The 56,145-nt window shown below is 71.2% G+C and carries 49 protein-coding genes and 2 pseudogenes (2 of these 51 cut by a window edge); 27 read left to right on the top strand and 24 right to left on the bottom strand.

Annotated elements, in window-relative coordinates:
- Positions 1–287, top strand: the final stretch of a protein-coding gene (locus ACH4G3_RS17825) for a serine hydrolase domain-containing protein (RefSeq protein WP_397625351.1). The gene continues 832 nt to the left of window position 1, outside the view; only the last 287 of its 1,119 coding nucleotides appear in the window; its start codon lies beyond the left edge, outside the window; it ends in the stop codon at positions 285–287.
- Between the two features lie 125 nt (positions 288–412).
- On the opposite strand, the pseudogene ACH4G3_RS17820 reads toward ACH4G3_RS17825, so the two are convergent.
- A pseudogene (locus tag ACH4G3_RS17820) lies at positions 413–688 on the bottom strand (tetratricopeptide repeat protein); the annotation flags it as partial.
- Between the two features lie 30 nt (positions 689–718).
- Positions 719–1,720, bottom strand: a complete 1,002-nt coding sequence (locus tag ACH4G3_RS17815; RefSeq protein ID WP_397625350.1) for a helix-turn-helix transcriptional regulator — start codon at positions 1,718–1,720, stop codon at positions 719–721.
- 136 nt (positions 1,721–1,856) lie between these two features.
- On the opposite strand from ACH4G3_RS17815, the gene ACH4G3_RS17810 reads away from it, so the two are divergent.
- Both ACH4G3_RS17810 and ACH4G3_RS17805 read left to right on the top strand, forming a co-directional pair.
- Positions 1,857–2,252: a RidA family protein gene (locus ACH4G3_RS17810; protein WP_397625515.1), complete on the top strand. Its 396-nt coding sequence runs from the start codon at positions 1,857–1,859 to the stop codon at positions 2,250–2,252.
- A gap of 270 nt (positions 2,253–2,522) precedes the next feature.
- Positions 2,523–3,194, top strand: coding sequence for a pyridoxamine 5'-phosphate oxidase family protein (locus ACH4G3_RS17805; RefSeq protein WP_397625349.1), 672 nt, complete (start codon positions 2,523–2,525; stop codon positions 3,192–3,194).
- 102 nt (positions 3,195–3,296) lie between these two features.
- On the opposite strand, the gene ACH4G3_RS17800 is transcribed toward ACH4G3_RS17805, so the two are convergent.
- Both ACH4G3_RS17800 and ACH4G3_RS17795 read right to left on the bottom strand, forming a co-directional pair.
- Positions 3,297–4,403: an FAD-dependent oxidoreductase gene (locus ACH4G3_RS17800; protein ID WP_397625348.1), complete on the bottom strand. Its 1,107-nt coding sequence runs from the start codon at positions 4,401–4,403 to the stop codon at positions 3,297–3,299.
- 133 nt (positions 4,404–4,536) lie between these two features.
- Positions 4,537–6,102 (bottom strand): COG1361 family protein, encoded by a 1,566-nt coding sequence (locus tag ACH4G3_RS17795; protein WP_397625347.1) that lies wholly within the window; start codon positions 6,100–6,102, stop codon positions 4,537–4,539.
- A 269-nt stretch (positions 6,103–6,371) separates the two neighbouring features.
- On the opposite strand from ACH4G3_RS17795, the gene ACH4G3_RS17790 reads away from it, so the two are divergent.
- The gene (locus ACH4G3_RS17790; protein ID WP_397625346.1) at positions 6,372–7,559 is read left to right on the top strand and encodes a beta-ketoacyl-[acyl-carrier-protein] synthase family protein; all 1,188 of its coding nucleotides are present in this window, start codon (positions 6,372–6,374) and stop codon (positions 7,557–7,559) included.
- Here ACH4G3_RS17790 and ACH4G3_RS17785 read toward each other — a convergent pair.
- Both ACH4G3_RS17785 and ACH4G3_RS17780 read right to left on the bottom strand, forming a co-directional pair.
- Positions 7,525–9,711 carry an ATP-binding SpoIIE family protein phosphatase gene (locus ACH4G3_RS17785; RefSeq protein WP_397625345.1) on the bottom strand — a complete coding sequence of 729 codons (2,187 nt, stop codon included), beginning with the start codon at positions 9,709–9,711 and terminating at the stop codon, positions 7,525–7,527. The genes ACH4G3_RS17790 and ACH4G3_RS17785 overlap by 35 nt on opposite strands.
- 220 nt (positions 9,712–9,931) lie before the next feature.
- Positions 9,932–10,414, bottom strand: coding sequence for an ester cyclase (locus tag ACH4G3_RS17780; RefSeq protein ID WP_397625344.1), 483 nt, complete (start codon positions 10,412–10,414; stop codon positions 9,932–9,934).
- Positions 10,415–10,488: 74 nt separating this feature from the next.
- Here ACH4G3_RS17780 and ACH4G3_RS17775 point away from each other — a divergent pair, with 74 nt between their 5' ends.
- Positions 10,489–10,959, top strand: a complete 471-nt coding sequence (locus tag ACH4G3_RS17775; protein ID WP_397625343.1) for a MarR family winged helix-turn-helix transcriptional regulator — start codon at positions 10,489–10,491, stop codon at positions 10,957–10,959.
- A gap of 38 nt (positions 10,960–10,997) precedes the next feature.
- Here ACH4G3_RS17775 and ACH4G3_RS17770 read toward each other — a convergent pair whose 3' ends face one another.
- Positions 10,998–11,819, bottom strand: coding sequence for an endonuclease/exonuclease/phosphatase family protein (locus tag ACH4G3_RS17770; RefSeq protein WP_397625514.1), 822 nt, complete (start codon positions 11,817–11,819; stop codon positions 10,998–11,000).
- A gap of 236 nt (positions 11,820–12,055) precedes the next feature.
- Between ACH4G3_RS17770 and ACH4G3_RS17765 the strand changes: the two genes are divergently transcribed.
- The gene (locus ACH4G3_RS17765; RefSeq protein WP_397625342.1) at positions 12,056–12,451 is read left to right on the top strand and encodes a nuclear transport factor 2 family protein; all 396 of its coding nucleotides are present in this window, start codon (positions 12,056–12,058) and stop codon (positions 12,449–12,451) included.
- A 166-nt stretch (positions 12,452–12,617) separates the two neighbouring features.
- On the opposite strand, the gene ACH4G3_RS17760 is transcribed toward ACH4G3_RS17765, so the two are convergent.
- Positions 12,618–13,127 (bottom strand): MarR family winged helix-turn-helix transcriptional regulator, encoded by a 510-nt coding sequence (locus tag ACH4G3_RS17760; RefSeq protein WP_397625341.1) that lies wholly within the window; start codon positions 13,125–13,127, stop codon positions 12,618–12,620.
- A 259-nt stretch (positions 13,128–13,386) separates the two neighbouring features.
- Between ACH4G3_RS17760 and ACH4G3_RS17755 the strand changes: the two genes are divergently transcribed.
- The 7 genes and pseudogenes from ACH4G3_RS17755 (at position 13,387) to ACH4G3_RS17725 (ending at position 21,319) form a co-directional block, all read left to right on the top strand.
- Positions 13,387–13,743, top strand: coding sequence for a J domain-containing protein (locus ACH4G3_RS17755; protein WP_397625513.1), 357 nt, complete (start codon positions 13,387–13,389; stop codon positions 13,741–13,743).
- Between the two features lie 60 nt (positions 13,744–13,803).
- A pseudogene (locus ACH4G3_RS17750) lies at positions 13,804–14,018 on the top strand (Hsp70 family protein); the annotation flags it as partial.
- A gap of 189 nt (positions 14,019–14,207) precedes the next feature.
- Entirely contained in the window at positions 14,208–14,750 is a 543-nt protein-coding gene (gene grpE / locus ACH4G3_RS17745) for a nucleotide exchange factor GrpE (protein ID WP_397625340.1), read from the top strand.
- 109 nt (positions 14,751–14,859) lie between these two features.
- Complete coding sequence (locus ACH4G3_RS17740) at positions 14,860–15,252, top strand: DUF2267 domain-containing protein (protein ID WP_397625339.1); 393 nt, start codon at positions 14,860–14,862, stop codon at positions 15,250–15,252.
- Between the two features lie 170 nt (positions 15,253–15,422).
- The gene (locus ACH4G3_RS17735; RefSeq protein ID WP_397625338.1) at positions 15,423–16,409 is read left to right on the top strand and encodes a hypothetical protein; all 987 of its coding nucleotides are present in this window, start codon (positions 15,423–15,425) and stop codon (positions 16,407–16,409) included.
- Positions 16,410–16,493: 84 nt separating this feature from the next.
- The gene (locus ACH4G3_RS17730; protein ID WP_397625337.1) at positions 16,494–18,368 is read left to right on the top strand and encodes an HSP90 family protein; all 1,875 of its coding nucleotides are present in this window, start codon (positions 16,494–16,496) and stop codon (positions 18,366–18,368) included.
- A gap of 2 nt (positions 18,369–18,370) precedes the next feature.
- The gene (locus tag ACH4G3_RS17725; RefSeq protein WP_397625336.1) at positions 18,371–21,319 is read left to right on the top strand and encodes a hypothetical protein; all 2,949 of its coding nucleotides are present in this window, start codon (positions 18,371–18,373) and stop codon (positions 21,317–21,319) included.
- A 72-nt stretch (positions 21,320–21,391) separates the two neighbouring features.
- On the opposite strand, the gene ACH4G3_RS17720 is transcribed toward ACH4G3_RS17725, so the two are convergent.
- Entirely contained in the window at positions 21,392–21,745 is a 354-nt protein-coding gene (locus ACH4G3_RS17720; RefSeq protein WP_397625335.1) for a hypothetical protein, read from the bottom strand.
- Positions 21,746–21,989: 244 nt separating this feature from the next.
- On the opposite strand from ACH4G3_RS17720, the gene ACH4G3_RS17715 reads away from it, so the two are divergent.
- Positions 21,990–23,015: a phosphotransferase enzyme family protein gene (locus ACH4G3_RS17715; RefSeq protein ID WP_397625334.1), complete on the top strand. Its 1,026-nt coding sequence runs from the start codon at positions 21,990–21,992 to the stop codon at positions 23,013–23,015.
- On the opposite strand, the gene tpg is transcribed toward ACH4G3_RS17715, so the two are convergent.
- The 4 genes from tpg to ACH4G3_RS17695 form a co-directional block, all read right to left on the bottom strand.
- Entirely contained in the window at positions 22,981–23,535 is a 555-nt protein-coding gene (gene tpg, locus ACH4G3_RS17710; RefSeq protein ID WP_397625333.1) for a telomere-protecting terminal protein Tpg, read from the bottom strand. The two genes, ACH4G3_RS17715 and tpg, sit on opposite strands and share 35 nt — an antisense overlap.
- A 12-nt stretch (positions 23,536–23,547) precedes the next feature.
- Positions 23,548–25,800 (bottom strand): telomere-associated protein Tap, encoded by a 2,253-nt coding sequence (gene tap, locus ACH4G3_RS17705; RefSeq protein WP_397625332.1) that lies wholly within the window; start codon positions 25,798–25,800, stop codon positions 23,548–23,550.
- Positions 25,801–25,880: 80 nt separating this feature from the next.
- A complete protein-coding gene (locus ACH4G3_RS17700) occupies positions 25,881–26,300 on the bottom strand; it encodes a P-loop NTPase family protein (protein ID WP_397625331.1) in 420 nt (139 codons plus the stop codon).
- Positions 26,297–26,905: a DUF998 domain-containing protein gene (locus ACH4G3_RS17695; RefSeq protein WP_397625330.1), complete on the bottom strand. Its 609-nt coding sequence runs from the start codon at positions 26,903–26,905 to the stop codon at positions 26,297–26,299. Before ACH4G3_RS17695 ends, ACH4G3_RS17700 begins: the two co-directional genes overlap by 4 nt.
- A 149-nt stretch (positions 26,906–27,054) precedes the next feature.
- Here ACH4G3_RS17695 and ACH4G3_RS17690 point away from each other — a divergent pair, with 149 nt between their 5' ends.
- Genes ACH4G3_RS17690 through ACH4G3_RS17665 form a run of 6 tightly spaced genes read left to right on the top strand, consistent with a single transcriptional unit; the run spans position 27,055 to position 32,029 of the window.
- Positions 27,055–28,053 (top strand): inorganic phosphate transporter, encoded by a 999-nt coding sequence (locus tag ACH4G3_RS17690; protein WP_397625329.1) that lies wholly within the window; start codon positions 27,055–27,057, stop codon positions 28,051–28,053.
- Between the two features lie 18 nt (positions 28,054–28,071).
- Positions 28,072–28,665, top strand: a complete 594-nt coding sequence (locus ACH4G3_RS17685) for a hypothetical protein (protein ID WP_397625328.1) — start codon at positions 28,072–28,074, stop codon at positions 28,663–28,665.
- Positions 28,666–28,692: 27 nt separating this feature from the next.
- A complete protein-coding gene (locus ACH4G3_RS17680; protein WP_397625327.1) occupies positions 28,693–29,523 on the top strand; it encodes a DUF817 domain-containing protein in 831 nt (276 codons plus the stop codon).
- Between the two features lie 56 nt (positions 29,524–29,579).
- On the top strand, positions 29,580–30,410 hold the full coding sequence (locus tag ACH4G3_RS17675; protein WP_397625326.1) for a PP2C family protein-serine/threonine phosphatase: 831 nt from the start codon (positions 29,580–29,582) through the stop codon (positions 30,408–30,410).
- A 50-nt stretch (positions 30,411–30,460) separates the two neighbouring features.
- Entirely contained in the window at positions 30,461–31,471 is a 1,011-nt protein-coding gene (locus tag ACH4G3_RS17670; protein ID WP_397625325.1) for an MASE1 domain-containing protein, read from the top strand.
- 57 nt (positions 31,472–31,528) lie between these two features.
- Positions 31,529–32,029 carry a molybdenum cofactor biosysynthesis protein gene (locus tag ACH4G3_RS17665; protein WP_397625324.1) on the top strand — a complete coding sequence of 167 codons (501 nt, stop codon included), beginning with the start codon at positions 31,529–31,531 and terminating at the stop codon, positions 32,027–32,029.
- Positions 32,030–32,053: 24 nt separating this feature from the next.
- Here the strand turns inward: ACH4G3_RS17665 and ACH4G3_RS17660 are convergent, their stop codons facing one another.
- From ACH4G3_RS17660 to ACH4G3_RS17650, 3 genes are all read right to left on the bottom strand, one after another.
- Positions 32,054–32,716: a YceI family protein gene (locus tag ACH4G3_RS17660; protein WP_397625323.1), complete on the bottom strand. Its 663-nt coding sequence runs from the start codon at positions 32,714–32,716 to the stop codon at positions 32,054–32,056.
- Between the two features lie 161 nt (positions 32,717–32,877).
- The gene (locus ACH4G3_RS17655; protein ID WP_397625322.1) at positions 32,878–33,714 is read right to left on the bottom strand and encodes a transferase; all 837 of its coding nucleotides are present in this window, start codon (positions 33,712–33,714) and stop codon (positions 32,878–32,880) included.
- Positions 33,711–34,979: a glycosyltransferase family 4 protein gene (locus ACH4G3_RS17650; RefSeq protein ID WP_397625321.1), complete on the bottom strand. Its 1,269-nt coding sequence runs from the start codon at positions 34,977–34,979 to the stop codon at positions 33,711–33,713. Before ACH4G3_RS17650 ends, ACH4G3_RS17655 begins: the two co-directional genes overlap by 4 nt.
- 219 nt (positions 34,980–35,198) lie before the next feature.
- On the opposite strand from ACH4G3_RS17650, the gene ACH4G3_RS17645 reads away from it, so the two are divergent.
- Complete coding sequence (locus ACH4G3_RS17645) at positions 35,199–36,917, top strand: VanW family protein (RefSeq protein WP_397625320.1); 1,719 nt, start codon at positions 35,199–35,201, stop codon at positions 36,915–36,917.
- Between the two features lie 127 nt (positions 36,918–37,044).
- Positions 37,045–38,460, top strand: a complete 1,416-nt coding sequence (locus ACH4G3_RS17640; RefSeq protein ID WP_397625319.1) for a Tat pathway signal sequence domain protein — start codon at positions 37,045–37,047, stop codon at positions 38,458–38,460.
- 46 nt (positions 38,461–38,506) lie between these two features.
- Here the strand turns inward: ACH4G3_RS17640 and ACH4G3_RS17635 are convergent, their stop codons facing one another.
- From ACH4G3_RS17635 to ACH4G3_RS17610, 6 genes are all read right to left on the bottom strand, one after another.
- Positions 38,507–39,307 carry a carbonic anhydrase gene (locus tag ACH4G3_RS17635; RefSeq protein ID WP_397625318.1) on the bottom strand — a complete coding sequence of 267 codons (801 nt, stop codon included), beginning with the start codon at positions 39,305–39,307 and terminating at the stop codon, positions 38,507–38,509.
- 164 nt (positions 39,308–39,471) lie between these two features.
- Positions 39,472–41,697: a catalase/peroxidase HPI gene (gene katG, locus ACH4G3_RS17630; RefSeq protein ID WP_397625317.1), complete on the bottom strand. Its 2,226-nt coding sequence runs from the start codon at positions 41,695–41,697 to the stop codon at positions 39,472–39,474.
- Positions 41,698–41,748: 51 nt separating this feature from the next.
- On the bottom strand, positions 41,749–42,186 hold the full coding sequence (locus ACH4G3_RS17625; RefSeq protein WP_354742483.1) for a Fur family transcriptional regulator: 438 nt from the start codon (positions 42,184–42,186) through the stop codon (positions 41,749–41,751).
- 179 nt (positions 42,187–42,365) lie between these two features.
- Positions 42,366–43,283, bottom strand: coding sequence for an HpcH/HpaI aldolase/citrate lyase family protein (locus ACH4G3_RS17620; protein ID WP_397625316.1), 918 nt, complete (start codon positions 43,281–43,283; stop codon positions 42,366–42,368).
- Complete coding sequence (locus ACH4G3_RS17615) at positions 43,273–44,478, bottom strand: CaiB/BaiF CoA transferase family protein (protein ID WP_397625512.1); 1,206 nt, start codon at positions 44,476–44,478, stop codon at positions 43,273–43,275. The genes ACH4G3_RS17620 and ACH4G3_RS17615 overlap by 11 nt, the downstream gene beginning before the upstream one ends.
- Before the next feature lie 136 nt (positions 44,479–44,614).
- Entirely contained in the window at positions 44,615–45,538 is a 924-nt protein-coding gene (locus tag ACH4G3_RS17610) for a LysR family transcriptional regulator (protein ID WP_397625315.1), read from the bottom strand.
- 166 nt (positions 45,539–45,704) lie between these two features.
- On the opposite strand from ACH4G3_RS17610, the gene ACH4G3_RS17605 reads away from it, so the two are divergent.
- Positions 45,705–47,147 carry a CitMHS family transporter gene (locus ACH4G3_RS17605; protein WP_397625314.1) on the top strand — a complete coding sequence of 481 codons (1,443 nt, stop codon included), beginning with the start codon at positions 45,705–45,707 and terminating at the stop codon, positions 47,145–47,147.
- A 197-nt stretch (positions 47,148–47,344) separates the two neighbouring features.
- Here the strand turns inward: ACH4G3_RS17605 and ACH4G3_RS17600 are convergent, their stop codons facing one another.
- On the bottom strand, positions 47,345–48,247 hold the full coding sequence (locus ACH4G3_RS17600; protein WP_397625313.1) for a coiled-coil domain-containing protein: 903 nt from the start codon (positions 48,245–48,247) through the stop codon (positions 47,345–47,347).
- A 169-nt stretch (positions 48,248–48,416) separates the two neighbouring features.
- Here ACH4G3_RS17600 and ACH4G3_RS17595 point away from each other — a divergent pair, with 169 nt between their 5' ends.
- A complete protein-coding gene (locus ACH4G3_RS17595) occupies positions 48,417–49,862 on the top strand; it encodes a glyceraldehyde-3-phosphate dehydrogenase (RefSeq protein ID WP_397625312.1) in 1,446 nt (481 codons plus the stop codon).
- Between the two features lie 80 nt (positions 49,863–49,942).
- Here the strand turns inward: ACH4G3_RS17595 and ACH4G3_RS17590 are convergent, their stop codons facing one another.
- The gene (locus ACH4G3_RS17590) at positions 49,943–53,104 is read right to left on the bottom strand and encodes an RICIN domain-containing protein (protein ID WP_397625311.1); all 3,162 of its coding nucleotides are present in this window, start codon (positions 53,102–53,104) and stop codon (positions 49,943–49,945) included.
- Positions 53,105–53,340: 236 nt separating this feature from the next.
- Between ACH4G3_RS17590 and ACH4G3_RS17585 the strand changes: the two genes are divergently transcribed.
- The 3 genes in view from ACH4G3_RS17585 to ACH4G3_RS17575 are tightly spaced (at most 14 nt apart) and all read left to right on the top strand, a layout consistent with a single transcriptional unit that may run on beyond the window.
- Complete coding sequence (locus tag ACH4G3_RS17585) at positions 53,341–54,882, top strand: ABC transporter substrate-binding protein (protein WP_397625310.1); 1,542 nt, start codon at positions 53,341–53,343, stop codon at positions 54,880–54,882.
- Positions 54,883–54,895: 13 nt separating this feature from the next.
- On the top strand, positions 54,896–55,822 hold the full coding sequence (locus ACH4G3_RS17580; protein ID WP_397625309.1) for an ABC transporter permease: 927 nt from the start codon (positions 54,896–54,898) through the stop codon (positions 55,820–55,822).
- Between the two features lie 14 nt (positions 55,823–55,836).
- Positions 55,837–56,145: the beginning of a dipeptide/oligopeptide/nickel ABC transporter permease/ATP-binding protein gene (locus ACH4G3_RS17575; protein WP_397625308.1), read on the top strand. 1,701 nt of this gene lie beyond the right edge of the window; only the first 309 of its 2,010 coding nucleotides appear in the window; it begins with the start codon at positions 55,837–55,839; the stop codon falls past the right edge of the window.

Below are 56,145 nucleotides of genomic sequence, written 5' to 3'. Positions count from 1 at the left end.
AGCAGATGCAGCGCACCGTCCCGGTCGTCTCCCAAGAGGGAAAGACGATCGACTACGGCCTCGGTCTGCACCCGATGGAGGCTCCCGGCCAGGACACCTTCTGGGGTCATGGCGGCACGGTCTGGGGTGCCGGCACGCTGGCCATGATCCGAGCCGACGGCAAGCGGCAGATGTCCGTCGCGGTGAACCTGCAGCGGTGGAACAGGCTCGACTCCTCGGGCAGGCCTCAGCCGCATCCGATCGACGACGCACTCGCGGCTCTCCACCGCGTGGCGATGTACGGCTGACAGGTCCGTTCAGCCGTCCTTGCGCCGGTCGAACCACATCGTCGCCACCGCCGACAGCAGACCGGCCCAGAACAGCACCTGCGGGACCGTGCGGTCCGTCCACGGGATCTGGGTGATCAGCAGGGCGCAGGCCAGTCGAACCCCGCCCGCCGTTCCGGGGATTGCGCCGGCGCCGGGGCCGGCGCGCCCATCGCCCGGGCCATCAGGTCACGGGCCTGGATGTCACCCGGCGCGTGCTGAAGGGCCACGGCCGCCTCGGCTACGGCCGCCTCGGCTACGGCCGCTTCCGAGCGGCCCGCCTCCAGCAGGAGCTGGGCCAGATGCAACCGCAGAGGTACGTCGGCGGGAGCGGCGGCGACGGCGGTACGCAGACTCTGTATCAGCGGGGAGTCATCCTGCATGATCCACAGACTGGCCCGCGTTACGGCGCCTCATGACGGCGCCTCTTCACGGTACTTCGGGGGACGCTCGGCGTAGCGGGCGGCGATCGCGGCGGCGCGGTTGTGCAGTGATGTGCGCAACGACTGCGGGGTGAGGGCTTCGGCGTCCGTGCCGAGCTGCCACAGCGCCCATTCGGCGTGTCGTGCGTCCTGGAAGGTCACCTCCAGCCGCAGCCAGCCGTCTGCGTCGGGTTCCTCCGCGCGGACGGCCAGCGCGGTGTCCAGCAGGTCCTCCCGCCGCGCCGGGTCCACCCGTACGAGCACGGTGATGTGGTCGCTGTCGGAGAGAAACCGCGCGGAGCGTTCCCGCCAGATCCGGTCCAGATCGACCTGGTTCGGTCGCTGTGCCGTTTCGGGGAGTTCCTCGGCGGCCAGCACCCGCGACAGCCGGTAGGTGCGGTCCGCGCCGGATCTCGTGGCCAGCAGGTAGACCCGGTCGCGTACGGTGACCAGGCCGATCGGGTCCACCGTGCGCCACTGCGGCGTCCGGCCCGTGGCCGCGTAGTGGATACGCAGCTTGTGGCCGGCGAGCACCGCGCGCCGGACCTCGATCATGGTGGCGTCGGGTACCTCCTCGGTGACCAGCCGACGTGCGAGCAGGTCGGTCTCCGGCTCGACGAGAAAGCGCCGGGCCGCGTCGCTCGCGGTAGCCCGGTGGCCTTCGGGCAGCGCGTCGACCACCTTCCGCATGGCCGAAGCGAGCGCCGAGCCGAGGCCGAACACCAGCTCGCCGCGCCCCGATCCGGCGGTCAGCAGGGCAAGGGCCTCGTCGTGGTTCAGACCGGTGAGCTCGGTGCGGAAACCGGGCGACAAGGCGAAACCGCCGTGCCGACCGCGCTCGGCGTAGACCGGGACGCCGGCGGCGGACAGCGCCTCGATGTCGCGCAGCACGGTGCGGGTGGACACCTCCAGCTCGCGGGCCAGCGTGTCCGCAGTCAGCCGACCGCGCTGACGCAGCAGCAGCACCAGCGAGACCAACCGGTCGGCGCGCATGCGAAAACCCTATCGGAATACATGACCATGGGTGTCGTGATTCGCTGCGAGGCTCGTTGACACGACGGCGACGCCGGCAGCTGCCGAGCCGATGGCCGTACGTACTCCCGATGATTCGAACGGAGCTGACGTGGCAGTGGAACGAACGGCGGTCAACCCGGTGACCTGGTCGGTGGAGTTGGGGTTCAACCAGGGTGAGGTCGTCTCCGGGCACACCCGGACCCTGTACATCTCGGGGCAGACCGCGATGAGCGACGAGGGCAAACCTCAGCACGACGGTGACATGGCGGCGCAGTTGGCGCTGAGCATCGACAACCTGGAGGCCGTGCTCGGCGAGGCCGGCATGTCCCTCGCGGACGTCGTCCGGCTCAACGTCTACACGACCGACGTCGATCTGCTGTTCCAGCACTACGGCGTGCTGGCGGGGCGGTTGGGCGCCGCCGGGGTGGCGCCGACCACCACGATGCTCGGGGTGACGCGGCTGGCGGTCCCCGGCCAGCTGGTCGAGCTGGAGGGAACCGCCGTCGCGTGATGCGACCTCGCCGCCTCTGCGACAGCGGAGGCGGCCTGGGCAGGGCCGATGGTCGAGGCGAGGACCACACCTCGACCAGTCCGTAGATCATTTGCGGAACACGTCTTAGTCTGTCAGCCATGGCCGGTGTCGATTTTCGGCCTGCCAGGTGACGAAATCAGTCACGTGGGCCGAGGTGAACACCGAGAACAGGGCCGGAACACAGACACGAGTCCCGATCCCACGGCTCGACGAGCCGCTGCCCTGCCGACATCCCTGTCAGGAGGACCGTTGCACCACGATGAACGGGCAGACCGGCCCGGTAGCCACGGCGAGCACCAGATCCAGCATGAGCTGGGCACGGTCGGCCGCGCCGACCGGTTCTACGACGAGCAGGTTCTGGACCGGCTCAACCCACGCATGCAGGAGTTCGTGGCCCGTCAGGAGATGTTCTTCCTCGCGACCGCGGACCGTCACGGCGAGTGCGACAGCACCTTCCGGGCCGGCCCACCGGGATTTCTCCGGGTACTCGACGACGCGACTCTGGCCTACCCGGAGTACCGCGGGAACGGCGTCATGGCCTCGCTCGGCAACATCCGGGAGAACCCGCACGTCGGCATACTGATGATCGACTTTTCCCAGGACCGTATCGGTCTCCATGTCAACGGCCGCGCACAGCTGGTCACCGATGACGCCATGCGCCTGAGGATTCCGGGCCTACCGGTTGATCCAATACCCGGCCGCCGCCCGCACGTGTGGGTGGAGGTCGAGGTCGAAGAGGCGTACATCCACTGCTCGAAGCACATACCGAGGCTGGTCAGAGCACCGGTCCGGCAGAACACCGACAGTGTGGACCGTTCCGCTGCCGACGACGAGCGGGCCTGGGGCACCGACGACACCAAGCGCAAGGGTGGCGACTACTTCGGAGCGGCGGCCCAGGAGCGCGGACTGGCTCCCCGCTGAAGCCCGGCCGGCGACGACTGATCACGGCATCGCCCGCACGACAGCGTCAGACTGATGGCCCGCGATGTGGGTTTTCGGGCATCAGTTCGAGGCTTGACCGGCTCATTGGCCCTTCCCGGTGAACCAGTCGATCACGCCCTGGGCATCCATCTCGGGCATCTCGTCCATGACGGTCTCGGCGCTGCGGGGGAACATAGCCTGCTCGTACTCGGTGAGCGCCGTCTCGATGTCGTCGGGGTGCGCGGCGAGGGCTTCACCGAGTTCGGCGCCGTCGAGCATGGCCAGGTTGGCACCCTCGCCGTTCGGAGCCGCGAGGTGGGCGGCGTCGCCGAGCAGGGTCACTCCCGGCACCCTGTCCCACCGGTGTCCGGACGGCAGCGCGTGGAGGGGGCGCAGCACCGGCGCGACGTCGCTGTCGGTGATCAGCGCGGTGAGTTCCGGCGCCCAGCCGTCGAATTCCTGCGCGATCCGCGCGGTGGCCGTGGCGGCATCGGTGAAGTCGATGGCGGCGAACCAGTCCTGCGGCTCGGACACCCCGACGTAGGCGTGCAGAGTGTCGTTCTTTTCCCGGTGAGCGAAGATCTCCCTGCCCGGCGAAGGAGCGATCAGCATCCCGTCGCCGACGGCTTTCGCGGCGGCCGGGTGCCGTGTGCCGGCGTCGAACAGGTAGGTCTCGACGACCGATTTGCCGATGTACTCGGGTGTGGCGGTGGACAGCAGCGGCCGGACGCGTGACCACGCGCCGTCCGCGCCGACCAGCAGGCTGGTCACGACGGTGCCTCCGTCGGCGAACGTGACCTCGTGGCGCCCCTCGCCGAGGGCACGGACATGGCTGACCTTGTGCCCCCAGCACACGGTGCCTGCCGGGAGTGAGTCGAGCAGCAGCTGTCGCAGGTCGCCGCGCTGCACCTCGGGGCGTCCGCCCATGCCGTCGTCGGGCTGGTCGAGCAGGACGGTCCCGTCCCGGTCGAGGACCCGCAGCGCCTGGCGGCCCTCCAGAACGATGGCGTGGAACTCGTCCATCAGCCCGGCCGCCTTGAGTGCGAGCTGCCCGTTGTAGTCGTGGATGTCGAGCAATCCGCCCTGCGCGCGTGCCGAGGGGGAGGACTCCGCCTCGTGGACGATGACCGGGATTCCGTGCACGTGCAGGACGCGGGCCAGCGTGAGTCCGCCGAGTCCGGCGCCGATGATCGTGACTGGGGTGTGCATGGTGGCTCCTTCGGGATCGGGCCGCCCGGTGAGTTCCGGTCGGCCGTCTCTGGAAAGGTGCCAGCCCTGACCTATGAGCCACCGACAGTGCTCCGACGTCGCACCGACACCGCAGGTCAGCTGACTTGGCGTTTCAGCGGGTAGGCCCGCGGCGGCGGACGACGAGGGCGACGGCGCCCAGCAGAGCGGCCCCGGCCGCTGCGGCGATGAGCGTGCGGCCCGTGCCCGTGGCGGTCAGGGGGTCGCCGGACGGTGCCGCCGCGGTCGGTGTGGACGGCGCGCCGAAGGAGAAGGTGATGCTGTCGTTGGAGGCGTCCGGGTCGTGAAGGGGGATGCCGGCCGGGCCGGGACGCACGGTCGCTCTGCCCTTGGCGCCGTCGTAGCCCTTGGCCCGCTTCACCCACAGTTCGAACAGCTGGCCCTTGCCGGCTGCGACACCGAACGGCACGCTGCACACGTAATGCCGGTGGCCCGCCTCGAAAGGCGCAGTCGTGGTGCTGCCGACGCGGAGAAGGCAGGGGCCGTAAGGACTGTCCTCCTCCTCCATGTGAGCGGTGCCGTCGGCGACCACGCCCCTGGGCAGGACGACGTCGACCACGGCGACGGACTTGTCGTCGATCCCGTACGCGGAGGCCGGTCCGTGGTTCACGGCGTTGATGTCCAGGAGCCATTCGCCCGCCCTGCGGCCTGACCTTGTCGTGGCTTCGGCCGCGAGGTCCGCGGAGTTGTCGGCCGCGACGGTGAACCGGCCCTCGCCACCGTGCTCGAATCCGCCTCCCGTTCCGGACGCCCGTACCAGGGTGAGCGCCGGCCCGGTGCCCCGGTGGCTGCCGCCGCCGGGTTGTTCGCGCGGCTTGAGCAGCCTGGCCGAGTAGTCGGTCACGGCGGTCAGGACGTGCTCGCCGACCGTGGCGGTCAGGGGGCTGCTCAGCTCCACGGTGCCCCCCGCCGGCACGGAGTCCGAGGAAACCGGGAAGACGCACGTGACGGATGTCTGGCCGCCGGGCTCCCGGGGGTCATCGCCTTCGCCGTAGGCGCAGTTGGAGTACTTGCGGTCGAAGACCAGACCGCCCTCCGATTCCCAACGCAGCATGATGCGCCGGTCGGTGGCCAGATCCCCGGTGTTGCGCAGCCGGAGCGGCACATCGATCCGGGAACCGATCCTGGCGTGCGTCACGTCGGGCACCCTGCCGACGTCCAGTTTCGGGGTGCCTACGACCACCTTCGCCTTCGCAGTGGCGCCGGTGGCACGGTCGGCGGTGAGGGCGTACGTGATCGTGCCGCTGACGCCGGGTGTGGCGCCCGCCTCCGTACGCAGGGTGAAGTCGACCGAACGGCTCTGCGAGGCGCCCTTGTTGAGGCAGGTGAAGACTCGCCCGTCCGCTGTGCACCGCGGGTCGTCGACCGTGACGCTCGCGATGCCCGCGAGGTCACTCGCATCGATGACGAGCGAGTCGTTCGTGGGAACGGGGACCTGTGCCCCGCCGTCCCAGAACATCCAGCCCACGGTGACCGACTGCGCCCCCGCCCCCACGTTGACTTGTTTCTCGGCGCTGATCGTCGCGTACGCCCGAGTCGGCAGGGGGGACGGTGTCGCAGAGGCATCTCCGCCTACGGCGAGGGCACCGGGTGCGCTGGGCGCCAGGGCCAGCGCCAAGGCAGCCAGCACTGCCCCGAACACCGTGCGCTGAGGGTTCATACACGTTTGATGCGCGAGGTGTCCTGAAAGTTGCGTCCCGGGCCGTCCACCTCGATGCGGCGGTGTGTGCCGTATCACGCGACTCAGGGCGCCTAAGTTGCGTCCATCACAGCGGAAATGTCCCTTTAGCATCCATGCTCGAAACGGACACCGACGCCCGAAGTGGAGCTCATCGACACCCTCTGGGCGCGAAGTTCCAAAGTGACCCAAGACACAGCACCAGCGACGTTTTCCTGTCACCCCCTGTCCCCCTTGGAAGGTGCCCCGATATGGCCGCTTACCTCTGCCCTCCTACCGTGATACACGGCAAGCACGCCGTAACGACCAGCCAGATCGTGGCAGAGGTGAGTGATCGGCACCCGCATGCTGCGTGGGCGCCGCGGATCGACGGCATCGCTGCCAGTACGGGCATCGAGACCCGCGGGTGGATGCTACCGCTGGAGACCGCCGTCGCGCCCGGCAACGGCAGCGGCCTGCGGGCTGTCGGCATCGAGCCGGCCCAACAGGCGCTGGCACGCGAAGGGTTTACCCAGCAGGACGTGGAGCGCGTGATCGCCGCCCTCGAGACCATACCCGCGCCGCAGACCGTCCAGGAGCGCACCGCTCCGGCCTGGGAGGCCGTGCAGTCCTACGGGGAGCATGCGGCGCGCGGGGCCCTGCAGAGCGCCGGGCTGGACGTCAGGGACATCGATTGCGTGATCACCAGCCACTCCACCACCCCGGCGCTGCCGGGCCTGGACATCGCCCTGGCCAACAGGCTTCAGCTCCGCAGCGACGTGATGATGCTGCCGGCGACGCAGTGGGCCTGTATCGCGGGCACCCGTTCCCTGGCGCTGGCTGCACAACTCGTGGCCGCGGACCCCGACCGGGTGGTCCTGATCGTCATCGCGGAGGCGCTGAGCACGACCTACCAGCCCGCGGACGACACCCTTGAGTCGCTGATCGTCCGGTTGCTGTTCGCGGACACCGCGGTCGCCGCTGTGGTCACGGGCCGCCCGAGGCGCGAGTCGGTGCTGCGGCTGGACGCCTCCTGGCACCACACGCTGCCCGGTACCCAGGACCTGCACCGCTTGGAGACACGGGCGGACGGCACCCACTTCGTGATGGACCGGCGCGGACCGCGCGCCGTGCAGGAGACGGTCACCGCGATGTGGGACTGGCTGCGCGTCCGCTACCAGGACGAGCCCGGCTCATGGCACCCCGACGTCCTGCTCGCGCACCCCGGCGGAACCCGGGTGCTGGAGTACATGGAGCAGACGATGCCCGACGCCTGGCCGTCCGGGCTGCTGGACTACAGCCGGGACAGCTACACCAGCGGCAACCGCGGAGGCGCCGCCGTGTTCGACATCCTGCGGCGGGCGCATGACGCCGGGCGGCTGAAGCCCGGCGATCGCGCCGTGCTGTACGCGGCGGCACCGGGTCTCACCGCCACCGCCCTGGAAGGGGAGTGGCTGTAGCGACCTCCGCCCAGACCACCTTCCCGGTGTCCGTCCACCGCACCCCCCACCGGGTGGTGAGCCTGTGCACGATGCCCAGGCCACGACCGCCGTCGTCGAGCGGGGCCCCCCGCCTCAGGCGTGGCCTCCCGTTGCCGGAGTCACCCACCTCGCACACCAGGCCGTGACCGGTCCTGATCAGCCGTATCGTGAGGGGACCGGTGGCGAAGCGCACCGCGTTCGTGACCAGCTCGCTGACCAGCAGCACCGCGCTGTCCCGGGTGTCGTCCCTGGTGCGCCATTGCCTCAGCAGCGCGGAGACCTGCGCGCGGGCACGGGCGGGGGCGTCGTAGCGGGCGGGCAGCCGCCAGGTCGCGGTGTCGCCCTTGCGGTAGCCGATCATCCGAGCGAGCAGCAGGGTCACGTCGTCGCGCTGGCGCGCGGGCACCAGCTCGGAGACGACGTGCCGTGCGGCCTTCTGCAGGGCGTCCCAGGGGTGCACCGTGGACACGGCGTCCGCCAGCCTGCCGATGCCCTCGTCGATCGACATGGCCGGATCCTCCACCAGACCGTCGGTGTAGAGGGCGAGCAGGGAGCCCGGAGGCGTGTCGAACGTGTACACGTCGAACGGCTCCCGCAACGCGAACTCGGCGCCCAGACCGGGGTGAGGGTGGACCGGGAGCGGGCTCGCCTGCCCGTCCGGAGAGACCAGGACCGGGGGGACGTGGCCGGCGCTGGACAGCGTCACGTGGTGGCTGACCGGGTCGTAGAGGGCGATGCAGCACGTCGAACCCAGGGCGCTGTAGCCGGCCGCCAGCCCGGACTCCGCGTCGTCCAGCAGCGTCACGGTCTCGTCCAGGTGCTCCAGTACCTCGTCGGGCGCGAGCCCCGCGGACAGCAGCGCGCGGGCCTCCATGCTCAGCTGGCCCATGGTTGCCGCGGCTCCCAGGCCGTGGCCGACGACGTCACCGACCACCAGCGCTGTGCGGCCGTCAGGCAGCGGAAAGCTGTTCACCCAGTCGCCGCCGACGCCCGCGCTGTCGGGGGTGGCGGGCTGGTAGACGCTGGCGATCTGGATGGTGTCGCCGCCGCTCCGGGGCAGCAGCCGGCGCTGCAACGCCAGCACCTGCGTGTGCTCGCGCTGGTGCCGACGGGCCAGGTCGACGTGATGGGCTGTCCTGGCCACCAGTTCCTGCAGGTCGAACAGCTCGCTGTCGCGGAAGGGGCAGTCCGCCCGCCGCCAGACCTCCGCCACGCCCAGGACGACGGGCGGCGCGCCGTCCAGGATCAGTGGTATGCATGCCACGGCCGCCGCCCGGTCGCCGGGCACCAGGGCACGCACCACTCGCGGACTGGCGAATACCCGTTCGACCGCCTCCCGGTCGGGTATGACGATGGTCTGCGGAGCATCGTCCCGCAGTACCGCCTGCGCCAGCAGGCGACTCGCGTCGCCCGGAAGATCGTCACCCGGAGTCACGTAGCCCTCGGGCCACGCCCGGTCCGGCACCAGAGCCGCCCGGCGCAGTCGGATGGGCCCCTTCGCCCGCCCCGTGAACTCACCCGTCCATACGGCGAAGTCGAGGTCGACGGCGGCCACGTCTCCCCAAGCCAGCAGCGACTCCGCCAGCGACTGCGCGGTCTCTCCGATGTCCAGCGAGGTACCGATCGCGGTCTCGGCGGCGTAAAGGTGCAGCCTCCGCGCCATGGCGATCAGGGAGACGGTCAGGCCCTCCTCGGGTGCCGCGGCGGGCAGGATGCTCATCGAGACCACCAGCTCCGACCCGTCGCCGCGTCGCAGTCGCTGGATTCGGGCGACGTGCGCCTCACCGGTCTCCACGACCTGCCGCAGCCGCCGTGTGACCGTCGGTACGTCCCCGGAGGGCAGGAGATCGACGAACGGCCTCCCGACCACGGCGTCCAGACCCTCGAACACGGGGGCGTCCAGGTTGCAGCGGGTGATGACCAGATCCCTGTCCAGGCCGACCGCACCGAGGATCTGATCCTGACGGCCGGCTGCCGGGGTGTCGGGTACACGCCGACGCGTGGTGCGCTCGCCCTCCGTGTCGGCGGGACTGGCGGCCGCCGCCGCTCCCCCGCGCGGGATGTAGCGCCCCAAGGCTCTGCTGACCAGGTCGTACGCCGAGGAGGACGAAGGGGAGGGTGTGGAGTCCATGCGGCTCTCTCAGCAATCCCCGGGACGGCACCGGGGCAGTACTCGGACCCGTGCGGCGGGGCCCGGAGATCCCTGACCGCACACCTCATTGAATAACACCGGGGGCCGCTTCGCCCACACCAGCGAATCGCACGGTGAACACGGACAGTGAGGGAATGCTGTGGCAGGTGGGAGCGCAGCCGTCTCCGCCGCGTAGCGCCAATCCCGCGATGTTGCCCGATCAGTTCTGAGCAGGTCCGTTGGGGCCGGAGACGGCCCCGAGCTGGGCCAGGCCGTCGAGGATGTCGGTACACGTCCAGTACTCGACGAACCTGCCGTCGGCGACACGCAGGATGTCGTGTCCGCTGAAGGAGATCTTCGTGCCGACGGGGGCGGTGGCCTGCGGGATGCCGCCGGTGTAGGTGGCGCGCATGGTCCAGCGCGCGGCGATCAGGTCACCGTCGACGATCGGTCCGAGGTCGACGGTGATGGTGATGTCACCGAAGGCGGCCATGGTCTGCTCGATCTCGGGCACCAGCCGCGCCGGACCGGTGACCGCCTCGGAGTCACTGCCGTCGGGGCGCGCCTGGTGGACGAGGAAGCCGGGAGCGAGGATGTCCTCGGCCTGACGGAGATCACCGCGCCACATCCGGCTCCAACGCTCGTAGAGGGCGCGCAGATTCTCGGGGTTGTGCACGGTCATGGGTTCTGTCTCTGTGGTCATGGTAGAAAGATGCTGCATCGCGCGGTATCTGCGCAACACAGATATTGACGAGTAAGAATCCAGAGGGTGACGTCATGTCAGACCGGTCCACCCGCGCGTCGGCGGTCGCGGCGGTCACCGCGGCGGCCCGGCGCCATCACGCCGCCTACACGCTGTTCAACCAGGCCATGGCCGAACGGCTCGGCCTGCATCCCACCGACCTGCAGTGCGTGAGCCTGCTCGGCCTGGAGCCCGGCCCGCACACCACCGGCGAGATCGCGAAACTGACCGGGCTGACCTCCGGGGCAGCCACCCGTCTGGTGGACCGGCTGGAGAAGGCCGGCTTCGTGGAACGCCGACCCGACCCACACGACCGGCGCAAGACGCTCGTCCGCCTCACCACCGCGCGCACTTCAGACCTCGAGGCCACTTGGGACACGCCCGGCAGGGCCTTCGACCGCGCTCTGGACGACTTCACCGACGCCGAACTCGCCGTGATCGAGCGGTATCTGCGGCGCATCACCGATGTCGGCAGCGAGCAGACCGCACGCATGCGGGAAGGCTGACGGGGCCGTCGCACGCGGATCCGCCGGACAGACAGACCCTAGGCCGGGCCCAGGTCGGCGTGCACCAGATGGTGGTCCGAGAACGAGGTGGGTCGCACGCCGTGCTCGAGCGGGACCATGCCTCGCGGGAAGACGTAGTCGAACTTGCTCTGCCAGTCGGTGGTCGGCTCGCAGGCGCCGGCGGGCGAGGGGCGGCACCCGGGGTCGGAATCCGCGGCCAGCTTCCACATCGGGGCGAGTTCGGGAGCATCCGGCACCGCGTTGAAGTCGCCGAGAACGACGGCGCGGTCGTACCGGGCGACTTCTGCGGCGAGTACGCCCACCTGGTCCGCCCGGACTTCCTCCTGACGCCGCTGGGCGAGGTGCGTGTTGAAGACCCGGACGCGCCGGCCGTCGACCGTGGTGGTGACCGCCATGTACCCACGGTCCTCGGATCCGCCGTCGGGGTATTCCACGCTGACGCGGTCGGTCATCGGCGCAGCCGAGAGGACCGCCTGGCCGAAGGCTCCCGGGCTCCACGGCACTCCCCCGCAACGGCTCCAGTCCTGCAGAACCGTGCCGTACTCGACGTGGTAGACGAGCCCGTGGAGGCTCTCCAGGTACTCCCGGATCCTCTCGACGTCGCGAACGCACGCTTCCTGCAAGCCGATGACCTGGGGCGCATACGCCGCGATATCCGCCGCGCGGCCGACGTTGCTCACATTGCAGGGGTTGCAGATGTTCCAGGTCATGACCCGGTTCGGTACGACCTCTTTGACGGCTGTGACGGGCAGTGACCTGCCGGACAGGGCACCGCTTGGCGCACTGGGGCCGACGAGCACCATGCAGGCCACTGTCATGGCGCCCGCGAGCAACCGCATGCCCCTTCCGAACACCAACGCCTCCTCAGTGCGGTCCACATGGCATCTGACGTACCCAGGCACGAGGTTATGGGACGGGGGGCGTCAGCAACACGCACTTCTGCCGGTGCCGAAGAGTGCGCAACGCGGAACAATAATCTCCAGAAGTTGCTTCCATGGAATATAAATGGTTTGCTGACCGCCTCGACTTCGCCCGACAGCCGCCACGCCAGCACAAGAACCCAGGAGCAACCACCATGAGCAACGCGAACACCGACATCGCCCGCACCTACTTCCAGGCTGTCCGGACGGGAGACATGGCCACTCTCGGCGAGCTCCTCGACGCTGGCATCGTCTGGCACCAGCCCGGCGCCAACCAGTTCTCCGGCGACCACAAGGGCCAGGGCGCCGTCTTCCACATGCTCGGCAGCATGATGGAGGCCAGCCGGGGCACCTTCGCCATCGACGAGATCCACACGCTCATGGGCAACGGCGACCTGGTCGCGGCGACCATCCGCTTCAGCGGCCACCGCGACGAGGCGTCGATGAGCATGGACGGCGTCGACGTCCTGCGTATCGAAAACGGCAAGATCACCGAGATGTGGCTCTTCTCCGGCGACCAGGCCGCCGAAGACGCCTTCTGGGGCCGCTGAACCCATGGGTTTCGGAGGATCCCGACGACATGCCGCGCCGGGGCGGCCCCTTCGACGCCCGTTGCATGGCGCCCGTTGCGTGGTTGTGGGCTGATGGCCCGGGCCGGGTCGACTCAATCCCCCGGCCCCCGCCATCAGCCCACGGGCATACCGGAGTCGTCGTGGCTCACGATGCCGGCCGACCGGGCTGCTTCGGCGCCCGCGCGCCCTGCACCGAGGTCTGCCCGGCGGCCTTCCGCTCCGCGTCCAGGGCGCGTCCGGCCGCCCGCAGCGTGCCGAGAACCGCGGTCAGCTCGCGTACGGACCGCTCGGGAATCACCGACCCGATCCGCAGTTCGAGCTCCTCCTCGAAGACCTTGACCGCCCCGTCCACCAGCTTCCGTCCCTCCGAAGTCAGCTCGACGATGGAGGAACGGCGGTCGTCCGGATTGGCCCGCCGCTCGCACAAGCCCGCCGCCTCCAGACGGTCGACCACCTTGCTCGTGCCACCCACCGTGATCGAGAACTCCTCAGCGATGTCCTGGATCCGCCGCCCGGGCCGCTGCCGCAGCAGGTGCAGCACCTCGAACGATGTCAGAGGCAGGTCGTACTCGGCCCGCAGCCGCCCTTCGATGCCGTTCCACAACTCGATCTCCAGCGAGACCAGCTCCCGGTACAGCCGCTTCAGGTCAGCCATCACTCATCTTCCGGAGAATTATCTTCCTTGGATGATTCAGGGTACGACATCGCCGTCAGCGGGCCCGAGGCCCTGGTAGGTGAGGGGCCGAGGGCGGGCGCGCTTGCGTCGAAGACACGCTCAGCCCCTGACTGAGTCGCACGTGCACATGCTGCCGCGACAGCACCCACGCTTGACAGCAGGGGACTCAAGTTTTATTTCAGGACTGTGAGCAGGCAGGGGTGAAGGCGCAGCTCGCAGCGGCGAGGCGGTGGCCGGGATGCAGGAGCGGGAGCAGCGAGCGGACCTGTACGCGGTGCTGGGGGTGGAGCCCTCGGCGTCGGCCGAGCTGATCACTTCCGCCTTTCGCGCCCGGGTGCGTGAGCTGCGCCCCGACACCCGCGTCGACACGGCCACCGCCGCACGGTTCGGTGAGGTGCGACAGGCCTACGAGACCTTGCGCGACCCGGCCCTGCGCGCGGCCTACGACCAGTCCTGCGAGCGGACGTACCACCGCGGGCCTGCCCCGGCTCCGCCCGTACGGCCCGCGCGGCGCTACGTCGTCCTGCTCGGGTCCGCCCGCCCCGAGCCCGCGCTGCGCGCCGGTCCCGTCCGGTGGGAGCGGACGTCCCGGTGAGGTCGCGAAACCCCCGCAGGACACGTGAGAGACGGTGACGGGCGAGGAGGGAGAAACCAGATGGCACGGGCGGTCGGTATCGACCTCGGTACGACGAACTCGGTGGTATCGGTCCGCGAAGGCGGCGAGCCCACCGTCATCACCAACACGGAAGGCGCACGCACGACCCCGAGCGGCAGGCCGTGACGAACGTGGACCGAGGTGACATCGACGGCAGGCGGTACACCGCGCAGGAGATCTCCGCGAGGGTGCTGCATTGGCTGAAGCGGGACGCGGCAGGCGATCGACCGGACGGCGCAGGCCGCGCAGCGGATCGGCACGGCGCTGTACGACACGTCGCGGGCCGGGCAGCCCGCGGGTGCCGCCGCGGGGACCGCGGGCGGCGATGCGGCCGGCGGCTCGTCCGAGGATGATGTGGTGGAGGCCGAGATCGTCGACGATGACAAGCCGGAGGCTGGCTGACGATGACCGGGAGCGGGCCGCAGTACACCGAGCTGGCGGAGCTGCGGCGCCTGGTGGAGGAGCGGACCGCCGACCTTCAGCGGGTGAAGGCCGAGTACGACAACTACCGCAAACGGGTCCGGCGGGACCGCCTGGCCGTACGTGAGATCGCGGTGGCCAATGTGATCCGGGCGCTGCTGCCCGTGCTGGACTCAGTGGACCGGGCGTGTGCGCACGAGCCGCTCACGCCGGGACTGCAGGACATCGCCGACAGCCTGCAGGAGCAGCTCGGCTCGCTGGGCGTCACGTCGTTCGGCGAGGTGGGCGATCCGTTCGACCCCGCCTGCCACGACGCCGTGGCGCACCACGCCTCCCCCGACAGGGACCGCCTGGTCTGCTCGGCGGTCCTCCGGCCCGGCTATCGCCTGGGCGACCACCTGCTGCGCCCGGCTCATGTGGAGGTCGCGGGGCCGGCTCCGCCGGCGAGGAACGCGCACGGGGACGACCGAGGCGTACGGCCTTCCACCGCCGGTAGCACACCGCCGTTCCCCATCGCCCGAAGCTGATGCGCGGTACGGCCCGCGGTGACCGGCGCATACGTCGCATACCTGGGTACCGGGAAAGAGGGCATCGCACCGATGCCCCCGACGCTCCAGCAAGCGGAGGTGACGAACGATGCAGCACCACGAGTACCTCGCCCGCGTACGCGAGCTCGGCGAATACGGCAGCCAGGACGAGGCCGCAAGGGTCACCGAGGCGGTGTTGGGCGTGCTGGCCCAGAGGATCAGCCCGGGCGAGGTCGACGACCTCGCCTCCCAGCTGCCCGGACCGCTCGGTCAGGCACTCGCGGATGCAAAGCCTCAGCAGGCCGAGAGCTTCGGGATCGAGGAGTTCTGCCGCAGGGTCGCCGAGCGCATCGGCGCCCGGCCGCGCACCGCCGAGTGGGACGCCAGCGCCGTCCTGACCACCCTGGCCGAGGCGGTCAGCGGCGGCGAGCTGAACCAGGTCCTCAGTCAGCTCCCCTCCGGCTACGCCGGCCTGTTCGGCAAGGCCGATCTCGCCGGCTGACACGACCGGCCGGTCGGCGTGGGCCCGAACACGGCGTACGCCGACCGGCCGGACTGTGTCCGGACCCGGACGAGCTCCGTGAAACCCCGGTGAAAACCCTGTGGAAGCGGTGTCAGTGAGGCCGCATATGCTGCCCCGGACGATCACGTGGGATCAGGGGAGGGCGCAGCATGTTCGGCAAGCTGTTCGGCAGGGGTGCGGAGAGATCGGTGGCGGATCCGCATGCCCTGCCCGTCCCGCGCAGGCAGAAGAACGGGATGTACACGCTGCGTGCGCTCGGGGACGCCCGGGTGCTCGCGCTGGTCGAGGCCGCCGACGCGGGTGACTGGACGGCGGTCAAGGCGGCCCTGGAACCCTTCGACCTCGGCCGCGACCACCAGGTCCTCGGTGAGCTGGCCGACGTCGACGGTGTGCAGGACTGGATCGGCCGGGCCGTCGAGGAGGACAAGGAGCACCGGGCGACGGCCCTGCTGATATCCGGGGCGCGTCACATCATCTGGGGCTGGGAGGCGCGCACCGCCGAGCGTGCCGTGAACGTCACGCAGGAGCAGTGGCGGGTCTTCCACGAGCGGCTCGACATCGCCGAGGAGCAGCTGCTGGAGGCCGCCGAGCTGCGGCCGGAGTGGGTCACTCCGTGGCGTCGTCTCCTCACCTCCGGCCGGGGCATGTCGCTGGGCCGCGCCGTGAACGAGACCCGGCTCGACGCCGCCCTGCGCCGCGACCCGCTGGACCTGGAGACCCACCTGGAGTGGGTGTCGCAGTTGCAGCCCCGCTGGGGCGGCGAGCCGGGCCAGGCCCTGGCGTTCGCCCAGGAGGCGGTCGCCCGCGCCCCGCAGGGACACCGCCTCGGCTGTGTGATCGCCATGGCGTACATCGAGGAGTGGGTCGAGTCGGAGCGCGGGGACTACCTCGAAACCGACGAGATCCGGGCGCAGTTGCGGGAGGCGGCCGACCACAGCATCCTCCACCCCGCCTACGTGTATCGCCCGGGCTGGCAGCACGACTTCAACATGTTCGCCATGGCCCTGTCGCTGGCCGGTGAGCGTCACACGGTCCGGCGCGTGTTCCAGACGCTCGACGGCGCTTACACCAGCTGGCCCTGGACCTACTTCGCGGAGCCCGAGAAGCAGTTCGCCCGCCACCACCGCCGCGCCTGAGCGCACACCGGCCCGCCACCACCGCCGCGCCTGAGCGCGCCGGCCCAGATCCCGCCCGCCATCTCTCCCACTCCGGACTGCCCGATGACTCTGCCCGACACCGCCGCGAACCCGGCCGGCGCCGACCGCACCTTCCAGGTGGATCTGCGCGGCCTCGTCGACCTCCTCTCCCACCACCTCTACTCCAGCCCTCGCGTCTACCTGCGTGAACTGATGCAGAACGCGGTGGACGCGCTGACCGCCCGGCACAGCCTCGAACCGTCCGCATCCGCCGGCGCCCTCGGCATCCGCCTGTACGCCGACGGTTCGGTGGTACGCGTCGAGGACGACGGCGTCGGTCTCACCGAGGCCGACGTGCACACCTTCCTCGCCACGATCGGCCGCAGCAGCAAGCGTGCCGAGCAGGTCGCCGAGCAACGCGCGGACTTCATCGGCCAGTTCGGCATCGGCCTGCTCTCCTGCTTCCTGGTCGCGGACGAGATCCACGTCCTGAGCCGCTCCGCCCGTACCCCCGACGCACCCGCCGTCGAGTGGCGGGGACGCGGCGACGGCAGCTACACCGTCCGCGCCCTGCCCGCCTCCGCCCGTCCCAGGCCCGGCACCACCGTCACCCTGACGCCGCGCGCCGACGCGGGCGAGTGGACCCGGCCGGCGCAGGTACACGCACTGGCCCGGCACTTCGGCTCCCTCCTGCGCCACCCGGTCACCTTCGACGACGGCACAGGCGGCCCGGGTGGTCGGACTGGTCCGGATGGTCCGGGGGTGCCCGTCAACCCCGAGCCCGCGCCCTGGGCGCGCACGTACCCCACGCCGGGAGGCCGTTCCCGCGCGCTGGCCGCGTACGGCGAGGACGTCTTCGGGTTCACGCCGCTGGACACCATCGAGCTGGACCTGCCTGCCGTGGGCCTGAAGGGCATCGCGTGCGTGCTGCCCGAGGCGGTGCCGGCCGGGCGCCGCCACGGACACCGCGTGCACGTCAAGGGCATGCTGCTGTCCGAGCAGGCCGAGGAGATCCTGCCCGAGTGGGCGTTCTTCGTCCGCTGCGTCGTCGACGCCGAGAGCCTGCGCCCGACGGCGTCCCGCGAGTCCCTGTACGAGGACGACACCCTCGCCGCCGTCCGTGACGCCCTCGCCGAGCGGCTGCGCGCGTGGATCGCCCGGGCCGCGGCCAGCGACCCGGACCTGCTCGGCCGCTTCCTCCAGGCCCACCACCTGGCCGTGAAGTCGCTCGCGGTGCACGACGACGAGATCCTGCGGATGCTGCTGCCCTGGCTGCCGTTCGAGACCACCGACGGGCACTGCACCCTCGACGAGTTCGCGCGCACCCACCGCACCGTCCTCGTGACGTCGACCGTGGAGGAGTTCCGGCAGGTCGCCGCGATCGCCTCGGCGGCCGGGCTCGGCGTCGTCAACGGCGGCTACACCTACGACCGTGAGCTGGTCCACCGGCTGCCCGAGATCAGGCCCGAAGCGAGTGTCGCCGACCTCGACCCGGCGACCCTCACCGCCCACCTCGACCCCGTGGACCGGGAGACGGAACTCGCCGCCGCGGCCTACCTCGCCCAGGCCCGGGACGCCCTCGCCGTGTTCGACTGCGACGTCGCGCTGCGCACCTTCCAGCCCGCCTCCGCACCCGCTCTCCTCGTCGACAGCCGCGAGGCCCGGCACGAGCGTACCCGCTCCCAGCTCGCCCGTGAGCAGGAGGGCGGCCTGTGGGGCGACATCCTGGGCGCGCTGCGCCAGGAGGCCCCGCGTGCCCAGCTCATCCTCAACCAGCTCAACCCGCTGGTTCGCACCGCCGTCACCATCGACGAGCCCGAGCTGGCCCGCACCAGCGCCGAAGCCCTCTACGGGCAGGCCGCGATGCTGTCCCGGCGCCCGCTCAGGCCCGCCGAATCGAGCCTGATCAACCGCTCCTTCCTCGACCTCCTCGCCCACGCCCTCCGCAAGGACAGCTGACGATGCCCACCGCACCCCAGACCACCGACGAGCTGTACCAGGCGCTCCAGGAGAACGACCGGCGCCCCTACGGCCGCACCCGCACCGTCACGGCCGAGGAACTCGTCGACGCCGCCGAGCAGTTCGCGGAGCCCGTCCCGCTCGTCCACGCACTCCTCGAACTCCAGGAGGCGTACACCTACGGCGCCGAACCCCGGAAGTCGCCCGTCGTCTTCGCCCGCCTGCTCACCCTCTTCGACGAACAGCCCGACGTCTTCGACGAGCGCCTGCGCCACATGCTGTTCTGGCGGTTCAAGTGGGTGGCCCACGCCCTGCGCCAGCTGCCCGAGATACCCCTGGCCAGCCTGCGCCAGTGGCTCACCGAGATGCGCGACCGCTACGAGAAGGCCGGCCTGGGCCTCCAGCCCTACTACGGACAGGCGTACCAGCTCGCCGCCCACGTCGGCGAGGACACCACCCCCGCCTACGAGCTGTGGGCGGCCCGCACCCGCACCCGGCTGAGCGACTGCGAGGCCTGCGAGACCTGCGAGCGCGCCCTGTACCACCTGACGGCGGGCGACGACGAGCGGGCGCTGCGCACCTGGGAGCCCGTCCTGGCGGGCAAGGAGTCCTGCCAGGAGGAGCCGGCCCGCTCGGTGTCGTACGCCCTGCTGCCGCTGCTGCGCACCGGCCGTACCGACCGGGCCCGCGAACTGCACCTCGCGGGCTACCGCGGCTGCCGCCGCAACCCCTCGATGGCGCAGGAGGTCGGCCGGCACCTGGAGTTCTGCGCGCTGACCGGCAACGAGGCCCGCGGCCTGGAACTGCTCTCCGAGAACCGGAACCTGTTCGAGGAGGTCGACTCGCCGCTGGACCTGCTCGGCTTCCTCACCGGCGTGGAGGTCCTCCTCCAGCGTGTCGAGCACCTCGGCCACGGTGACCTGCCGACCGCCGGATACGCCGGCCGCACCTGGACGGTGGCCGGGCTGCGCGCCGAGGTGCGCGGCCGCGCCGACGACCTCGCCGCCCGCTTCGACGCGCGCAACGGCACCACGGCCCACACCGACCGCCGCCGGTCCCGCCTCGACCGTGCCCCGCTCCTGGACACGCTGGAACTGACCCTGCGCAGCCGCAGCCTCGACGACGTGGCCCCGGCTGCCGCCCCCGTCGCCGCCTCCGTCACCGCGACCGCCGTCCGTACGGCCGCCGGCGTCCCTGATGAACTGCCCGAACTCATCCTCCACGCAAGGACATCGGAGGAGCAGGGGCACCCGGACACACACGCCTGCTGGGCGCGGCTGCGTACGCTCGTCGCCACCCGCGGGTACGCCCACCCCGACGACCCGGCCGTGGGCCCGCTCGTACAGCTGCGCGCGGACCTGCTGGCCGACGAAGCGAGCCGGGCCGGCGAGAAGGACGAGTTCGCCCTCGCCGCCGACCTCTACGAGGAGGCCGCGGGCCTGTACGACGACGCCGGGCTGCGGGGTCACGCGGCGGTCGCCCGCGCCAGTGCCCTGCTCGCCTCCGCCGAGATCCCGGCGCGGGGCGACGACGCGGCCGAGGCGCAGGCCGCCGCGCTGACCGCCGCCCACGCGTCCATGGTCCGCCTGCACGAGGAGACCCCCGGCCTCGCCCCGTACCAGGAGGCCCGCCTGCTGCGGCTGCGGGCGACCGCGCTCGGCCTGCGGCTGCAGACGTCGAGGAGCGAGGAGCACGTCGCGCCGGCCTTCGCCGAGGTGGACCTGCTGCACGAGTTCGCCACCCGGCACGAGGTCGCCGGGCAGATCTCCGGCGCCCTGCTGCTGCGGGCCAGTACGTACGCCATCTCCGGCGACCTGCCCGCCGCGGTCACCGGGATCGACGTCCTCCTCGACCGGCTGAGGGCGCACGGCCCCGCGTGGCACCTGCCCCGCACGCTGGGCCTGCGGGGCCGGCTCCAGCTCGCTCTCCGGGACGCTCAGGCCGCGTACGCGGACCTGACCGAGGGGCTGCGGCTGGCCGCCGAGTGGCCGGCAGAGGCGGTCGACACCAGCCGCCTCCACGGTGATCTGGCCGAGGCCTGCATGCATCTGGGCCGCCCCGACGAGGCACTGCGGCATCTGACGCGCTCCGCGGAGGTGGAGCTGCGCCGCGGCAGTCGGACGGACGCGTTCTGCACGTACAGCAACGCGGCTCAGCTCAGCCTCGACCTGGGCCGCGTCGAGGACTGCATCGCCCTGCTCGACTCCCTGCTGGCCGAACCGGACGTCGCCGCCGGAGAACTGGACGACCGGCTCGTCGCCCAACTGCGCCTGACCCGGGCCCGCGCGCTGCACGCGGGGGACGACCTCAAGGCCGCCACTGCGGAGTTCCTCGCCCTCGCGGCCGAGTCGGCGGGCTGGGACGACGACCCGGGGAGCCACGCCATCATCGCCGCTGAGACCGCCGTACTCCTCGGGGAGTCCGGCGAGTTCGTCCGGGCCCGCGAGGCGGCGGAGCAGGCACTGGCCGCCCACGCCCGGGACCCGCGCTACGAGCAGCTCAGCAACTGCCTGCGCGAACTCGCCCGGCTCCAGGGCCAGCAGCAGGGCCCCGACGGCCTGGCCGGCGCCCTCGCCTTCCTCGCCGACGCCGGCCGGGTCGCGGACGAGGCCCGCGCCGCCGGGTACGAGGCCCGCGGTCGTTCCCTGGACACCGCGCTGGCCTACGAGCACGGGCGGGTCAACGCCTACACCGGTGAGTACGAGGACGCCCTGGCCGCCCTGGAGAAGGCCCTCGCCCTGCTCGGCGAGCCGGGAGCGGAGCAGGATCAGGCCGGGGAGTGGGCCGAGTGCGTCCGTCTCGCGGGTGTCGTGGAGGGCATCTACCTGGAGCGCCCGGCCCCTGCCCTCACCCGCCTGGACGCGGCGATCGTCCGCCTCACCGCCCTGGGCCACACGGACGAGACCGAGCCGCTGACCTCTTTGGCGGCCCGGCTGCGCGACGAGGAGTGACACGGCTGCCCGGATGCCGGCGCGGGGCGGGCTGTCGCCCCGCCCCCCTGCCGTTCGACCCGGGTAATACCCTCAGGCCCGATTGAGCCGGGCGGCGATTCCGTGGCCGATCAGCAAATAGATGACCGCCGGAAGGCCGTAATTGAGGACGACGCGCAACCCATCTGTGTCCATCGTGAAAATGTCCTGTGCCCATCCGGACAGCCAGTCCGCCATTCCGTGCACGAACTCGACGAAGGGATTCGCCTGGTTCGCGTCGAGCAGGTAGAGCACGATCCACAGGCCCAGCAGACCAGCCGCCACATCGGCGATCGTGCAGATGGCAAGGGCTGTCCGCCGCGACGTGGCCTGGTCGCGCGCCGGGCGGCCGTGCCCCGGGGGCTGGTCGTAGGTCTGGTAGCCGGAAACCGGGTCGGTGTGGTTCACAAGAAATTCCCGTCTCGCGCGTAAGAGGTTTACAGGGGGGTTGTGCCAGGCAGTGGGATTCAGCCTCGGACTGGCTCGTTTCTGCTTTCATCTGCGTCGCGCGAGCAGCGTCGTGTTACACCTCGAACCGCGGCGGACCCAATACGGTTCCATTTCGGGCCGTCGCGTGGGCCTTCCGGCGGCACAGGAGGGCGGTCGGTAATCGGCTTGTGGCGGCCGGCCGCATGGCCGAGGCTGACTCGCGATGATGCCCTTGACTGAGATCGATCGACTCAAGCAGACCGTGTCCGAAGCATGGGACAGCCCGATCGCCGACGATGTCGCCGCCCGGTGGGGTTACCCGGCCGGCACTGCCAAGTGGTGGCGTTCCAGCGCCTCCCATGTGTTCGTGCTCCCGGAGAACGGCCGACGGCGTTATCTGCGCTTCGTGCCCGACTCCTACCGCGGACCGAAGTCCCTGGCCGCGGTGGCTGAGCTGATGGCGCGGCTCAGCGACGGCGGCTCGGCGGTGGTGCGGCCGGTCGCCGCCCGGTCCGGGGCACTGACCGTGACCGTGCCGACCGGTCTCGGTGCCGTGCACGCCATGGTGGTCGAACCGGCGCCCGGCGCGGACCTCGACGTCGGCGAACTCACCGCATCGCAAGCATGGCAGTGGGGGCGGGCGCTGGCCCGTCTGCATAGCGAAGCCGCAGGGTTTGCTGCCGGGCTGCCCGAGTCCTTCGGCGAACTTCCGTCTGTCGGCGCACTGTTCGCCGATGACGGCGAGTTGGTCGAGGCGACGGCGCGGCTCGCCGACGTGATGCGCGAGTTACCGCGTTGCCGGGACCGCTGGGGTGTGGTGCACGGTGATTTCGAGCTGGACAACATGGCCTGGGAAGCGGACGGGCCGATCGCCTACGACTTCGACGAGGCCGCCCTCTCCTGGTACGCCGCCGACATCGCCTACGCCGTGCGCGACCTGACCGACCACACCGGCCGGCCCGCACCCGTGCACCGGGCGCGGTTCGACGCCTTCCTCGACGGATACCGCAGCGTGCGCCCGTTCGACGTTGAGGACTTGGGGCACCTGCCGCTGTTCGCCGGCCTGCATGCCGCGGCTTCTCTCGTGCGCATCACGCGCGCGCTGGGCGAACCCGCTCCGGGCGAACGCGATCGGCTGGGCGAGCTGCGCGACGATCTGACCGACATGGCCCGCGCCCACCGGCAACTCGCGATCGACATCGCCGGACACTGTGTCAGAGGTCGAACTCGAGGTGCTCCACGTCGGTGAACTCGACTTCGAGACCATGGGCGCGGCGGCCGTTGTCGCGGAAGTACACCTCGCCCAGTGCCTCGGCCGCGATGTCGCGCAGTTGCTGTTCCGTGCCGCCGGCTTCCTTCGTCTCGAAGAGCCGGGCGGCGTACTGCGGGGGCAGAGCGACGGTGAGATGGCGCAGCCGGGCGTCGTCGGTGGAGCCGGGGGCGGCCGTGTAGCCGAACCGGGCGCGGGTGTCGATCACGATGCCGCCGGTGGTGGCCGCGGCTTGTTTGGCCCGGGCCCGGATCTGGGGCTGCCACCGCTTCCTGACCTCGCGCTCCATGCGCTGCGCGAGGTCGGGCCGCGGCCTTTTGATCTGTTCCTTCACATACCGTTCGACGGTGCGCTGGGTGATGCCGAGCAACTCGGCGACCGGCCTGGTCCCCTTGAGCTGTCTGACCAGGTAGCGCATCTGCGCGCCCGCGCTCTTGGGGATCGGGCGCGTGAACGCCTTCCGCAGCGCGGCGTCGAGACCGTCCCCGACCGTGTCCATCGGCTCGCTCCCCTACTCTCCGTCGTCCTTGGCCGTGACCTCGCCGGTCTTGATGTAGCGGGCGAGGTTGAGGACCTGGCCGTACTTCTCCCGCACCCCTTCGGCCCACAGGGTGGTCTGAGTGCCCTCGTGCTTGACCATCCCCGGTGACACTCCGAGCCGGAAGCTGCCGGGCACCGTCTTGTCGTCGGCGTCGTACGGCAGGACGTGGAGCGGGCTGGGGCCGTCGGCCGCGTAGACGGCGCAGTCCGACAGGACCGCCACCGGATACCGGCCGGTCGCCACGGCCAGGTTGATCATCTTGCGGTGCATGTTGATCCGGGCCCGGGAGATGACGGTGGCGCGGATGTCGGGCCGCCACGTAGGGCGGGAGAGGGCCGGCCAGGGCTGTCCGGGCTTCCAGCCGCCGCCGCGCGCCCGTTCGCGCAGCTTGCCGATGCCGCCCTTCACCGTGGACTTGATCGCGTCCAGGACGATCGCCATCTCCGGATCGCGCTGCTTGCAGCCGTCCATCGCCTCCAGGAACTCCCGGGTGCCCAGCTTCTCACCCACGCCCAGGTCCGCCATGGTGTCGACGTAGGCGTTACGCAGCCGCTTGTACCAGCCGTCCAGGAACCTGCCCTTGTCCTCCCGCACCCAGGCCTCGGCCGGGGCGACGTCGTAGCCGAGCTCCAGCGCGTACGCCACCGTCGCAGTCGCGTACCAGGCCGGGCCCTCCGGGCGCTCGCCGGTCGGCGTGAACGGGCTGGGCAGCAAGGCGCTCTCGAGCCGGCGCCACTGCTTGCCGACCAGGACACGGGAGAGGTCGACGTGGGAGAGGTCGACCAGCCATGAACCGGGCAGCGCCGGGTCGAAGGCGGGGTTGGTGACGTGCACGGGCGGCGTCGCCAGGCCGACGACAGCACCGTTGGCGGCAGCGCCGAAGGCGAGGTTGACGTCGATGCCGACCAGGTACCGCTGCATGCACTCGGCGTCGGTGAGCTCACGCGCCCAGTCGTAGGCCTCCTCGAACAGCATCTCGTCCGGGCCCCGCTGGTGGAAGCGGGGCAGGCCGGCGAGCAGCGGATGCCCGTCCGGGGCCTCGCACGGTGCGCAGTCCATCGGGTGCGCGCCCAGCGAGCCGGGGCGGTGTTCCCTGTGCCGCTTCCCCGTCTCGTCCGCCTCGCTCGCCCGGGTCGGCGGGTTGAGAGCGGTCATCAGTTCCAGGCCGGTGACGGCCGTCGAGCCGCACGGTGTCATCACGCGGGCCGCGTAAGTGCCGAGCACACGGGCGAGTTCCGCCGGCTCGAGCTGTGCGGCGTGGCCCCAGGTGCGGGCGTCGAGCGCCTCCCACGACGGGATGCACAACTGCACGCACTGGCGCCGGCGGCCCTGGGCGGGGCGGTAGATCCGCGCCCACGGCCCGAACCCGCGCTTGGTCAACTGCCAGTCGGCACGGTCGAGTTGCTTGAGGACCTTGTGGCCGTCCGGGAGGCGTCCGGCGAGTCGCTCGGCGTCCGACAGCGCCACCGGGAGTCCGTACCGCTCGCACGCGCTCACGGTGAGCACGAGCAGGGGGTCGGCGTCCCTGCCGGAGCCGTGCAGCCTCGCCGCCCCGAGCTGAGCCTCTTTAAGCGCCCACTCCACCAGCGCGGGAAGCGACTTGGCGGGCACGTCGAGGACCAGGCCGCCGATGCCGTACCCGGTCACCTGGGAGCTGTCGTCGACGTCGATGACGAGCAGCGGGCCGTTCGCGAACCGTGGGTCGACGTCGGTCGCCGGGGGGTTCGCGGGGGCCGCCTTCTTGGTGCCGGAGCGGCGCGACGTCGACGACGGCCTGGTCGTCGATGCCGCCGGGCGCGGCACAGCGGCGGGACCGGCGGGGCCGTCGGGCTGAGGTGCGGCGTTTCCGGGAGCAGCTTCGGGGGCCGGGTCCGCGGATCCTGTGCGCGCCCGGGGCGGTGCGGCTGCGGGCGGCGCTGGTGCAGCAGGGGCGGCAGGCGTCTCGGGAACCGACGTGTCCTTCGGGGGCGCCGCGGCGTGGGTGGCAGGGTAGAGCTGGGCGAGCTGCTTCAGCATGCGGGCGTATGCGTCGCGCTCCGGCGGGCGCGGTTCGGTCTTGCCGGCCTCCCAGCCGCTGACCGTCGCACGCCGCACCTGCAGCGCGGCGGCCACCTCGTCCAGCGTCAGGCCGTGGGCCTGGCGCAGCCGCTTGCGTTCCGCCGGGGGCGGCAGCGGGGAGCGGGACGCGACCAGCGCGTCGACCGCGTCGAACAGCTCCGACATGGGCCCACCTCCTGGCCCGTCAGCCTAGCGTGGAGCGTAGCTTTCGCGTACCAAGCGCGTACGTACGGCGTCCGCGAGGTCTACGAAGTGTGTCTGCGCAGGTCCGGACTCGGCGAGCGGACACCGCGCTGCCGCGTCTGACGGCACAGGCCGGTGTCGTGCATGATGCGGTCGACGGTCGCGGCGAGGGAGCTGTCGGCGCCGATGACCGTCTCGACTCCGCCGGGCAGCAGATCGAGCGGCCGGTACCAGTCGCGCAGTTGTGTCTCGTTCACGTGCAGGGCGTAGCGAGCCACGGTGTCGATGAGGGCGATGTTCGCGGCACCGGGCAGGTCGTGTTCGCGCGGCACGACGCGGCGGAGGTTGTCCTGGGCGACCAGGGCCAGGCCACGGCCGGACTTCTCGCGCAGACCGGCCGCGACGGCCGACTTGTCCGAGGCGCTGTTGCCGCGCATGACGATCAACCGGGTTTCCTCGCTGCCCACCGTCACGTGGGTCACCCTACCGACGCTCTACGGCCCTCGTGTGCAAAGTGGCGCAGGCACGAGAGCGCTACCACGAACGGCCAGACCGACTGGAGGGTCGTGACCGCACGTTCGGCGACACCGGCGACTCCGTGGAGATGCGTCTCGAGCAGGAACCATGCCGCGCCCACCGCCATCACCGCGGTGGCTCCGAGGGACGGCCAGGGCCGCAGGGCCCATGGGACGCTGTCGCCGGTCCGGATGGCCAGGACAGGCCATGCAGCCAGGACGGTGAAGCCGACGACGGCGACCGAGCCGTGGACAAGCGAGCCGCCGCTGCTCGGTGCCGGGACCATGGCCACCACGAGGGCGGACACTCCCCCGGCCGCCAGGGCCAGCCGGCCCGGGGTCGCGGCCGGGCGCAGCCCCCAGGCGGTGAACAGGTGGCAGACGCCGAGGGTGATGAACGCGCCTGTCATCACCCAGTAGCCCGAGCCTCCGGGGGCCGCCAGGACGCTGATGGTCTGAGCGGCCGGGTCGTAGGCGGGTCCTTGCAGTGCCGCAGCCGCCATCCAGCCGGTGATCAACACGGCTGGGGCGCACGCCGACGGCAGCAGGACCCATTTCGGTACAGATCGCATCAGGACACCGTAGAACGGATCACCGGAGCTTCCCGTCCCACTACCGCTGCTCCGGGCGGGTCCGTCCGGGGGTTTCGCGGCACGATGGATCCGTGCGCCGACGGCGCGTGCGTCGGTCCGGTGCCCTGCCCGTGGAAAGGTGATCGGTCATGGAGCTCACCCTGGTGGTGCTGATCATCATCGTGGGGCTGACCTTCGACTTCACCAACGGCTTCCACGACGCCGCGAACGCGATCGCCACCTCGATCTCCACCAGGGCCCTGACACCGCGCGTGGCGCTGGCCATGGCCGCGGTGATGAACTTCTTCGGCGCCTTCCTGGGGACCGAGGTCGCCCAGACCGTCGGCAGCGGCATCATCGGCGCGCCCGAGGGCGAATCGGGTCTGCTGCTGGTCCTGTGCGCGCTCCTCGGGGCCATCGGCTGGAACGTGTTCACCTGGTGGCGGGGGCTGCCGACCTCGTCCTCGCACGCTCTGATCGGCGGGCTGGTCGGTGCCGCGCTCGCCGCCTCCGCCACCGTGCACTGGTCCGGGATCGTGGACAAGGTCGTCCTGCCGATGCTGCTCTCCCCGCTGGTCGGTATCGCCCTCGGTTATCTGCTGCACACGGCCATCCTGTGGATGTTCCGTCGCGCTATGCCTCGCCGGGTCATGCGCCGCTTCCGCATGGCACAGACCGTCTCCGCCGCCGCTATGGGGCTGGGGCACGGGTTGCAGGACGCGCAGAAGACCATGGGGGTCATCGTGCTCGCCCTGGTCACGGCCGGCTGGCAGGACGACTTCTCGGTTCCGTTGTGGGTGATCGCCGCCGTGGCGGCCGCCATGGCCGCCGGTACCTACAGCGGCGGACGTCGCATCATCACCACGCTCGGCCGGCGCATCGTGCACCTGGATCCGCCGCGCGGGTTCGCCGCCGAGACCGCCGCCGCGGCCGTCCTCTACACCACCGCGTTCCTGGTGAAGGCGCCGATCTCCACCACGCAGACGATCACCGCGGCCATTCTGGGTGCCGGTGCCACCCGGCGTGCCTCGGACGTACGCTGGCAAGTGGCCCGCTCCATCGTCACGGCCTGGGTGCTCACGTTCTTCGGCGCCGGGATTCCCGCCGCCGCGCTCTACTTCCTTCTGCACGCCGTCACCGGTCTGTGATCCCGGCCCGGAGGCCCCATGACCGCCTATCCGCCACGCCCGCCCGACGGCCTTCCGGTGCCCGGGCGTTTCGCGCATCTGCACCCGGACGACGGCGCCTGCCTGATGGAGAGCGCCGCGCTGCTGGCCGGCCGTGGGTTCACCGACAGCCCGGCCGGTACGCATCCGGCGCTCGCGGCTCTGGCCCGCGTGGTCAACGACAGCGTCGGTGACGCCACGCGACATGCCCTGTGGCCGCTGGCCGCCGAGCTGGCCGACGCCCGTCCGGTGGACCGGGCGTACGCGCCGCTGCTCGTCGGCGCGGCCGTAACCGCGGCACGCGTGCTGCGACCAGGGTCCCGGCGTCTGGCACGGCACGGCCGTGCGTGCCGTCGGCGGAGCGAGAAGCTCGCTCACGTCCGTGCCCGCGGGCTGCCGGACCGTGTCGCCGATCTGCTGTGGTGGCGCGGCCCGGGGCGGCGCCACCTCGAACACGCACTCCGGGTTCTGTGTGCCGCGCCTGACGCGGACCAGCGTCTTGCGGGGCTGTTGCGGAAGGCCGTGGCCGAGGCCCGGCATGACGTGGCCCGGGACGGGCGGGTGCCGGTCGGGGAGGGTCGCTGCAACCGGTAGGCGCACGGGCCCGTCCTACAGGGCACCATGATCCCTACACGTGTCGCCGGCCCCTGGGCCGCGCCGGTTCGGCAGTTGCTCGACTTCGCCTGGACGCAGACCCGGGCGTGCGCGTTCGCCATCGCGCTGCTGTCCGGCGTGGCCGTGTCCGCCCTGCTGCCCGACCTGCCCGTGGCGCGCTACGACCTGCTGGTGGTCTACGGCGTGCTGCTCACGCTGGTGTTCTGGCTGCGCGGCTGGGAGAACGGGCGGGACGTCGCCGTCATCACGGTCTGTCACGTCATCGGTCTCGCCTTCGAGCTGGTGAAGGTGTCGCTCGGTTCGTGGAGCTACCCGGAGCCGGGCGTGCTGAAGTTCGCCGGCGTACCGCTGTACGGCGGGTTTCTGTACGCGGCCGTGGGCAGCTACGTGTGCCGGGCCTGGCAGCTGTTCGATCTCCGTCTCGTGCGCTACCGGCCGCGGGCCACGGCGGTGGTGGCCGCGGCCATATACATCAACTTCTTCAGCCATCACTGGCTGCCCGACGCCCGCTGGGTGCTGGCCGGGCTGCTGCTGGCCGTCACCGCGGGGACGTCGGTGTGTTTCACGGTGCGGGGTGTGCGCCGGCGGATGCCGCTGGCGCTGTCGTTCGTCCTGATCGGGTTCTTCCTGTGGGTGGCGGAGAACCTCGCCACCTTCGTCGGTGCCTGGCGCTATCCGTACCAGGAGCACGGCTGGGAGCCGGTGGGGGTGGAGAAGTTCGGCGCCTGGGCGTTGCTGATCAGCGTCACCTTCGTCCTGGCGGCGGTCGGACGGGGGCGAGGAGCGCGAGTCGTCGACGAGACTCCAGCCACGTATCATCCTATGGACACAAATTAGATGATTTTCCCTTCGAGGGTGATCACCGACCGTGGCCATCCTCGCCGGAGTGATCGATGTCCCGCACCGGCCCGACGGACGACGGCGACGAGCTGCTGACCAGGCTCGGGGCGCTGACGGCTCAGGCGCGTGCGCAGGCCGAGCTGCAGCGGTCGCGGGTCGAACTGGCCATCGCGCTTCAGCGCGGCATGCTCCCGCGCGACCTGCCCGTGGCCCGCAGGCTGCATCTCGCCGTGCGGTACGCGCCCGCGTACCAGGGGCTCAACGTGGGCGGCGACTGGTACGACGCCTTCACACTGGGCGACGGCCGTATCGGTCTGTCCATCGGTGACGTCCAGGGCCACAACATCGAGGCCGCCGCCTTCATGGGGCAGGTGCGGGCCGGGCTGCGGGCCCTGGCCTCCGTCACCAGCGAGCCGGGCGAGGTCCTGGCCCGGACCAACGAGCTGCTGCTGTCCCTGGGCTCCGATCTGTTCGCCACCTGCACGTTCATGCGGCTCGACCCGTGTGCCGGCGTACTGGAGAGCGCGCGGGCCGGGCACCTGCCCTGCGTCTGGGCCACGCCCGACGGGAAGTCCGGCGTCGCCGAGGACGAGGGCGGGCCGCCGTTGGGGATCCTGGCGGGGGTGTCGTATCCGGTGACCCGGTACGAGCTGACCACGGGTGGCATGTTCGTGCTGCTCACGGACGGTGTCGTGGAGGGGCCCTGCCTGCGGCTGGAGGAGGGCCTCGACCAGGTGATGCGGCTCGCGGGCATCGCGGCGGTGGCGGGCATGGACGTGGACGCGCTCGCGGCGGCGCTGATCAAGGGCGCGGAGCGGGTCGGGCACGACGACGACGCCGCCGTGCTGGTGGTCGGCCTCGACGGGCCGGAGGCTCAGCCATAGGGCCGCAGGGCCCCGCTCTCACCGCGCCGTCGCGGCGGCCTCGGTGTCTCATGGCTGCTGTGGTGAGTAGCCGGGATCTGCGCAGGCCGGCCGTCGTCGCTCTGCAGACGCTGGCCGTGGCCGCCTGCTACTACGTCTCGGGGCGGTTGGGCCTGCTGCGGGAACTGGTCGTCGAGGGCTCGGTCGTCACCCCGATCTGGCCCCCCACCGGCGTCTCGGTCGCCTGCCTGCTCATCTTCGGACTGCGCTGCTGGCCGGGGATCGCCCTGGGCGCCTTCTTGGTGATCCTGTCTCTCACATCCCTGAGCCCCTGGACGTTCGGCGTGCTGGCGGGCAACACGGTGGCCCCCGTCGTGGGGTACCTGCTGCTGCGCCGGACCGGTTTCCGTACCGATCTGGCGCGTCTGCGGGACGGTCTCGCCCTGGTGTTCCTGGGGGCGTTCAGCGCCATGCTGATCAGCTCGACCACCGGTGCGGGCATCCTGCTCGCCTCGGGCAGGCTCGAATGGCCGGGCTTCTGGGCCGTGTGGCTGGCCTGGTGGGTGGGTGACGCGATGGGCGTCCTGATCGTCACCCCGGTGCTGCTCCTGCTGTCCCGTGTCCGCCCGCCGCTGCGTCTGTCGCGCTGGAAGGAGGCCTCGGGCCTGGCGCTGATCGTCTGCTGTGTCGTTCCGCTGACCGCGCACAGCCCGGTCAGTCTGCTCTTCCTCGTCTATCCCCTGCTGATCTGGGCGGCTCTGCGCTTCCAGCTGGCCGGCAGCATGCTGTGCGCCCTCTTCGCGTCGGTCATGACCACGGTGGCGGCGACCGACCGGGCCGGTCCGTTCGAACGGCTGACCAGGGTGGAGGTGATGATGAAGCTCCAGGCGTTCAACGGGGCGATGGCCCTGACGGCCCTGATCCTCTCGGCCGTGATCACCGAGCAGATCCACACCCGGCGTTCGGTGGAGCGCGCGTGCCAGGAACTGGGCGAGGTCCTGGAGCACCTCACCGCGGGGGAATCGGCGGACGGCCGGGGCTCTCTGGAGGACAGTGGGACCAGGCGGAGACAGGACGAGTGACCGTACGCCTCCAGTGGGCCCGCCGGGCGGTGGTGACCGCGGCATAGGGTTGACGCCATGACCGAGGTGGAGGTGCTGCAGCTGCTGGTGTCGCCCGCGCACCGGCTGGCCGGACGGCCGTCGGACGGCCCCTCCCCCGGCCCGTCCGACGAGCGCGTTCCCCGCGTGGAGGTGCGCCGCGGCCTGGGACTGGTCGGCGACCGCTACTACGCCAGGCCGGCCCACCGGAACGCGGCGGTGACCCTCATGGCCGCGGAGAACCTCCCGGCCGGCGCCGACCTGCGGCACACGCGCCGCAACATCCTGCTCCGAGGCGTCGACATCGACTCCTGCGTCGGATCGACGATCGCCCTCGACTGCGGCACCGGACCGGTCGAGTTCGCCGTGAACCGGCCGGCCCGGCCGTGCGCCTGGATGGACGTGACCATCGGCCCCGGCGCCCACCGCGCTCTGCGCGGGCGGGGCGGTGTGCGGTGCACGCCGCTGAGCGACGGGGTGATCACTGTGGGCCCGGCGACGTTCCGTGTGGTGGCCGGGCCCGGCGACGCCGGGCCCTGAGACACGCTGCCGGGCCCGGCGCGGTCAGCCGGCCGCCGGGGGCGTGCGGATGGCGGCGATGTCGAGTTGCAGGCGCACCTTCTCGCTCACCATCGCACCTCCCTCGGCCAGCCTGCTGTTGTAGGTCAGGCCCCAGTCGGAACGGTTGATGGTGGTGGTGCCGTCGAATCCGACCCTTTCATAACCGAAGGGGTCGGTGACGTGCCCGATATAGGTCATCTCCAGGACGACAGGCCGTGATATGCCCTTGATGGTGAGCTCGCCCGACATGTGAAAGAGGTCGGCCCCCATCTGCTCCACCGCGGTACTGGTGAAGCGCATACGCGGATAGGTCGCGACATCCAGGAAGTCCCGGCCGACCAGGTGGGCGTCGCGTTGTTCCACCCCCGTGTCGACGCTGGCGGTGAACAGCGTGAGGTCGGCCCGCGATCGGGCGGGGTTGCGCGCGTCGAAGTAGAGGAGGCTTTCGTACTCCAGGAAACAACCGCGCACGGTGGTCACCATGGCATGCCGGACGGAGAAGCCGATCCTGCTGTGAGCAGGGTCGACGACCCATTCGCCGGTGAGATTCGCCAGGTCGGGGTCGGGCAGGACCGCGGTGGGGGAAGCCGGTGCGCCGACGGGACGCTGTGGGGGGACTGGCGGCGCCTGCCGACGGGACGGCACGACGCGGTTGAACAGGTTCATGATTCATCTAGGTACTTGAGTTTGCTTATTGCCGCAAGTCCCCTTGGTGTTTACGGCTGTTCTGGACGAGCGCCTGACCTTTTTGCCGCTGCTTTACACAGAATCCACACACGCCTGTCGCGACATACCGACGAAACAGCCATCCGGGAGTCCAGGAATTTTCATTTCGGGCATATCGGCGATTCGGTGGGTGTCACCTCGATCGCGAGGTCGTTGTCGACGGTGAAGTAGGGGCGCAAGGAGGATCCGCCCGCCGTGAGGGCCGGGTAGACGAAGACGTGTTTGCGGTCCGCCACGTCGTCGAGGAGCCGGCCGATCCTGACCGGCGACGCGTCGGCGGCAGGCCGGACGAAGGCGTCCCAGATCCGGCCCCGGGCTTCGTCGCCACCCGTCAGGTCCTCCTGGCCGGCGGTGAAGGAGAAGCCCCTGCCGTCGTCGTCGATCCGGGGGCGCAGGTCCCGTACGGTGCCGGTCCCCCGCAGGCGCAGCCGTACGGTGGCGTCCTCATGGAGTTCGGCGCCGTGCAGACGGGCCTCGATCGTCATGGCCTGTTCCGTGACGTCGATGGTGCCGGCCTCCGCGTGGGCGGTGCGCCGCCATGCCCTGAGCGCGAGGAAGCCGTCCTTCGTGACGTACGGGATCCTGACGGCGACCGGTGAGGGCCGGTCGCGCAGGTGGCCGTCGACGAGGGCGCGCAGGTCCTTGAGGCCGGGGCGCAGCCGCTGTCGTTCGGCTCCCGGTTCCGGCACCAGGTACAGGTCCCAGCGGCCTTCGTCGAGGGCAGGGTGCGGTTCCAGTACGGCGTGCAGGCCGCCGTCGGCCCGGCCGGGCTCCAGGTCGAGGAGGTGGAGCGTCGTCTCGGGGCGGCCCTTCTTGGGTCGCAGCCGGAGCAGCAGCCGGGGGTGGGAGGCCGGCGCCGGCGGGAGGCGGAAGGTGATGCGGCCGTCCGCGTCGACGGCGCAGTGGGTGCGCGGGTGGGTGTCGAGGTGCGTGGTCATCGGCGTCCCTTACGTATCGCGCGCAGTGCGCCGGCGGCCGCGGCGTGGGCCGCGTCGCGGGCGGCGTGGCTCCGGCCGATCAGTGCGCTGTTCGTCCGGTGGTGCTGCGGAGTGGAGGTCCGTCCGCCTGTGCTCCGGGCCCTGAGGGCGTCCTCCAGGATGCGTTCGGCCTGGGCGACGACGGGGCCCGGGGCGAAGCGGCGCGCGTTCTCCAGGGCGGTGCGGCCCATGCGGCGGCGCCGTTCGTCGTCGCCGACGAGTTCCAGCAGGGCCGAGGCGAGCGCGTCGGCGTCACCGACCGGTACCAGCCGGCCGTCGGCTCCGTCCTCGATGATCTCGCCGGGGCCGTAGGGGCAGTCGGTGCTGACGACGGGCAGTCCGCAGCGCATCGCCTCGACGATGGTCATGCCGAACGGCTCGAAGTTGGACGCGGCCGCGCCGATCGAGCCCTTGGCCCATTCGGCCTCCATGGGGGTGGCGGCCCCCATCAGGAACACGTTGTTCCACAGCCGGAGCCGTTCGATGAGTTCCCGCAGCCTGGGCTGTTCCTCGCCCTTGCCGTAGATGCGCAGCTGCCAGTCCGGGAAGGCGGCGGCGACCTGGGCGAACGCCTCGATGAGCAGGTCGTAGCGCTTCACCGGAACCAGCCGGCCGGCGGCGATGACGATTTTGGCGGTGCCGTCGGCGGGCGGCAGCGCGGGGTCGGGGACGCTGTTGGGGAGGGCCTCGACGTGGACGCCGGGCAGCCACATCTTGCGCCGGTAGGCCGCGGCGTCCGCTTCCGTGACGGTGGTGATCACGTCGAGACGGCCGTAGGCGCGGCGCAGTGCGGTGCGCAGGGCGGGCGGGTGGTTGTCGAGGGTGAGGTGCTCCTGCCCGACGCGCAGGACGCGCTGCGGGGCCTGGCGCGCGATGTGCACGTTGAGGCCGGGGCGGGTGCCGATGACGACGTCGGTGTCGATCGCCTCCAGGCACTCGCCGATCCGCTGGTCGGTCAGCTCGCTGTACTGGCGGTGGCGGTACTCGGCGGACGGGAAGACCTTCGCCGGTCTCTGGTGCAGCGGATGGTCCGCCTCCTTGCGCAGGTCCACCAGCGCGCGCAGCCGCACCCGGGGGTCCAGGACGAGGTTGGGGTGCTCGCGGTGGCGTAAGGCGGAGACGATCTCCACGTCGTGCCGCTCGGCGAGCGCCCCGGCGAGGTTGAACGTGGTGGTGATCGTGCCTCCGATTCCATAGGCGTTGTGAATCAGGAAAGAAATCTTCATGTCGGCGTAGACGGCGCCAACCACCGGACAGTTGTTCGCCGTTATCACTCTGTGGCTCTGCAGGTATACGGGTACGGACCAGCCGGTTCCGGCGTGATCTCGGACATAAGTGGTCTGGGCCATACCGCTTTGCCGCCCGGATGTGGATAGCTTGACGTGTTTGCCCGCAGCAGCGTCGCGTCACCGGGTGCACCGTCGTCATCGATCTCCAGGAGACCCATGCGCCCCCGCATAACCTCCGTCCCGCGCATCACGTCCCTCCCGCCCCTGGCCCTGGCCGGCGGCGCGCTGGCCGTGGGTGTCGGCGGGCTGTATCTCGCCGGGCTGATGCTGACGGGCGGGGAGATCGACTCCGGTACGACGGTGCGTGGCGTGGAGATCGGGGGTCTGAGCCGCGCGGAGGCGGTGCGGAAGCTGGAGCGGCACCTGGATACGGCCGGTGCGCGGGAACTGCCCGTGAGGGTCGGTGACCGCACGGGCATGGTCGATCCGCGGCGCGCCGGGCTCTCCTTCGACGTCGAGGAGACCGTCGACCGGGCGGCACGCACCGGCGCGGGCCCGGTCAGCGTGATCGGCGGGTTCTTCCGCTCGGGCGGTGACATCGAGCCGGTGGTACGCCTCGACGAGGACAAGGCACGGACCGCCCTCGGTCAGGTGGCGAAGGAGCTCGACCAAAAGGTCCGGGACGGTGCCGTCGCCTTCGACGACGGGCGGGTCGAGCAGATCGCACCCCGCACGGGGTACGCGCTGGACGTGGACGACGCGGTCGGCCCGCTGCGCTCCTCCTTCCTGCGGGGCGAGACCCGCTCGGTCACGCCGCTGCCCGCCCGCGAGACCCGGCCGAAGGTCACGGCCGACGAGGTACGGCGGGCGGTGCGCACGTTCGCCGAGCCGGCGATGTCGGCGCCCGTCACGCTCACCGCGGGCGGCGAGCGGTTCACGGTCGGACCGGCCGTCCTGGGCGACCACCTGGCGATGCGGCCGGACGGCGGCGGAAGACTGAGACCGGAGCTGGACGCCGAGGGGCTGCGCGATGATCCCGCCGTGGCCGGACCGCTGAACGACGTCACCAGGACCGCCCGGAACGCGAAGCTCCGGCCGGACGGCGACAAGGCCGTGGTGGCCGAGGACGCCACGGTGGGCCAGAAGGTCACCGACAAGGCGCTGGGCAAGGCGGTGCTGCCGCTGCTCACCAGGTCGGGCGCGGACCGCAGCGGCGAGGTGGCCGTCGACCGGACCCGGCCCGAGGTCACCCGCGAGAACGCAGCCGAGCTGGGGCTGACGGAGAAGATGTCCTCCTTCACCGTCCACTTCGAACCGGCGGAGTACCGCACGAAGAACATCGGCCGGGCCGTGGAACTCATCAACGGCTCCCTGGTCAGGCCCGACGAGACCTGGAGCTTCAACCGGACCGTCGGCGAGCGCACCGAGGCCAACGGCTTCGTCGAGGGCATCATCATCCTCAACGACCAGTTCACGAAGGCGTCGGGCGGTGGCGTCTCGTCCGTGGCGACGACCGTGTACAACGCGCTGTTCTTCGCCGGGGTCAAGCCCGTGGAGCACGGCGCGCACTCCTTCTACATCGAGCGCTATCCGGAGGGCCGCGAGGCGACGGTCGCCTGGGGCAGCCTGGATCTGAGGTTCACCAACGACTCCGGCAAGGCGATCTACATCCAGGCCGAGTCCACGGACACGTCCGTGACCGTCTCCTTCCTCGGCACCAGGAAGTACGACGAGATCAAGTCGGTCAAGGGCCCGCGCACCGAGGTGAAGAAGCCCGGGAAGAAGGTGAGCGACGACAAGGAGTGCGTGCCGCAGACGCCACTCGAAGGGTTCGACGTCACCGTGGAGCGGGTCTTCTACAACGACGGCAGGGAAGTGAAGCGGGAGCCGTTCCGCACGCACTACACGCCGCGTGACGAGATCGTCTGCGAGTGATCCACCCGGCGGTCGCCTTCCCGTTCGACTTCTTCTGGAACTCTCCTTTCCTGCCGGGGCGTTGACCCGCCCCGAGGGCCCCAGCACAATGAGCGCCCAGTGCTGAGAGCGCTCTCAAAGGAGATCCATGACTGGCAGACAAGGCCCGGCGCCGAGCCGGCGTTCGCTCATCGGTGCCGGCCTCGGCATCAGCGCCGCGGGGATCGCCGCGGCAGGCTCCGGGCAGGCCCTGGCGACGGGTCCGGACAGCGCCGGGCGGGCGACGGAGGCCGGCCCGCTGTCGGCCCAGGCCAGGGGACGCGCCTTTCTCGCCGCCGCCATGGATGCCTACCCCGACCACGGCAGCATCCGCCTGACCCAGAGCTACACCGACCAGGCGGGCCTTTTCAGCACCGCGTTCACCTACGACAACGCCCTGGCGATCCTGGCCCACCTCGCGGCCCGCAGGCCCGAAAGCCCGGCCAGGGCCACAGCCTTGGGCGACGCCCTGCTCTACGCGCAGACTCATGACCCGGCGTACGACGACGGCAGGCTCCGGCAGGCCTACAACGTCGGGCCGTACACCTTCTACGACGGCTCGCTCCAGCCCGACGGCTTCGTCCGCGCGGACGGCACCGCCAACGTCGGTACGCAGTTCGGCTTCACCGGCACGGCGGTGGGCGACATGGCCTGGGCGGGCATCGCGCTGAGCGCCCTCGCCCGCCGTACGGGGGCGCGTCGTTTCCTCACCGGTGCCGTACGGATCGGCGAGTGGATCGAGCGGACCGGCCGCACCGACGAACCCCTCGGCGGCTACAAGTTCGGGGTCGACGGGGCGAACCAGCCGCTGCCGTTCACGTCGACCGAGCACAACACCGACCTGGTGTGCCTCTTCGGCCGGCTCGCCCGGCTGACCGGCCAGAAGGTGTGGCTGCAGCGGCGTGCGCGGGCCGAGGCCTTCGTGCGCCGGATGTGGGAGCCGGCCGGGGGCTTCTTCTACACCGGCACCAACGACGGGGTCACCATCAACAAGTCCCCGATTCCGGAGGACACCCAGACCTGGACCCATCTCGCGCTCGGTTCCCGCACGGGCGGGTACGCCCGTTCGCTGGACTGGGCCGTGGCGGAGCTGGCCGTCCTGGATCACGCGGGCCGCACGAACAGCACGGTGCCCGCGGGGCAGTCGTACGAGGGCGTCACCTTCAGTTCCGCGAGCCTGGTGGCGAAGGAGGACGCGCCGATCGCGGAGGGCCAGCCCAAGCCCGACCGCAACGGTGTGTGGTTCGAGGGGACGGCTCATCTCGCGCTCGCTCTGCGCGACCGTGGGAAGCGGGGGGACGAGGCGCGTGCCCGGCGGCTGCTCACGTCGACCGAGCGCGCACAGGAGCTGCTGGGTGCCGGTCAGACCGTCGGCGGCAAGGCGCTGCCCGAGCGGGCCGGGGTGGTCTCCGCGAGCAGTCCGCTGGACACCGGGTTCGGCTTCGGCTACTACCCGTACCGGCACACGGGCGCGACCGCCTGGTACCTGATGGCGGCGGCGCGCTTCAATCCGCTGCGGGCGTGAGACGGGCGGCCCGGCCCGCGGTGGCGTACGCGGGCCGGGCCGGTTCTCAAACGACGCGGTGGACCGCCTGGTTGGTCAGTTCGTAACGGGCGCCGACGATCGCCAGCCGGCCGGTGCCGACCTTGGCGGCGAGGTCGGGCTCCGCGGCCAGCCGGGAGCGGACGAGGCGGACGTTGGCGTCGACGGTGGCGTCGATCCGCGCGTCCCCTTCCGCGCTGTGGTCTATGGCCGGGCTTATCTGGTCGGCGAGGTACTGGATGTGGGCGGGCAGACGCCCACCGGACTGCTCCGCCTCGACCGCGGCACGCACCGCGCCGCACGACTGGTGCCCGAGCACCACGACCAGCGGTATGCCCAGTTCCAGGACGCCGTAGGCGACGCTGCCGAGTACGGCCTCGTCCAGGACCTCCCCGGCGGTGCGCACGGTCATCAGGTCGCCCAGCCCCTGGTCGAAGACCAGCTCCGGGGGCACGCGGGAGTCGATGCAGCCGAGCACGACCGCGAAGGGGTGCTGGGCGGTGGTCAACTCCCGCCGGACGGCGGGGGTTTCGCGCGGGTGGCGTTCGCGAAAGGCGCGCCAGCGGCGGTTGCCCGCGGCCAGTTCCGCGAGGGCCTCCTGCGGGGTGGCGGGCCGCGGTCCGGCAGCGGGTGCGCTCGTGACGGTGGGTGCGCCCGTGACGGCGGTGGCCGGGCGGGCGGCCGTGAGGCCCGCGCCGAGGGCCGCGGCCCCGGTCAGCGCGGTGCGCAGGAGAGTGCGGCGGACGGTGCCGCCTGTGGTCGGCCGTGGACCGGCGAAGGGGTGCGGTTCAGGGCCGGTGCCTCTGTGGGCGGTGGCATGTGAGTTCACGGCCAGAACGTATGCCCGACCGGGCGCCCGACCGCGGTCCTTGCCGTTTCATGGTGAGAGTTGGGTAAGTGATGTTCTTACTTTGAAGGGCTTTTGACGGTTCCTCAGGCAACCAGCAGCACGCCCGGGCCTCCCGGCCCGGGCGTGCTGTCATGCGGAGGTGATCAGACCAGGTCGAACCGGTCCAGGTTCATGACCTTGACCCACGCGGCGACGAAGTCGTTCACGAACTTCTCCTTCGCGTCGTCGCTCGCGTAGACCTCGGCGAGCGCGCGCAGCTCGGAGTTCGAGCCGAAGACCAGGTCGGCGCGGGAGCCGGCCCACTTGACCTCGCCGGTGGCCGCGTCGCGGCCCTCGAACGTGGTCTGGTCCTCGGAGGTCGCCTTCCACGTCGTACCCAGGTCGAGCAGGTTGACGAAGAAGTCGTTGGTCAGCGAGCCGGGCGTCGTGGTGAGGGCGCCGAGCTGGGACTGCTGGTAGTTGGCGCCCAGCACCCGCAGGCCGCCGACCAGGACGGTCATCTCGGGGGCGCTCAGCGTGAGCAGGTTCGCCCTGTCGAGCAGCAGATACTCGGCCGGCAGGCGGTTGCCCTTGCCGTGGTAGTTGCGGAACCCGTCGGCGGTCGGCTCGAGCGCCTCGAAGGACTCGGCGTCGGTGTGCTCCTCCGTCGCGTCCACGCGGCCCGGCGTGAAGGGGACCTCCACCTGGAAGCCGGCTTCCTTGGCGGCCTTCTCGACGGCGGCCGTGCCACCGAGGACGATCAGGTCGGCCAGGGAGACCTTCTTGGCGCCGGCGCCGGCGTTGAACTCCTGCTGGATGTTCTCCAGGACGCGCAGCACCTGGGCCAGCTCGTCGGGCTCGTTGACCTCCCAGCCGCGCTGCGGCTCCAGGCGGATGCGGGCGCCGTTGGCACCGCCGCGCTTGTCGCTGCCGCGGAAGGTGGAAGCCGAGGCCCAGGCGGTCGTGACCAGCTGCGAGACGGACAGGCCCGACTCGAGGAGCTTCGTCTTGAGGGTCGCGATGTCCCCGTCGTCGATGGGCTCGCCCTCGGCCTCGGGCAGCGGGTCCTGCCAGATCAGGGTCTCCTCCGGGACCTCCGGGCCGAGGTACAGCGACTTCGGGCCCATGTCACGGTGGGTCAGCTTGAACCAGGCGCGGGCGAAGGCGTCCGCGAACTCCTGCGGGTTCTCGTAGAACCGGCGGGAGATCGGCTCGTAGATCGGGTCGAAGCGCAGCGCCAGGTCGGTGGTGAGCATCTTCGGGCGGTGCTTCTTGGAGGAGTCGTGCGCGTCCGGGACGATCTCCGGGGCGTCCTTCGCCACCCACTGGTTGGCGCCGGCCGGGCTCTGCTCGAGCTCGTACTCGAACTCGAAGAGGTTCTTGAAGAACCCGTTGCTCCACTGGGTGGGCGTCGAGGTCCAGGTGACCTCCAGGCCGGAGGTGATGGCGTCCCCGCCCTTGCCCGTGCCGTAGGTGCTGCGCCAGCCCAGGCCCTGCTCCTCCATGGAGGCGGCCTCGGGGTCGGCGCCGACGTGGTCGGCCGGGCCCGCGCCGTGGGTCTTGCCGAAGGTGTGACCACCGGCGATCAGGGCGACGGTCTCCTCGTCGTTCATCGCCATGCGGCGGAACGTCTCACGGATGTCGCGGGCCGCGGCGATCGGGTCCGGGTTGCCGTTCGGGCCCTCGGGGTTGACGTAGATGAGGCCCATCTGGACGGCGCCGAGCGGGTTCTCCAGCTCGCGGTCGCCGGTGTAGCGCTTGTCGTCGAGCCAGGTGGTCTCGGGGCCCCAGTACACGTCCTCCTCGGGCTCCCAGACGTCCTCGCGGCCGCCGGCGAAGCCGAAGGTCTCGAAGCCCATCTGCTCCAGGGCGACGTTGCCGGTGAGGATCATGAGGTCGGCCCAGGAGATGCTCTGGCCGTACTTCTTCTTCACGGGCCACAGCAGACGGCGGGCCTTGTCGAGGTTGCCGTTGTCCGGCCAGCTGTTGAGCGGGGCGAAGCGCTGCTGGCCGGCGCCGGCGCCGCCGCGACCGTCACTGATGCGGTACGTGCCCGCGCTGTGCCAGGCCATACGGATCATCAGAGGGCCGTAGTTGCCGAAGTCGGCCGGCCACCAGTCCTGCGAGGTGGCCAGCACCTCCGCGATGTCCTGCTTCACGGCCGCGAGGTCGAGGGCCTGGAACGCCTCGGCGTAGTCGAACTCCTCACCGAGCGGGTTGGCCACCTCGGGGTTCTTGGCAAGGATCTTCAGGTTGAGGCGCTCCGGCCACCACTGACGGTTGCCGCCACCCTGGGTGGGGTGCAGGGCGCGGCCGTGCGCCACGGGGCAGCCGCCGCTCGTCTCCTCCTGCTTCGCGTCGGTGACGATCGCGTCGTGGTTCTCAGTCATGGAAATCCTTCCGGACGGGGTGGATCACGGTGCTCGGGTGGATCACGTCGCTCAGGTGCTGCGGGCGGTGGAGCAGGCGGGGCACAGGCCCCAGTAGATGACCTCGGCCTCGTCCACGGCGAAGCCGCGGTCGTCGGACGCGGTCAGGCAGGGGGCGTGGCCGACCGCGCAGTCGACGTCGGCGACGGCCCCGCAGGACCGGCACACGAGGTGGTGGTGGTTGTCGCCGACCCGTCCCTCGTACAGGGCTGGGCTGCCTGGCGGTTCGAGGCGGCGTATGAGTCCCGCCGCGGTGAGTGCGTGGAGCCCCTCGTACACGGCCTGGACGGAGATGTGGCCGACGCGGCCGCGTACCTCGGAGGCGATCGACTCGGCGCCGAGGTGGTCGCCGTCCCGCACGGCCTGGAGCAGTGCGACGCGGGCGGCCGTCACCCTCAGGCCGGCGCCGCGCAGTTCCTCGGCGACGGTGGGGTTCCGGGATGCGGTCATGGCGGACAACCTAGCCGCACAAACACGAATGATTCAAGAAAACGAAGGGTTCAATTTTCGTGTCGTACTGGTGCTGCCCGGTGTGGCCCCTGTGCGGCTTGGTGCGGCAGCCCTGTTGATGCACTGTGAGCTCCGTCACAGCATCGATGATCGCGCTTCGGAGCGGTGGCGGGATGGTGTCAGCCGTGTCCGTGTCGCGCTAGCACCGTCCGTGCGGTTTCGGCCATGGCCTCGTCGACCATCCGGCCCTCGAAGGTGAGGGCGCCGACGCCGTCGCGCTGGGCCGCTTCCACGGCTGCGACGAGGCGCGCACAGCGGTCCACCTCTTCGGGGGTGGGCGCGAAGACCTCGTTGATCACGGGGACGTGGGTCGGGTGGACGGCCATCATCCCCTCGTAGCCGAGGGCGCGGTTCTGCTCGGCGAAGGCGCGCAGGCCCGTCAGGTCCGCGATGTCCGTCCACAGTCCGGTGACGGGGCACGGCACTCCGGCGGCGCGGACGTCGAGCAGGACGCGGGAGCGGAGGGCCAGGGTCTCGGTGCCCTGCGGGCTCCAGCGGTAGCCGACGGCGCGCTCCACGTCGCCGCCGGGTGCGGTCAGGGCGCCGACGTAGGCGACGCGGGGGGCCGCGGCGGCGATGTCGTAGGCGTCGTGCAGGGCGCGGGCCGACTCCAGCAGCGGGACGAGGGCCGTCGCGCCGGCGGGCATGCCGTGCTCGTGTTCGCACCAGCCGATGAGGCGGTCCGCGAACCGTACGTCGGCGTCGGTGTGCACCTTGGGCAGGACCACCCCGGCCAGTCCGGGGCGTACGACGGCACGCAGTTCCTCGGCGGCGGTCCAGTCGCCGAGCGGGTTGACGCGGACGAACAGGGCCATGCCGCCGGCCGGTTCCGCGGCGGCCTCCGCCAGGGCCTCGGCCACGCGGGCGCGGGCGAGCGGCTTGCCGGGGGCGGGCACCGCGTCCTCCAGGTCGAGGACGACGGCGTCGGCACCGGCCGCGCGCGCCTTGGGCAGCCAGTCCGTGCGGAGTCCTGGGACGAAGAGGAGGGAGCGGAGCGGGGGACGGGGGGTCGTCGTGCTGTGGGGTTCAGACGACATCGTTCTTCTCCAGTTCGGCCAGTTCCTGGTCGCTCAGCCCGAGCCAGTCCCGGTACACGAGGTCGTTGTCCTGGCCCAGCGCCGGCCCGGTGCGCCAGACGCGGCCGGGGCGCTGCCGGAAGTGCGGGATGACCGCCTGCATCCGGACGTCGCCCAGGTCGGGATCGTCCACGGTGACGATGTCGCCGCGCTCCGCGTAGACCGGGTCGGAGGCGATGTCGGCCGCGTCGAACACCCGGGAGGCCACCACCTCGGCGCGGGCGAAGGCCTCAAGGCACTCGGCGGCGGTGCGCCCGGCCACCCACTCCCGCAGCCCGTCGTCCAACTCCCCGCGCCGTGCGTGCTGTTGCTCCGACGTGGCGAACTCCTCCTCCGGCAGCCCCAGCAGCCTGGCCACGTTGCGCACCGAGCGCGGGGTCGCGGAGGTCACAGTGATCCACTGCTCGTCGCGGGAGCGGTAGGTGTTGATCACGGCGGCGGGCGCGACCGCCAGCTGGTTGCCGGAGCGCTGCGGCACGGTTCCCAGCTGGTCGTGGACGATGACCTGCCACTCGACGAGCCGGAACAGGGGCTCGAACAGGGCGAGATCGATCCACTCGCCGTCGAACCCGGGGTCGTGGTCGCGCCGGTGGAGAGCGGCGAGGACGGCGTAGGCGCCCATCAGGCCGGTCACGGCGTCGCCGTGCGAGAAACCGGTGTGGACGGGCGGCCCGTCGGGGGAACCGGTCAGATGCACGACGCCGCTGCGGGCCTCGCCCATCTTGCCGAACCCCGGTGCGTCGGCCTGGCTGGAGGTGGCGCCGAAGCCGGAGATCTGCAGCAGGACGGCCTTCGGGTTGATCCGGTGCACGGCCTCCCAGTCGAGGCCCCAGCGGCGCAGGCGCCCGGCACGCAGGGTGACGATGACGACGTCCGCCCAGGCGACGAGCCGGTGGGCGACCGCCCGGCCCGCCTCGTGGTGCAGGTCGAGCGTGACGGAGCGCTTGTTGCGGGCGGCCACCTTGAACCACAGGGGAACGCCGTTGCGCCGGGGCCCCATCGCGCGGGCGGCGTCGCCGGCGCCCGGGGGTTCGACGTGGACCACGTCCGCTCCCTGGTCGGCGAGCATCGAACCCGCGAGCGGACCGGCCACCACATGAGCGAACTCGACCACTTTCAGTCCGCGCAACTGCCCCTGTCCGGTGGCGTTCGGCATGTCCTTGTCCGGCACGGATGCGTCCCCTCGGCTCAGCTGGTCGGTTCTTCAGACTGCCGAGGTCCAGAAATGCCTGTCCAGCAATAGAAGGCCATCAATCCATGCGGTTCGCGCATGAATCGGTTCTCGCCGGTGCTCAGGCCCAGGAGACTCCCGGCGGCAGGTCCCTGCCCTGGGCGCGGAAGTCCTCGAGCGTCTCCAAGAAGTGCTCCGTGACGCGCGGGAGGGTACGGCGGGCGCGCAGCGCGATGTCGAGGCGCCGGTCGACCACGGGGTCGACGAGCGGCCGGAACACGAAGGGGCCGGTGCCCAGCAGCGGCAGCACCAGGGCGGGCAGTGCGCTCACCCCGAGGCCGGCGGCGACCAGTCCGCCGACCGTAGCGACACTGCCGGCCTCCGCCGCCGGTACGGCACGTGCGTCCACCTGGCCGAACGCGGCGTCCGTGAGCCGCCGCACGCTCGAGTCCCGTCCGACGGCGAGGAACGGCTCGCGGGCCAGCTCCGCCCAGCCGACCTCGTCGCGGGCGGCGAGCGGATGGTCCTCGCGCAGGACCGCGACGAAACGGTCGCGCACCAACGGGCGGTGCTCCAGCCGCTCGGGCGGCACGCCGACCGTGGTGATGGCGAAGTCCGCGTCGCCGGACAGAACCCGGTTCAGCACGGCCCGTTCCAGGCCGTCCAGCAGACGTACGGCGACGCGCGGCCGGTCCGTGCGGAAGCCGGAGATGACCTGCGGAAGCAGCACCGCGGCGACGGACGGCAGGGTGGCGACGGCGACGGTGCCGGACTCGCCGAGCAGGAAGCGGTCCAGTTCCTTCATCCCGGCCCGGTGGGCGCTGAGGATCTGCTCGGCGATCCGCAGCGCCTCGGCGCCCGCGGCGGTCAACTGCACGTTGCGCGTGTCGCGTTCGAGCAGTTGGGCGCCGACCTGCCGCTCCAGGTCGGCCACCGCGCGGCTGAGGGACGACTGCGAGACGCCCAACTGGGCGGCCGCCGCGGTGAAACTCGTCGCCCGGGCGACGGCCGCGTACGCCGTCAGCTGACGCAGGGTGGCATCCATGGCCGGGAAGCGTACGTCAGAGCGAGCCGATTGATGCGGGGATCGCATGGACAGATGCCGGTTTGATGCTGGACAGGGATCATCCGGCGCTCGGACACTCTCGGCTATCCCCGTACGCCCCGCTCTCCGCCGCCGGGGACCGCGACCCGAGAAAGCGAGCGCCACCATGCCGGCAGCCCTGGGCTTCGCCACGATCGCCCTGTTCCTGTTGCTCACCATGACCAAACGGGTCTCGGTGCTGGTCGCGCTGGTGCTGCTTCCGGTGCTCGCGGCGCTGGCGGGCGGGTTCGCGGGCGAGTTGGGCGGGATGGTGCTCGACGGGCTGTCGAAGGTGGCGCCGACCGGCATCATGATCGCCTTCGCCGTGCTGTACTTCAGCCTCATGGTGGACGCGGGCCTGTTCGATCCGCTGATCCGCGGTCTGCTGCGGCTGGCCAAGGGCGATCCGATGCGCGTCACCGTCGCCACGGCCGTTCTCACGCTGTGCGTGGCCCTGGACGGCGACGGCGCCTCCACGTTCCTCATCACCGTCTCCGCGCTGCTGCCCGTCTACCGGAAGCTGGGCATGAGTCCGCTGGTGCTGTCCGGGGTCGTCTGCCTGGGGGCGGGCGTGATGAACATGATCCCCTGGGGCGGGCCGACGGTGCGTGCCATGGCGGCACTGAAGCTGGAGAGTTCGGACGTCTTCACCCCGGTGCTGCCCGCGATGGGATTCGGGATCGCGTGGGTCCTGGTGGCGTCCTGGCTCATCGGCCGCCGGGAGCGGCAGCGGCTCGGCGCTCTCACCGGGCCGGGCGGGGAGGCCGCCGGCGAGCCGGTTACGGTGACGGCCTCCCCGCCCGGTGACGAGCCGGTTCCCGCGAGGGCCACCGCGCCCGACGACGAACCGGTCCCCGTGCGGGCCACCGCGCCCGACGACGAACCGGTCCCCGTGAAGGCCACCGCGCCGGGTGACGGGCCGGGTGCCGTCCGGGTCGCCGCGCCCGCGCCGCGCCCGCTGACGCTCTTCAACCTGCTGCTGACCGTCGTGCTCGTCGTGACGCTGATCCTGGAGGTCTTGCCGCTGCCGGTGCTGTTCGTCCTCGGGTTCGCGGTGGCTCTCCTGGTCAACCACCCCACGTGGGAACAGCAGCAGGCACTGCTCGACCGGCACGCGAAGAACGTCGTCCTCGTGACCACCATGATCTTCGCGGCCGGTGTGTTCACCGGGGTCCTCACCGGGACCGGGATGATCGACGACATGGCCGGGGCGCTCGTGTCCGTGATACCGGACTCCCTCGGCGCCCATCTGCCGGTCCTCGTGGCCGTCACGGGTATGCCGCTGAGTCTGGTCTTCACCCCGGACGCCTACTACTTCGGTGTCCTGCCCGTCCTCGCCGAGACGGCCCAGGGCTTCGGCACCGATCCGGCCGAGGTCGCCCGGGCCGCCATTCTCGGCCAGATGACGACGGGTTTCCCGCTCAGCCCGCTCACCGCCGCCACGTTCATCCTGGTCGGCATGAGCGGCGTCCAGCTCGGCGAGCACCAGCGTTTCATCTTCCGATGGGCCTTCGCCACCACGCTCGTGATGACCGCCGGTGCCGTCCTCACCGGCGCCTTCTCCCTCTGACGGAGGATCGGCTCCGGCGGTGGGCCGTGTGGGCCGCGGCGGGGCTCTCCGGGGCGACGCGGGCGGGCTGGGACGGTTGTACGGGCCGAAGATCGGCGCCGACGGCAGACCGGTTCCCGGTGACGGGAAGGCCATAAGAACCGGCACATCCGCCTGGCCGACCCGCCCCACGAGAACCGGCCCGCCTACCGGCCCGTCTACCGGCCGTCCGGCGAGGTCAGGCGTTCGAGCTGGGCGGCGGCCGTCGCGGCTTTGCGATCCGCTTCGCGGACGCGGCGGTCGGCCGTGCGCGCCCGTTCCCGGGCCGACCGCTCGGCGAAGCGAGCCTGCTGGTGCTCCTCCCTGGTACGGGCCAGTTCCTCGGTGAGTTCGCCGACGCGCCGCTGAAGGCGGTCCACCTGCTGCTTCGCCTCCTCCGTGGCCCGTCCGGCGGCCGCCGCCTCGTCCTTGAGCGCCCGCAGCTCCCGGTCGGCGGTCTCGGCCTCCCGGCGGGCCTGCGCCAGGCGTCGCCGCTGTTGCTCGCCGGCCTTCCGGTCCGGACGGGAGGGAGCCGTCGCGGCGGATGGGCGACCCTGTGTCGTGGCACCTCCCGGGACGGTGCCCTCCGCCACGGCGCTCGCGGCGGCGGCCGGGAATCCGACGGCGGCACTGAGCGGCTTGGCCAGCCGGCCGCTCGCCCATGCCTCCGCGGCCTCGGGGTCGGCCAGGACGGCGTGCAGGGTGTTCTCGACCTCGCGCTGCACGCCTTCGCCGATCGGATGGCCGGCCTCCACGGCGAGCTGCCGGGCCTGAGCCGACAGGGCGCGGATGAGCGCGTGCTGCTGCCGGCTCAGTTCGCGCAGCTGTGTGCGGTCCAGGGAGTGGTGGGCCTGCCGCAGCCCTTCGCCCAGGCGGAGCAGGGGCTCGACATCGCCGGGCCGGCTGCGCACCAGGAGGTTGCTGGCCCAGGCCGCGAGGCTGGGTTTGCGCAACGTGCCGATCCGCTCGGCGAGTTCACGGTCGCCGGCCGTGCGGGCGGCGGCCACGGCCGAGGAGCGGGCGGCGGTGAACTCCTCCGGCCGCAGGGCGTACAGCTCGTCGGCCACAGCGTCGAAGTCCATGAGCGTCCCTTTCGCGTGGCGGCGCTGTTCCGATCATCCCAGGCGAGGGCGCGAGGGGCTCGTGGAGTGCGGCGTTCCGGAGGGGCGGAACGCTCCGGAGGTACCCCGTTCATGATCCAGAAATCGACGGTTTAACATATGAGCGCCGCCTAGCTCGAAAGATGGATCTGTGACTGTCAACGACGACTCGTTCACCAACTGGAAGAACCGCGAGGAGATCGCGGAGTCGATGATCCCGATCATCGGGAAGCTGCACCGGGAGCGGGACGTGACCGTCCTGCTGCACAGCCGCTCCCTGGTGAACAAGTCGGTGGTCAGCATCCTCAAGACCCACCGGTTCGCCCGGCAGATCGCCGGTGCGGAGCTCTCCGTCACCGAGACGCTGCCGTTCCTGCAGACCCTGGCCGAGCTCGACCTCGGGCCGTCCCAGATCGACATCGGCATGCTCGCCGCGACGTACCGCGAGGACGACCGCGGTCTGTCGATCGCAGAGTTCACCGCCGAGGCCGTCGCCGGAGCCACCGGCGCCAACAAGATCGAGCGCCGCGAGGGCCGGGACGTCGTCCTCTACGGCTTCGGCCGCATCGGCCGGCTCGTCGCCCGGCTGCTGATCGAGAAGGCCGGCTCGGGCAACGGTCTGCGGCTGCGGGCCATCGTCGTGCGCGGCGGTGGCGAGCAGGACATCGTCAAGCGGGCGTCCCTGCTGCGCCGCGACTCCATCCACGGCCAGTTCCAGGGCACGATCACCGTCGACGAGGCGAACAGCACGATCGTCGCCAACGGCAACGCGATCAAGGTGATCTACGCGAACGACCCGTCCGAGGTCGACTACACGGCGTACGGCATCAAGGACGCCATCCTCATCGACAACACCGGCAAGTGGCGCGACCGCGAGGGCCTGTCCACGCACCTGCGCCCGGGCATCGACAAGGTCGTGCTGACCGCGCCCGGCAAGGGCGACGTCCCGAACATCGTGCACGGCGTCAACCACGACACGATCAAGCCGGACGAGCAGATCCTGTCCTGCGCCTCCTGCACCACCAACGCGATCGTGCCGCCGCTGAAGGCGATGGACGACGAGTTCGGGGTCCAGCGCGGGCACGTGGAGACCGTCCACTCGTTCACCAACGACCAGAACCTGCTGGACAACTACCACAAGTCCGAGCGCCGGGGCCGCAGCGCGCCGCTCAACATGGTCATCACCGAGACGGGTGCCGCCTCCGCCGTCGCCAAGGCGCTGCCCGACCTCAAGGCGAAGATCACCGGCAGCTCCATCCGGGTCCCGGTGCCGGACGTCTCCATCGCGATCCTCAACCTGCAGCTCGCGCGGGAGACCACCCGCCAGAAGGTGCTCGACTACCTGCGCGAGGTGTCGCTGACCTCGCCGCTGAAGCGCCAGATCGACTTCATCAGCGCCCCCGACGCGGTCTCCAGCGACTTCATCGGCTCGCGCCACGCCTCGATCGTCGACGCCGGCGCCACCAAGGTCGAGGGCGACAACGCGATCCTCTACCTCTGGTACGACAACGAGTTCGGCTACTCCTGCCAGGTCATCCGTGTCGTGCAGCACGTGTCCGGGGTGGAGTACCCGACGTACCCGGCTCCGGCGGTCTGATCCCGCTGCCTGATCCCTCTGACTGACCCCTGGGGACGACGCGGGGCGTGTCCGGCTGGCACGCCCCGCGTTCCCGTGTGTCAGGAGCGGGTCAGCTCGATCCTGTACTGCCGTGCCCGCGAGCCGTCCTCGCTGCTCACGGTGACGACGGCCAGGCGTGATGTCTCCTTGCGGACCGTCACGCTCGCGTACGGATCGCGCGGCGTGGCGGTGACCTTCGCCCGGTCCGGGCGGCCGGTGCTCACGCGGTATTCCGTCCGGTCCGGGTCGAAGCCGCCGATGGCCACGCCGTCCACCTCGACCGACGCGGCGGCGGCGTCCGCGGAGGCGCCGGGTGTCCTGGCGAAGAGTTCGATCTCCCCGAGGGTGATGTAGCCGCCCGGCCGGGCCGTCATGACCACGCGCGCCCCGGTCACCGGGCCGGAGGCACGCACCGGGACGTCGACGACGGGTGTGCCCTCGGTACCGACGGGCACGGTCCCGCTCGCGTCGGTCCAGGTGCCGTCGGCCCCGCGCACCTGCACCTTGAGGGACTCCGCGAAGCTGACGTTGGTGCCGTCGCGGTGGAAGTGGGTCACGACCCGGGTCAGATCGCGTGCCTCGGGCAGCGTGAAGGTGATGGTGTCGGACGGGTTCTTCGTGCCGGACCTCCAGTTCGACCAGGCCTTCTCGGAGGTGTTGCCGTTGCGCAGGCCCTCGGCGGAGTAGCCGCTCTCGGTGTAGGTCGCGCCGACCGTCACGCCCTCGTCGGGCGCGGTGTTCTTCTCCCGGGCTGCGGTGACCTGGACGCGTACGGTCGCCGCCGCTTCGGAACCGCCGGGGACATGGGCGGTGCCGCGCAAGGTCACCACTCCGGCGTCGTCGAACGCGCCGTCGGGAGCGGGGTCCCAGGTGACCGGGAGGCCGGCGGTTCCGCCGTGCCGTCCGACGCCGGTGACGGTGGCGGGCAGGCCGGGCCGTCCGCCGGTGTAGGTCTTGGCGCGGGCCGGGAGGGTGGAGGCGATGGTGTCCACGGTGACCACCGCCTCGGCGCGGACGGTCCGTCCGAGGGCGTCGGTCGCCTTGCCCTTGACCCGCACGGTTCCGGGCTTGCTCCAGCGCGCCTCGGAGGGCAGTGTCCACTGCACGGGGAGCGCGCCTCGGGCGCCGTCCCGGAAGACGGGCGTCACGGTGTCAGGCAGTTCGGGCGCGCGGCCGGGGACGGTGAACGCCTCGGCCGGCTGCGTACGCAGCACCGTCTCGTCGGTCACGGCCCAGCGCTGGTTCGCGGTGGAGGTGGGGAGGAGGGCCGACACGCGGGCGCCGTCCGCCGTCGACTGCCCGACGACGTCGAGCAGCCGGCCCGTGGCGGCGTTGACGAAGGTCCAGGTGCCGTCCCCGGTGGTCGACATGATCCACTGCGCGGCGGTTGTGTCGGCGTCCTCCAGGACGGCGTCGTCGTCCCGTACGGCGAGGCGTTCGCCCGTCTGCGCGTTCACGAGGGAATAGCGGTCACGGTTGCCGTCGCCGCGGGTCAGCTGTTCCACGGACCACAGCTGGGACTTGGCACCCGGGTCGGCCGTACGGACGACGACGCCCTTGCCGTCGGCGGACGGGGCCAGGGACTTGCCGCTCTGGGCTCCCTGGAGGCGGTAGACGTGGCCGGGCTGGACGAGCGCGGCGTCCTCGGAGGTGCCGGAAACGCCGTCGACGAGGAGGGAGGTGACCGACTTCGCCGGGACGGTCACCGTGGCGGAGTCGTCCTTCACCTTCACCGGTGTGCCGCGGACGAGCGCTCCGTCGGCGCTGGTCACCACGGGCGTGACGGTGGCGCCGGGGGCGACACGCTTGAACCGCGAGAGGTCCAGGGTCACGGCGCGCGGGGCCGTGCCGTTGTTGACGTGCACGACGGTCGCTCCGCGGCCGGACTTGCGTACGGCGGCGACGCTGGAGGGGTCGTCGGCCTTGACGAAGTGGTCGCCGGGCCGGATGTGGTGGGTGAAGTTGCGCAGGGTGTGGAACTTGGTGTTGGCGCGGATCGGGCAGGTCTCCAGGGTGTCCTGCGCGGTGCAGTTGAACGGGATGTGGATGCTGCCCCAGTTCTTGCCGGCCGCCGCCTGCGGGATGGAGTCCTCGACCGGCTGCCACAACACCCAGGCGGACGGCTCCAGTTCACGGATGTCCTCGACGACCCGGGTGGCGATGCCGAGCCCCGGTTCCATGCCGGTGAAGTCGGTGCCGGTCCCCCAGGTGCCCTCGACCTCGCTCATCCAGAACGGCTTGTCCGCGGCCTTGGCGCTGTCCCGGGCGCTGGTGCGCATGCCGGTGCCGTACGTGTGCACGTTGAGCTGGTCGACGGCGGCGCGGGCGGAGCCGTCGTAGGCGTTCCAGTTGCGGACGAAGGTGCTGGGGTTGGTCTCGTCCATCGCGGAGATCGTCGCGCGGGTCCTGGATTTCTCCAGTGCGCGGTGCAGGGCCAGTACGACCTTCTGCTGGAGTTCCGGGCCGGCGTGCGCGCCCTCCTGACGGCCCCCGGTGGGCTGTCCGTCGGGGCCGATCTGGGTGCCCCAGTAGTTGGTGTTGGGCTCGTTGAGCGGGGCGATGGTGTCGAACCTGATGCGGTGCTTCTTCTCCAGCTGCTCGGTCACCTTGACCAGGTAGGTGGCGAAGTCGTCGACGCGGTCGGCCCGTATCTGATCGGTGCCCGCGTCGAAGCCGCCCGAGACGTAGCCGCTGACGGTCTGGAACCAGGGCGGGGAGTTGCTGAACGCCTCCCAGCGGGTGACCTTCTTCTTGACGCGGTCCACCCACCAGCGCTGGCCCGGGTCGGCGGACCAGTCCCAGTGGTCGGGGTTGCCGGGGTTCCACCAGTCGGTGTCCTCCCTGGTGGTGCCCTCGGGGGCCTTCCAGAAGCCGTCCATCGTCGCGCCGGTCTTCATGTAGTCCTTGCGGACGTCCGGGGCGTTGCCGCCGCCGATGTTGTAGCGCGCGATGTTGAGGCGGAGGCCGTCCTCACCGAAGAGCATGTCGGCGAGCTTCTGCCGGATGGGTTCCGGGTAGCGGCCGGTGATGTTGGCGAACCAGACGAGGCTCGTCCCCCACCCTTCGAACTCCTGCTGCCGGTAGGACGGGTCGATCCGTACCGTGACCGCGCTGCCGGGCGGTTCGGCGGCAGCGGCAGGAGGTGCGGTCACGAGTCCCGCACCGAGTACCAGGGGGACGCCGGCCGCCAGTGCCCGGGCGAGGCGATGTCTGCTGGACATGAATTCCCTTCGAGAGCGAACAGAACCGCGCAGAACCAATCGAGTTTCCCGAATGTTTTAGGACGGCAATCAACACGTCAAGAGGTTCGGCGAGTTGGGAACCGATGCACACCTCTTGACGCGCTCCGCCTCGCCAGCCCAATAATGATCGCCCACATGGTGTCCACATATCTAAACGACGTTCTCTGTTGTGTACGCGAGCGAACGCGGGAGGCGTAGTGAACGCGGCAGGCGCAGTGACCGGTTCAGGCTTATCCCGCAGTCGTCCGATCGTCGCGTCCCTCGCCGTCCTGCTCGCCGCCTCCGGCTGCTCGGTGGCCGGCGCCGACCCCATCGGAGGCGGCCCGGACACCCTGCGCATCGTCCTGCCCGAGGAACCGCCGACGCTCGAACCCTGCGACGCCTCGCTGACCGCGACGGGCCGGGTGACTCGGGCCAACATCACCGAGGCGCTCACCGAGCGCGAACCGTCCACCGGACGCCTGGAACCCGCCCTCGCCACCAAGTGGACCCGCGATTCGGCCACTTCGTGGACCTTCACCCTCCGCAGGGGTGTCACCTTCCACGACGGCTCACCGTTCACAGCGGCAGCGGCCGCGTTCTCCGTGAAACGCGCCACGGACTCGGGGATCGACTGCAACGTCGACGGCTACATCTTCGCCGACAGCGAGCTCACCGCCACGCCCCTCGACGACACCACGCTCCGGGTCACCACGGCGAAGCCCGACCCGATCCTGCCGCTGCGCCTGTCCTTCGTCGAGATCGTGCCGCCGAGCACCGACCCCGACTCCCGGGTGCGCGAGCCGGTGGGCACGGGGCCTTACCGGATCGACGAGTGGAACCAGGGCCGCTATCTACGGCTGAAGCGCTTCCCCGGCTACTGGGGCAAGACCCCCGACTTCGCCGCCGCCGCGTATGTCTGGCGCGCCGAGGGCAGTGTGCGCGCGGCGATGGTGACGAACAACGAGGCGGATGTGGCGATCGGCCTCGCGCCGGAGGACGGGGCGGGTGACCGGGCCGTCGAGTTCGCCACCAACGAGGTCTCCTACCTGCGGATGGACGCCACCGAGCCGCCCTTGAACGACATCCGCATCCGGCAGGCCGTCAACTACGCCATCGACCGGGAGGGTCTGGTCACGGCGGTCTTCGCCGGCCGGCCCACCGGTCAGCTCGTGGCGAAGGGCGTCACCGGCCACAACCCGCGCCTGCGGCCGTGGCCCTACGACCCGGAACGTGCCCGCAAGCTCGTCGCCGAGGCCCGCGCCGACGGAGTCCGCACCGACACCACCCTCACCATCATCGGCCGCAACGGCATCTACCCGAAGGCCGCCGAGGCCATGGAAGTCGTCCAGGACGGCCTGATCAAGGCCGGGTTGAAGGTCAGGATCAAGATGCTCGACGTCAACGCCTGGCTGGAGTACCTGCTGCGTCCCTTCCCCGCCGGCGACACCGGCCCCACCCTCCTCCAGGCGCAGCACGGCAACCAGGCGGGGGACGCCGCGTTCACGATGGGGCAGATCTACGGCAGCAAGGGCGCCCAGAGCAGCTACGGCACCGCCGCGCTCGACACGCTCATCGAACAGGCCGAACTCGCCTCGGGCGGGAAACGGCAGCAGGCGTTCGCGGACGCGTTCGCCCACCAGAACGACAAGGTCGTACGGGACGCCGTCATGGCCAACATGACCGGCCTGCTGGCCCTCTCCCCCAAGGTCAGCTACCGGCCCGATCCGGCCACCAACGACGAGATGCGGCTCGCCGACATGCGGCGCGCGGACTGAGGGAGGACATCACGTGCTGACCCTGCTGCGCCGCCGCGCGGTCTCCAGCGTCGTCCCACTGCTCGTGGTGGTTCTCGGCGTGTTCTTCCTGGCCCGCCTCACCGGCGACCCCGCCAACCTGTACCTGCCGCTGAGCGCGACGCCCGAGATGCGGGCCGAGTTCGCCGCCCGCAACGGCCTGGACGACCCGCTGATCAGCCAGTTCGGCGACTACCTCGGCCAGGTCGCCCACCTCGACTTCGGCGAGTCGCTGCGCACCGCCCAGCCGGCCGGCGAGGCGGTCCTGCGGGCCTTCCCCGCCACCCTCCAACTCGCCGGCTGGACGATGCTGCTGGCCATCGTGGGCGCCGTGGTCATCGGCAGCCTGGCGGCCTACCGTCCGAACTCGGCGACCGACCGGATCGCGAGCTTCCTGTCCTCCACGGCGGCCAGCGTCCCCGACTTCTGGATCGCCATCATGGGCGTGCTGGTCTTCGCGGTCACCCTGGGCTGGCTGCCCACCTCCGGCACGAGCGGCGCCGCGGCGTGGGTGCTGCCCGTGGTCACGCTGCTGATCCGCCCGTTCGGCGTCCTGGTCCAGGTGGTGCGGGGCGCCATGGTCTCCGCGCTGTCCGCCCCGTACGTGAAGGTGGCCCGTGCCAAGGGGGCGTCCGAGCCCCGGGTGGTCTTCGGGCACGCCCTGCGCAACGCGGCCGCACCGGCGCTGACCGTCGCGGGCGATCTGGCCGTGGGGCTGGTCAACGGGGCCGTCGTCGTCGAGACGATCTTCGGCTGGCCCGGCATCGGCAAGCTCATGATCGACTCGGTGCTCCAGCGCGACTTCGCGGTGCTTCAGGCGGCCGTACTCCTGACCGCTCTGGCGATCTTCGCCCTCAACATCCTGGTGGACCTCTGCCACGCGCTGGTCGACCCTCGGGCACGGCAGCGGGCGGCGGCATGAGCCAAGGACGGGACATGCTTCAGAAAGCCACATCCGAGACGGGCGATACGCCCGTACGCCGCCGGTGGTTCACCCTGCTGCTCCGGGACCGGTTCGCCTGCGCGGCGACCCTCGTCCTCCTCCTGGTCGCCGTGTGCGCCGTCCTGGGACCGCTGCTGGCCGGGGAGCTGGCGACCGGTCAGAACCTGCGGGCCCCGGGCCGGCCTCCCTTCAGCCTCGACCACGGCTGGGCCTTCGTCCTCGGCAGCGACTCCCTCGGCCGGCCCGTCGCCGCGCGGCTGCTGACCGCGGCCGGGACGACACTGGCCGTGGCGGTGCCGGCC

The organism is Streptomyces afghaniensis (assembly GCF_044327915.1).
In the GTDB taxonomy this organism is placed as follows: Bacteria; Actinomycetota; Actinomycetes; order Streptomycetales; family Streptomycetaceae; genus Streptomyces; species Streptomyces afghaniensis.
This window is presented reverse-complemented; position numbering and strand designations above follow the sequence as displayed.

Excerpts from the sequence above, each read along its gene's own strand:
- tpg (WP_397625333.1), bottom strand. The coding sequence starts at position 23,535 with ATGGACACGGTCGGGGACGGTCTCGACGCCGCGCTGCGGAAGGCGTTC.
- ACH4G3_RS17660 (WP_397625323.1), bottom strand. The coding sequence starts at position 32,716 with ATGAACCTGTTCAACCGCGTCGTGCCGTCCCGTCGGCAGGCGCCGCCA.
- ACH4G3_RS17695 (WP_397625330.1), bottom strand. The coding sequence starts at position 26,905 with ATGCGATCTGTACCGAAATGGGTCCTGCTGCCGTCGGCGTGCGCCCCA.
- ACH4G3_RS17615 (WP_397625512.1), bottom strand. The coding sequence starts at position 44,478 with ATGCCGAACGCCACCGGACAGGGGCAGTTGCGCGGACTGAAAGTGGTC.
- ACH4G3_RS17610 (WP_397625315.1), bottom strand. The coding sequence starts at position 45,538 with ATGGATGCCACCCTGCGTCAGCTGACGGCGTACGCGGCCGTCGCCCGG.
- ACH4G3_RS17655 (WP_397625322.1), bottom strand. The coding sequence starts at position 33,714 with ATGACCACGCACCTCGACACCCACCCGCGCACCCACTGCGCCGTCGAC.
- ACH4G3_RS17590 (WP_397625311.1), bottom strand. The coding sequence starts at position 53,104 with ATGTCCAGCAGACATCGCCTCGCCCGGGCACTGGCGGCCGGCGTCCCC.
- ACH4G3_RS17790 (WP_397625346.1), top strand. The coding sequence starts at position 6,372 with ATGGCCGCTTACCTCTGCCCTCCTACCGTGATACACGGCAAGCACGCC.
- ACH4G3_RS17755 (WP_397625513.1), top strand. The coding sequence starts at position 13,387 with ATGCAGGAGCGGGAGCAGCGAGCGGACCTGTACGCGGTGCTGGGGGTG.
- ACH4G3_RS17815 (WP_397625350.1), bottom strand. The coding sequence starts at position 1,720 with ATGCGCGCCGACCGGTTGGTCTCGCTGGTGCTGCTGCTGCGTCAGCGC.
- ACH4G3_RS17740 (WP_397625339.1), top strand. The coding sequence starts at position 14,860 with ATGCAGCACCACGAGTACCTCGCCCGCGTACGCGAGCTCGGCGAATAC.
- ACH4G3_RS17770 (WP_397625514.1), bottom strand. The coding sequence starts at position 11,819 with ATGCGGTTGCTCGCGGGCGCCATGACAGTGGCCTGCATGGTGCTCGTC.
- ACH4G3_RS17670 (WP_397625325.1), top strand. The coding sequence starts at position 30,461 with ATGGCTGCTGTGGTGAGTAGCCGGGATCTGCGCAGGCCGGCCGTCGTC.
- ACH4G3_RS17685 (WP_397625328.1), top strand. The coding sequence starts at position 28,072 with ATGACCGCCTATCCGCCACGCCCGCCCGACGGCCTTCCGGTGCCCGGG.
- ACH4G3_RS17600 (WP_397625313.1), bottom strand. The coding sequence starts at position 48,247 with ATGGACTTCGACGCTGTGGCCGACGAGCTGTACGCCCTGCGGCCGGAG.
- ACH4G3_RS17645 (WP_397625320.1), top strand. The coding sequence starts at position 35,199 with ATGCGCCCCCGCATAACCTCCGTCCCGCGCATCACGTCCCTCCCGCCC.
- ACH4G3_RS17725 (WP_397625336.1), top strand. The coding sequence starts at position 18,371 with ATGCCCACCGCACCCCAGACCACCGACGAGCTGTACCAGGCGCTCCAG.
- ACH4G3_RS17800 (WP_397625348.1), bottom strand. The coding sequence starts at position 4,403 with ATGCACACCCCAGTCACGATCATCGGCGCCGGACTCGGCGGACTCACG.
- ACH4G3_RS17715 (WP_397625334.1), top strand. The coding sequence starts at position 21,990 with ATGATGCCCTTGACTGAGATCGATCGACTCAAGCAGACCGTGTCCGAA.
- ACH4G3_RS17765 (WP_397625342.1), top strand. The coding sequence starts at position 12,056 with ATGAGCAACGCGAACACCGACATCGCCCGCACCTACTTCCAGGCTGTC.
- tap (WP_397625332.1), bottom strand. The coding sequence starts at position 25,800 with ATGTCGGAGCTGTTCGACGCGGTCGACGCGCTGGTCGCGTCCCGCTCC.
- ACH4G3_RS17735 (WP_397625338.1), top strand. The coding sequence starts at position 15,423 with ATGTTCGGCAAGCTGTTCGGCAGGGGTGCGGAGAGATCGGTGGCGGAT.
- ACH4G3_RS17640 (WP_397625319.1), top strand. The coding sequence starts at position 37,045 with ATGACTGGCAGACAAGGCCCGGCGCCGAGCCGGCGTTCGCTCATCGGT.
- ACH4G3_RS17760 (WP_397625341.1), bottom strand. The coding sequence starts at position 13,127 with ATGGCTGACCTGAAGCGGCTGTACCGGGAGCTGGTCTCGCTGGAGATC.
- ACH4G3_RS17620 (WP_397625316.1), bottom strand. The coding sequence starts at position 43,283 with ATGTCGTCTGAACCCCACAGCACGACGACCCCCCGTCCCCCGCTCCGC.
- ACH4G3_RS17780 (WP_397625344.1), bottom strand. The coding sequence starts at position 10,414 with ATGACCACAGAGACAGAACCCATGACCGTGCACAACCCCGAGAATCTG.
- ACH4G3_RS17665 (WP_397625324.1), top strand. The coding sequence starts at position 31,529 with ATGACCGAGGTGGAGGTGCTGCAGCTGCTGGTGTCGCCCGCGCACCGG.
- grpE (WP_397625340.1), top strand. The coding sequence starts at position 14,208 with ATGACCGGGAGCGGGCCGCAGTACACCGAGCTGGCGGAGCTGCGGCGC.
- ACH4G3_RS17785 (WP_397625345.1), bottom strand. The coding sequence starts at position 9,711 with ATGGACTCCACACCCTCCCCTTCGTCCTCCTCGGCGTACGACCTGGTC.
- ACH4G3_RS17690 (WP_397625329.1), top strand. The coding sequence starts at position 27,055 with ATGGAGCTCACCCTGGTGGTGCTGATCATCATCGTGGGGCTGACCTTC.
- ACH4G3_RS17605 (WP_397625314.1), top strand. The coding sequence starts at position 45,705 with ATGCCGGCAGCCCTGGGCTTCGCCACGATCGCCCTGTTCCTGTTGCTC.
- ACH4G3_RS17795 (WP_397625347.1), bottom strand. The coding sequence starts at position 6,102 with ATGAACCCTCAGCGCACGGTGTTCGGGGCAGTGCTGGCTGCCTTGGCG.
- ACH4G3_RS17675 (WP_397625326.1), top strand. The coding sequence starts at position 29,580 with ATGTCCCGCACCGGCCCGACGGACGACGGCGACGAGCTGCTGACCAGG.
- katG (WP_397625317.1), bottom strand. The coding sequence starts at position 41,697 with ATGACTGAGAACCACGACGCGATCGTCACCGACGCGAAGCAGGAGGAG.
- ACH4G3_RS17650 (WP_397625321.1), bottom strand. The coding sequence starts at position 34,979 with ATGAAGATTTCTTTCCTGATTCACAACGCCTATGGAATCGGAGGCACG.
- ACH4G3_RS17625 (WP_354742483.1), bottom strand. The coding sequence starts at position 42,186 with ATGACCGCATCCCGGAACCCCACCGTCGCCGAGGAACTGCGCGGCGCC.
- ACH4G3_RS17730 (WP_397625337.1), top strand. The coding sequence starts at position 16,494 with ATGACTCTGCCCGACACCGCCGCGAACCCGGCCGGCGCCGACCGCACC.
- ACH4G3_RS17680 (WP_397625327.1), top strand. The coding sequence starts at position 28,693 with ATGATCCCTACACGTGTCGCCGGCCCCTGGGCCGCGCCGGTTCGGCAG.
- ACH4G3_RS17775 (WP_397625343.1), top strand. The coding sequence starts at position 10,489 with ATGTCAGACCGGTCCACCCGCGCGTCGGCGGTCGCGGCGGTCACCGCG.